This window comes from Mesorhizobium hawassense, from assembly GCF_003289945.1.
In the GTDB taxonomy this organism is placed as follows: domain Bacteria; phylum Pseudomonadota; class Alphaproteobacteria; order Rhizobiales; family Rhizobiaceae; genus Mesorhizobium; species Mesorhizobium hawassense.
The window spans coordinates 1-54,421 of sequence record NZ_QMBP01000012.1 but is presented as its reverse complement, the minus strand read 5'-3'; the positions used below and the strand labels follow the sequence as shown (position 1 = coordinate 54,421).

58 protein-coding genes and 3 tRNA genes (1 of these 61 cut by a window edge) are annotated in these 54,421 nt (G+C 62.9%); 38 read left to right on the top strand and 23 right to left on the bottom strand.

The annotated features are described in order from the left end of the window. Positions 1-41, bottom strand: the 5' end (the start) of a protein-coding gene (locus DPM33_RS22915) for an ankyrin repeat domain-containing protein (RefSeq protein ID WP_112099842.1). 511 nt of this gene lie to the left of the window's left edge; the window shows 41 of its 552 coding nt (coding positions 1-41); it begins with the start codon at positions 39-41; the stop codon falls past the left edge of the window. A 210-nt stretch (positions 42-251) separates the two neighbouring features. Here DPM33_RS22915 and DPM33_RS22910 point away from each other — a divergent pair, with 210 nt between their 5' ends. The 8 genes from DPM33_RS22910 (at position 252) to DPM33_RS22875 (ending at position 8,361) form a co-directional block, all read left to right on the top strand. Next, positions 252-1,133, top strand: a complete 882-nt coding sequence (locus DPM33_RS22910) for an amino acid ABC transporter permease (protein WP_112099682.1) — start codon at positions 252-254, stop codon at positions 1,131-1,133. Continuing rightward, a complete protein-coding gene (locus DPM33_RS22905; protein ID WP_112099681.1) occupies positions 1,133-1,894 on the top strand; it encodes an amino acid ABC transporter ATP-binding protein in 762 nt (253 codons plus the stop codon). Before DPM33_RS22910 ends, DPM33_RS22905 begins: the two co-directional genes overlap by 1 nt. 25 nt (positions 1,895-1,919) lie before the next feature. After that, positions 1,920-2,747 (top strand): ABC transporter substrate-binding protein, encoded by an 828-nt coding sequence (locus DPM33_RS22900; RefSeq protein ID WP_112099680.1) that lies wholly within the window; start codon positions 1,920-1,922, stop codon positions 2,745-2,747. Between the two features lie 121 nt (positions 2,748-2,868). Further along, complete coding sequence (locus DPM33_RS22895) at positions 2,869-3,759, top strand: polysaccharide deacetylase family protein (RefSeq protein ID WP_245442327.1); 891 nt, start codon at positions 2,869-2,871, stop codon at positions 3,757-3,759. After that, positions 3,756-4,643, top strand: coding sequence for a polysaccharide deacetylase family protein (locus tag DPM33_RS22890; protein WP_112099679.1), 888 nt, complete (start codon positions 3,756-3,758; stop codon positions 4,641-4,643). The genes DPM33_RS22895 and DPM33_RS22890 overlap by 4 nt, the downstream gene beginning before the upstream one ends. Continuing rightward, positions 4,636-5,997, top strand: a complete 1,362-nt coding sequence (locus DPM33_RS22885; RefSeq protein ID WP_112099840.1) for an MmgE/PrpD family protein — start codon at positions 4,636-4,638, stop codon at positions 5,995-5,997. Before DPM33_RS22890 ends, DPM33_RS22885 begins: the two co-directional genes overlap by 8 nt. Before the next feature lie 9 nt (positions 5,998-6,006). Further along, positions 6,007-7,395 (top strand): argininosuccinate lyase, encoded by a 1,389-nt coding sequence (argH, locus tag DPM33_RS22880; RefSeq protein ID WP_112099678.1) that lies wholly within the window; start codon positions 6,007-6,009, stop codon positions 7,393-7,395. Positions 7,396-7,461: 66 nt separating this feature from the next. Continuing rightward, a complete protein-coding gene (locus tag DPM33_RS22875) occupies positions 7,462-8,361 on the top strand; it encodes a LysR substrate-binding domain-containing protein (protein WP_245442325.1) in 900 nt (299 codons plus the stop codon). A gap of 178 nt (positions 8,362-8,539) precedes the next feature. Here the strand turns inward: DPM33_RS22875 and DPM33_RS22870 are convergent, their stop codons facing one another. The 3 genes from DPM33_RS22870 to DPM33_RS22860 all read right to left on the bottom strand — a co-directional run bounded on the left by DPM33_RS22870 (position 8,540) and on the right by DPM33_RS22860 (position 10,831). Next, entirely contained in the window at positions 8,540-9,145 is a 606-nt protein-coding gene (locus DPM33_RS22870; RefSeq protein WP_112099676.1) for a transglutaminase-like cysteine peptidase, read from the bottom strand. 257 nt (positions 9,146-9,402) lie between these two features. Further along, positions 9,403-10,020: a PilZ domain-containing protein gene (locus tag DPM33_RS22865; protein ID WP_112099675.1), complete on the bottom strand. Its 618-nt coding sequence runs from the start codon at positions 10,018-10,020 to the stop codon at positions 9,403-9,405. Between the two features lie 172 nt (positions 10,021-10,192). Then, positions 10,193-10,831, bottom strand: coding sequence for a PAS domain-containing protein (locus DPM33_RS22860; RefSeq protein WP_112099839.1), 639 nt, complete (start codon positions 10,829-10,831; stop codon positions 10,193-10,195). Between the two features lie 423 nt (positions 10,832-11,254). Here DPM33_RS22860 and DPM33_RS22855 point away from each other — a divergent pair, with 423 nt between their 5' ends. Together DPM33_RS22855 and DPM33_RS22850 are read left to right on the top strand one after the other, a co-directional pair. Next, positions 11,255-11,992 carry a rhomboid family intramembrane serine protease gene (locus DPM33_RS22855; RefSeq protein ID WP_112099674.1) on the top strand — a complete coding sequence of 246 codons (738 nt, stop codon included), beginning with the start codon at positions 11,255-11,257 and terminating at the stop codon, positions 11,990-11,992. A 132-nt stretch (positions 11,993-12,124) separates the two neighbouring features. Then, entirely contained in the window at positions 12,125-12,556 is a 432-nt protein-coding gene (locus DPM33_RS22850; RefSeq protein WP_112099673.1) for a CBS domain-containing protein, read from the top strand. A 44-nt stretch (positions 12,557-12,600) separates the two neighbouring features. On the opposite strand, the gene DPM33_RS22845 is transcribed toward DPM33_RS22850, so the two are convergent. Continuing rightward, positions 12,601-12,903, bottom strand: coding sequence for a YjhX family toxin (locus DPM33_RS22845; protein WP_167449184.1), 303 nt, complete (start codon positions 12,901-12,903; stop codon positions 12,601-12,603). Positions 12,904-13,257: 354 nt separating this feature from the next. Here DPM33_RS22845 and gatB point away from each other — a divergent pair, with 354 nt between their 5' ends. From gatB to DPM33_RS22825, 3 genes are all read left to right on the top strand, one after another. Further along, positions 13,258-14,757: an Asp-tRNA(Asn)/Glu-tRNA(Gln) amidotransferase subunit GatB gene (gatB, locus tag DPM33_RS22835; protein ID WP_112099672.1), complete on the top strand. Its 1,500-nt coding sequence runs from the start codon at positions 13,258-13,260 to the stop codon at positions 14,755-14,757. 3 nt (positions 14,758-14,760) lie between these two features. Then, positions 14,761-15,249: a GNAT family N-acetyltransferase gene (locus tag DPM33_RS22830; protein ID WP_112099671.1), complete on the top strand. Its 489-nt coding sequence runs from the start codon at positions 14,761-14,763 to the stop codon at positions 15,247-15,249. Positions 15,250-15,399: 150 nt separating this feature from the next. Then, on the top strand, positions 15,400-16,098 hold the full coding sequence (locus DPM33_RS22825) for an AIM24 family protein (RefSeq protein WP_112099670.1): 699 nt from the start codon (positions 15,400-15,402) through the stop codon (positions 16,096-16,098). A gap of 72 nt (positions 16,099-16,170) precedes the next feature. Here the strand turns inward: DPM33_RS22825 and panC are convergent, their stop codons facing one another. After that, positions 16,171-17,022, bottom strand: coding sequence for a pantoate--beta-alanine ligase (panC, locus tag DPM33_RS22820; RefSeq protein ID WP_112099669.1), 852 nt, complete (start codon positions 17,020-17,022; stop codon positions 16,171-16,173). Continuing rightward, the gene (gene panB, locus DPM33_RS22815) at positions 17,019-17,858 is read right to left on the bottom strand and encodes a 3-methyl-2-oxobutanoate hydroxymethyltransferase (protein ID WP_112099668.1); all 840 of its coding nucleotides are present in this window, start codon (positions 17,856-17,858) and stop codon (positions 17,019-17,021) included. Before panB ends, panC begins: the two co-directional genes overlap by 4 nt. A 271-nt stretch (positions 17,859-18,129) precedes the next feature. On the opposite strand from panB, the gene DPM33_RS22810 reads away from it, so the two are divergent. The 3 genes from DPM33_RS22810 (at position 18,130) to DPM33_RS22800 (ending at position 19,652) form a co-directional block, all read left to right on the top strand. After that, positions 18,130-18,528 carry an NADH:ubiquinone oxidoreductase subunit NDUFA12 gene (locus DPM33_RS22810; protein ID WP_112099667.1) on the top strand — a complete coding sequence of 133 codons (399 nt, stop codon included), beginning with the start codon at positions 18,130-18,132 and terminating at the stop codon, positions 18,526-18,528. Positions 18,529-18,660: 132 nt separating this feature from the next. Then, positions 18,661-19,218, top strand: coding sequence for a DUF2155 domain-containing protein (locus tag DPM33_RS22805; RefSeq protein WP_112099666.1), 558 nt, complete (start codon positions 18,661-18,663; stop codon positions 19,216-19,218). A gap of 59 nt (positions 19,219-19,277) precedes the next feature. Next, on the top strand, positions 19,278-19,652 hold the full coding sequence (locus DPM33_RS22800) for a hypothetical protein (protein WP_112099665.1): 375 nt from the start codon (positions 19,278-19,280) through the stop codon (positions 19,650-19,652). A gap of 3 nt (positions 19,653-19,655) precedes the next feature. Here the strand turns inward: DPM33_RS22800 and aat are convergent, their stop codons facing one another. From aat to DPM33_RS22770, 6 genes are all read right to left on the bottom strand, one after another. After that, positions 19,656-20,273, bottom strand: coding sequence for a leucyl/phenylalanyl-tRNA--protein transferase (gene aat, locus DPM33_RS22795; protein WP_112099664.1), 618 nt, complete (start codon positions 20,271-20,273; stop codon positions 19,656-19,658). 12 nt (positions 20,274-20,285) lie between these two features. After that, a complete protein-coding gene (accC, locus tag DPM33_RS22790) occupies positions 20,286-21,629 on the bottom strand; it encodes an acetyl-CoA carboxylase biotin carboxylase subunit (RefSeq protein WP_112099663.1) in 1,344 nt (447 codons plus the stop codon). A 19-nt stretch (positions 21,630-21,648) separates the two neighbouring features. Further along, entirely contained in the window at positions 21,649-22,113 is a 465-nt protein-coding gene (gene accB, locus DPM33_RS22785; RefSeq protein ID WP_112099662.1) for an acetyl-CoA carboxylase biotin carboxyl carrier protein, read from the bottom strand. Positions 22,114-22,139: 26 nt separating this feature from the next. Then, positions 22,140-22,574, bottom strand: a complete 435-nt coding sequence (gene aroQ, locus DPM33_RS22780) for a type II 3-dehydroquinate dehydratase (protein ID WP_112099661.1) — start codon at positions 22,572-22,574, stop codon at positions 22,140-22,142. Positions 22,575-22,705: 131 nt separating this feature from the next. Beyond that, the gene (locus DPM33_RS22775; protein WP_112099838.1) at positions 22,706-23,533 is read right to left on the bottom strand and encodes a DsbA family protein; all 828 of its coding nucleotides are present in this window, start codon (positions 23,531-23,533) and stop codon (positions 22,706-22,708) included. A 59-nt stretch (positions 23,534-23,592) separates the two neighbouring features. Next, on the bottom strand, positions 23,593-25,005 hold the full coding sequence (locus DPM33_RS22770) for a M48 family metalloprotease (RefSeq protein ID WP_112099660.1): 1,413 nt from the start codon (positions 25,003-25,005) through the stop codon (positions 23,593-23,595). A gap of 186 nt (positions 25,006-25,191) precedes the next feature. Between DPM33_RS22770 and DPM33_RS22765 the strand changes: the two genes are divergently transcribed. Together DPM33_RS22765 and DPM33_RS22760 are read left to right on the top strand one after the other, a co-directional pair. After that, a complete protein-coding gene (locus DPM33_RS22765; RefSeq protein WP_112099659.1) occupies positions 25,192-26,340 on the top strand; it encodes a pyridoxal phosphate-dependent aminotransferase in 1,149 nt (382 codons plus the stop codon). Between the two features lie 5 nt (positions 26,341-26,345). Further along, the gene (locus DPM33_RS22760) at positions 26,346-27,275 is read left to right on the top strand and encodes a glutaminase (protein WP_167449183.1); all 930 of its coding nucleotides are present in this window, start codon (positions 26,346-26,348) and stop codon (positions 27,273-27,275) included. A gap of 218 nt (positions 27,276-27,493) precedes the next feature. On the opposite strand, the gene DPM33_RS22755 is transcribed toward DPM33_RS22760, so the two are convergent. Further along, positions 27,494-30,454, bottom strand: a complete 2,961-nt coding sequence (locus tag DPM33_RS22755) for an Rne/Rng family ribonuclease (protein WP_112099657.1) — start codon at positions 30,452-30,454, stop codon at positions 27,494-27,496. Positions 30,455-31,157: 703 nt separating this feature from the next. Here DPM33_RS22755 and DPM33_RS22745 point away from each other — a divergent pair. Together DPM33_RS22745 and DPM33_RS22740 are read left to right on the top strand one after the other, a co-directional pair. Further along, on the top strand, positions 31,158-32,357 hold the full coding sequence (locus tag DPM33_RS22745; protein ID WP_245442323.1) for an N-acetylmuramoyl-L-alanine amidase: 1,200 nt from the start codon (positions 31,158-31,160) through the stop codon (positions 32,355-32,357). 229 nt (positions 32,358-32,586) lie between these two features. Next, positions 32,587-35,043 (top strand): penicillin-binding protein 1A, encoded by a 2,457-nt coding sequence (locus tag DPM33_RS22740; protein ID WP_112099654.1) that lies wholly within the window; start codon positions 32,587-32,589, stop codon positions 35,041-35,043. A 36-nt stretch (positions 35,044-35,079) separates the two neighbouring features. On the opposite strand, the gene DPM33_RS36360 is transcribed toward DPM33_RS22740, so the two are convergent. Next, positions 35,080-35,313: a hypothetical protein gene (locus DPM33_RS36360; RefSeq protein ID WP_167449181.1), complete on the bottom strand. Its 234-nt coding sequence runs from the start codon at positions 35,311-35,313 to the stop codon at positions 35,080-35,082. Between DPM33_RS36360 and prfB the strand changes: the two genes are divergently transcribed. The 7 genes from prfB to DPM33_RS22710 all read left to right on the top strand — a co-directional run bounded on the left by prfB (position 35,248) and on the right by DPM33_RS22710 (position 39,888). Beyond that, a protein-coding gene (prfB, locus tag DPM33_RS22735) for a peptide chain release factor 2 (protein ID WP_112099837.1) occupies positions 35,248-36,379 on the top strand; the annotation gives its coding sequence in 2 pieces (ribosomal slippage) (positions 35,248-35,313 and positions 35,315-36,379; 1,131 coding nt in all). The genes DPM33_RS36360 and prfB overlap by 66 nt on opposite strands. 165 nt (positions 36,380-36,544) lie before the next feature. Further along, positions 36,545-36,949, top strand: a complete 405-nt coding sequence (locus DPM33_RS22730; protein ID WP_112099653.1) for a GFA family protein — start codon at positions 36,545-36,547, stop codon at positions 36,947-36,949. Positions 36,950-37,054: 105 nt separating this feature from the next. Continuing rightward, positions 37,055-37,423, top strand: coding sequence for a hypothetical protein (locus DPM33_RS37075; protein WP_245442344.1), 369 nt, complete (start codon positions 37,055-37,057; stop codon positions 37,421-37,423). Then, positions 37,305-37,619: a hypothetical protein gene (locus DPM33_RS22725; protein ID WP_245442340.1), complete on the top strand. Its 315-nt coding sequence runs from the start codon at positions 37,305-37,307 to the stop codon at positions 37,617-37,619. Before DPM33_RS37075 ends, DPM33_RS22725 begins: the two co-directional genes overlap by 119 nt. Before the next feature lie 255 nt (positions 37,620-37,874). After that, on the top strand, positions 37,875-38,243 hold the full coding sequence (locus DPM33_RS22720) for a GFA family protein (RefSeq protein WP_112099835.1): 369 nt from the start codon (positions 37,875-37,877) through the stop codon (positions 38,241-38,243). A 138-nt stretch (positions 38,244-38,381) separates the two neighbouring features. Then, on the top strand, positions 38,382-39,032 hold the full coding sequence (locus DPM33_RS22715) for a YiaD family glycine zipper/OmpA-like lipoprotein (RefSeq protein ID WP_112099652.1): 651 nt from the start codon (positions 38,382-38,384) through the stop codon (positions 39,030-39,032). Between the two features lie 247 nt (positions 39,033-39,279). After that, positions 39,280-39,888, top strand: coding sequence for a hypothetical protein (locus DPM33_RS22710; RefSeq protein WP_112099651.1), 609 nt, complete (start codon positions 39,280-39,282; stop codon positions 39,886-39,888). Between the two features lie 77 nt (positions 39,889-39,965). Here DPM33_RS22710 and DPM33_RS22705 read toward each other — a convergent pair whose 3' ends face one another. The 3 genes from DPM33_RS22705 to DPM33_RS22690 all read right to left on the bottom strand — a co-directional run bounded on the left by DPM33_RS22705 (position 39,966) and on the right by DPM33_RS22690 (position 43,203). Further along, the gene (locus DPM33_RS22705) at positions 39,966-41,504 is read right to left on the bottom strand and encodes a DEAD/DEAH box helicase (RefSeq protein WP_167449182.1); all 1,539 of its coding nucleotides are present in this window, start codon (positions 41,502-41,504) and stop codon (positions 39,966-39,968) included. Positions 41,505-41,798: 294 nt separating this feature from the next. After that, a complete protein-coding gene (locus tag DPM33_RS22700; RefSeq protein ID WP_112099649.1) occupies positions 41,799-42,572 on the bottom strand; it encodes an NAD kinase in 774 nt (257 codons plus the stop codon). Positions 42,573-43,127: 555 nt separating this feature from the next. Beyond that, positions 43,128-43,203, bottom strand: a tRNA-Thr gene (locus tag DPM33_RS22690). A gap of 150 nt (positions 43,204-43,353) precedes the next feature. Here DPM33_RS22690 and DPM33_RS22685 point away from each other — a divergent pair. From DPM33_RS22685 to DPM33_RS22675, 3 genes are all read left to right on the top strand, one after another. Beyond that, the gene (locus tag DPM33_RS22685) at positions 43,354-43,521 is read left to right on the top strand and encodes a hypothetical protein (RefSeq protein ID WP_095767587.1); all 168 of its coding nucleotides are present in this window, start codon (positions 43,354-43,356) and stop codon (positions 43,519-43,521) included. 171 nt (positions 43,522-43,692) lie between these two features. Continuing rightward, positions 43,693-43,893 carry a hypothetical protein gene (locus DPM33_RS22680; RefSeq protein ID WP_112099647.1) on the top strand — a complete coding sequence of 67 codons (201 nt, stop codon included), beginning with the start codon at positions 43,693-43,695 and terminating at the stop codon, positions 43,891-43,893. A 150-nt stretch (positions 43,894-44,043) separates the two neighbouring features. After that, the gene (locus tag DPM33_RS22675; protein WP_245442321.1) at positions 44,044-44,409 is read left to right on the top strand and encodes a BA14K family protein; all 366 of its coding nucleotides are present in this window, start codon (positions 44,044-44,046) and stop codon (positions 44,407-44,409) included. A 110-nt stretch (positions 44,410-44,519) separates the two neighbouring features. On the opposite strand, the gene DPM33_RS22670 is transcribed toward DPM33_RS22675, so the two are convergent. After that, positions 44,520-44,939: a hypothetical protein gene (locus DPM33_RS22670; protein ID WP_112099646.1), complete on the bottom strand. Its 420-nt coding sequence runs from the start codon at positions 44,937-44,939 to the stop codon at positions 44,520-44,522. A gap of 122 nt (positions 44,940-45,061) precedes the next feature. Between DPM33_RS22670 and DPM33_RS22665 the strand changes: the two genes are divergently transcribed. Further along, positions 45,062-45,418 (top strand): hypothetical protein, encoded by a 357-nt coding sequence (locus tag DPM33_RS22665; RefSeq protein WP_112099645.1) that lies wholly within the window; start codon positions 45,062-45,064, stop codon positions 45,416-45,418. 31 nt (positions 45,419-45,449) lie between these two features. Here the strand turns inward: DPM33_RS22665 and bhcR are convergent, their stop codons facing one another. Beyond that, positions 45,450-46,271 carry an HTH-type transcriptional regulator BhcR gene (bhcR, locus tag DPM33_RS22660; RefSeq protein WP_112099644.1) on the bottom strand — a complete coding sequence of 274 codons (822 nt, stop codon included), beginning with the start codon at positions 46,269-46,271 and terminating at the stop codon, positions 45,450-45,452. A 203-nt stretch (positions 46,272-46,474) separates the two neighbouring features. On the opposite strand from bhcR, the gene gcl reads away from it, so the two are divergent. The 3 genes from gcl to DPM33_RS22645 all read left to right on the top strand — a co-directional run bounded on the left by gcl (position 46,475) and on the right by DPM33_RS22645 (position 50,106). Then, positions 46,475-48,256, top strand: a complete 1,782-nt coding sequence (gene gcl, locus DPM33_RS22655) for a glyoxylate carboligase (protein ID WP_112099643.1) — start codon at positions 46,475-46,477, stop codon at positions 48,254-48,256. A gap of 27 nt (positions 48,257-48,283) precedes the next feature. After that, on the top strand, positions 48,284-49,081 hold the full coding sequence (gene hyi / locus DPM33_RS22650; RefSeq protein ID WP_112099642.1) for a hydroxypyruvate isomerase: 798 nt from the start codon (positions 48,284-48,286) through the stop codon (positions 49,079-49,081). A 107-nt stretch (positions 49,082-49,188) separates the two neighbouring features. Then, positions 49,189-50,106, top strand: coding sequence for a 2-hydroxy-3-oxopropionate reductase (locus DPM33_RS22645; protein ID WP_112099641.1), 918 nt, complete (start codon positions 49,189-49,191; stop codon positions 50,104-50,106). Positions 50,107-50,531: 425 nt separating this feature from the next. On the opposite strand, the gene DPM33_RS22635 is transcribed toward DPM33_RS22645, so the two are convergent. After that, positions 50,532-51,404, bottom strand: a complete 873-nt coding sequence (locus DPM33_RS22635) for a TrmH family RNA methyltransferase (protein WP_112099639.1) — start codon at positions 51,402-51,404, stop codon at positions 50,532-50,534. Between the two features lie 198 nt (positions 51,405-51,602). Between DPM33_RS22635 and DPM33_RS22630 the strand changes: the two genes are divergently transcribed. Together DPM33_RS22630 and DPM33_RS22625 are read left to right on the top strand one after the other, a co-directional pair. Beyond that, positions 51,603-51,687 (top strand) — tRNA-Tyr (locus DPM33_RS22630). A gap of 87 nt (positions 51,688-51,774) precedes the next feature. Beyond that, positions 51,775-51,848 (top strand) — tRNA-Gly (locus DPM33_RS22625). 73 nt (positions 51,849-51,921) lie between these two features. On the opposite strand, the gene DPM33_RS22620 is transcribed toward DPM33_RS22625, so the two are convergent. Next, positions 51,922-52,377 (bottom strand): YidB family protein, encoded by a 456-nt coding sequence (locus tag DPM33_RS22620; RefSeq protein WP_112099638.1) that lies wholly within the window; start codon positions 52,375-52,377, stop codon positions 51,922-51,924. 129 nt (positions 52,378-52,506) lie between these two features. Between DPM33_RS22620 and DPM33_RS22615 the strand changes: the two genes are divergently transcribed. Continuing rightward, entirely contained in the window at positions 52,507-52,764 is a 258-nt protein-coding gene (locus tag DPM33_RS22615) for a GlsB/YeaQ/YmgE family stress response membrane protein (protein ID WP_112099637.1), read from the top strand. 76 nt (positions 52,765-52,840) lie between these two features. On the opposite strand, the gene DPM33_RS22610 is transcribed toward DPM33_RS22615, so the two are convergent. Further along, positions 52,841-53,719 carry a DMT family transporter gene (locus DPM33_RS22610; RefSeq protein WP_112099636.1) on the bottom strand — a complete coding sequence of 293 codons (879 nt, stop codon included), beginning with the start codon at positions 53,717-53,719 and terminating at the stop codon, positions 52,841-52,843. 228 nt (positions 53,720-53,947) lie between these two features. Here DPM33_RS22610 and DPM33_RS22605 point away from each other — a divergent pair. Further along, a partial coding sequence (locus DPM33_RS22605; protein WP_146770308.1) for a GTP-binding protein occupies positions 53,948-54,421 on the top strand: 474 nt, incomplete at its 3' end.

The following is a 54,421-nucleotide window of genomic DNA, read 5'->3' as shown; positions in this document are numbered from 1 at the left end:
AACCGATGGCGTTCGCAGCGATCTTCAGGAACTTCCAGCACCGCCATCCATCCGAAAGCGATTTGATGCCGATAAGATACTCCAGCCGGCCTTCGGCTTGAACGCCCTATTGCAAGCCTGACGGGTAGGGGTGGATTTATGCAAATCCGTCATAAATTGCATGTCCATATCTCGTTTGCCGGCACTGCGTTTGCCTGGCTACCCTTCATCAACCAACAGAGAGGCCATCGAGCCTTCGGGGAACGAACATCATGCGCGATATCGAAAGCGCCGGATCGACACCTTTTGTCATCGTGCCGCCAAGGAAGATCTGGACGAAGGTCCTGGGTGCCATCGTCATTATCCTGCTTGCGCTGCTCGTCAGGGCCTTCTGGGTCGGCGACATCGCCTGGAGCTATGTTGGCGACAATCTCTTTGCGCCAAGCGTTCTCAAGGGCGTCGTCGGCTCGATTGTCATGACCTTTTGCACCATGGCGCTGGGCATCCTGCTCGGCGTGATCGCCGCCATCATGCGCATGTCGGACAATCCGGTGCTGAGGAATGTCTCGATCGGCTATGTCTGGCTCTTCCGCGGTATCCCAGCGCTTCTGCAGCTGCTGCTCTGGTTCAACCTGGCGCTGATTTTTCCAACGATTGGGGTTCCCGGCCTCTTCTCGTTCAAGACCGTGGACATCATGACGCCGTTCGTCGCGGCCTTCCTTGGACTGGGGATTCAACAGGGCGCCTATACGGCAGAGGTGGTGCGCGCCGGCATCCTCTCCATCGACAAGGGCCAGACCGAGGCGGGTCTTTCGATCGGCATGACGCCGCTGCGGGCGATGCTGCGGATCGTCCTGCCACAGGCGATGCGCGTGATCGTTCCGCCGATCGGCAATGAAACCATCGGCATGGTCAAGCTCACCTCGCTCGCGAGCGTCATTCAATATTCCGAGCTTCTGCGAAGCGTCGAAGACGTCTACTACGTCAACTCGCGCGTCATCGAACTGCTGATCGTCGCCGCCATCTGGTACATGGTCGTCGTCACCGTCCTTTCCATTGGCCAGATCTTCGTCGAGCGGCATTTCTCGAAAGGCTGGGGCGGTCATCGCCCAACGCAGCCCGCTCAGCAGACACTTGCCGAGGAGGCTGCGTGATGGATGCGCTGATCACAGCCGTCGGCCTGCAGAAATTTTTTGGCAGCTTTCACGTTCTGCAGGACGTCGACTTCGCGATCGCCAAGGGTGAGGTGGTTTGCATCATCGGCCCGTCCGGCTCGGGCAAGAGCACCTTCCTGCGCTGCATAAACCAGCTTGAGCGGATCGATTCCGGCTATGTCACCGTCGACGGCGAGATGGTCGGCTATCGCCGCGACGGGCACAGGCTCTATCCGTTGAGCGACGGCGAAATCGCTCGTCAGCGCCAGGCCGTTGGCATGGTGTTTCAGCGCTTCCACCTCTTCCCGCACAAGACGGTTCTGCAAAACATCATCGAAGGTCCCGTAGGGGTGCTGAAGCGTCGAAGGACCGACTGCGTCCAGGAGGCGAAGGTGCTGCTCAAGCGCGTGGGACTTGCTCACAGGGCAGACGCCTATCCGGGGGAATTGTCGGGCGGTCAGCAGCAACGCGTGGCGATAGCCCGTGCGCTGGCGATGAAACCGAAGGCGATGCTGTTCGACGAGCCCACCTCGGCGCTCGACCCGGAACTGGTGGGCGAGGTGCTGAACGTCATGAAAGAGCTCGCGGCTTCCGGCACCACGATGATCGTCGTGACGCATGAGCTCGGCTTTTGCCGCGAGGTGGCCGACCGTGTCGTGTTCATGGACGCCGGCCGCATCGTCGACAGCGGAACACCCGGCGAGATCCTTGAAAATCCACGAAATCCCAGAGTGAAGAACTTCATCTCTGCGGTGCTTTGAAAAACAACCTGAAGAGGAGAACATCATGAAATTCCTGCGCATTGCCGTTTCGGCAATTGCCCTGGTCGCTGCCGGCGCAGCGTCCGCCGAGACCAAGCTCAACCTCGTCAACGACGGCGAATTGCGGGTGCTGACCAACCCGATCTATCCGCCAATGGAATTCGTCAATCCCGATCAGGGCACGCTCGATGGCTTCGACGTCGATCTGATCAACGCCATCGGCAAGAAGCTCAACCTCAATGTGCTTTTCGTCACCTCCGCGTTCCAGGAGCTGCAGAGCGGACTTCAGACCGGGCGCGGCGACATGATCATCTCCGGCATGAGCGACAACGTAAAACGCCAGGCCAGCATGGATTTCGTCGACTATGTGACGAGCGGCCCAATCCTCTTCACGATGAAGGCCAATGCAGCTCAGTACAAGCAGACCACGGATTTCTGCGGCAAGACCGTTGCCGGTAGCCGCTCGACCTCCTTTGGCGAGAACGTCACCAGTTGGAGCGACGCCAACTGCGTGGCCAAGAGCAAGCCGGCGATCAAGTTCGAGGGCACCGCCGATTCCAACGCGGCCCGCCTCGGCATGAAGCAGGGCCGCTACGACGCCGTCGTGCAGGGCATCGAGACGATCGCCTACCAGATCCGCCTCGAGCCGGACACATACCAGCTCGTCGGCGAGCCGCTGCTCAGCAACGACACATTCGGCATTGGCTTCAAGAAGGACAATACCGGCCTTCGAGACGCCGTGGCCGGCGCATTCGATCAGTTGATCAAGGACGGCTCCTACGACGCCCTGCTCAAGAAGTGGGGTCTGGTGCACAACGCCGTGCCGAAGGCCGTCATCAACGGCGTGAAATAGCCAACCCCGTCACGCTCTTCCGAAAGCTCACGGTTTTCGACCGGCCGCTTCGGCCGGACGGAGGAGCTTTGTCTTTGAAAGTCCGCGCCCGGTTCCTCCGGGCGCGGGAAACCTGAAACAGATGACCATAGCCATGCCGCAGCCTGCACATTCCACCGGGTCACTTTGGCCAACCGGACGGCAATCCGCCGCCGCTCTGGCTTTCGATGTCGACGGGCCGACGGGAGACGCGATGCTCGACGGCTCGCTGCTCGACAATCCGCGTTACTTCACACAGGGCGCTTATGGGCCGTGGCGTGCGCTGCCGAGATTGCTCGATCTGCTCGCGGCTTACGATCTCAAGGCAACCTTCTTCATTCCGACCTGGGTGGTGCTGCACTGGACCAAGCGCTGCGAACGCATCGTCGCCGAAGGTCACGAGGTCGGCTATCACGGTCATCGCCACGAGGTTTTCATAGAATTCACCGCCGAGCAGCAGCTGGACGTCATGGAGCGGTCGCGCCGGATTTTCCGCGAGCGGCTCGGCATCACGCCTACCGGCTTCAGAACGCCGTCCGGCGACTGGAGTCCAGAAACTGCTGCGTTGCTCAAGCATTTTGGCGTCGTCTATTCGAGCTCGATGCGCGGCGACGACCGCCCCTATTTCCATCCCGCCGACCAAGGCCCCGGATTGGTCGAAATCCCCGCGCGCTGGGATATCGATGACTATACCGCGCTTGCCTACAGCGAGGCGCCGGATTTTCCGGCCGGACTGGACCGCATTTCGGACTACCGGGTCGTGGAGCGCAACTGGCGGGCAGAATTCGAGGGCTATCACCGCGAGGGGCTTTGCTGGACGACGATCCTGCACCCGAAGGTCTGCGCCAAGCCGGGACGCCTTTCCATCCTCGAAGGCCTGTTCAAGGCAATCGTGGCCAAGGGTGACGCCGTTTGGGCGGCGCGCCTCGGCGACATCGCCCAATGGTGGCTCGAACGCCATCTTCAAATCGACAATCGAAAGCCCGCGGCATGAACGCGCGGACACTCTGGCCCAAGGGCAAAAAATGCGCCGTGATGGTGGCGATGCCGTTCGACGACGGCGCCGATGCGCTTGCCGCGGCTCCGGATCTCGCCAACCGGTCGAAGAGCTTGTCCGTCTGGCAATTTGGCGCCAGGCGCGGTGTCGAGCGTCTTTGTCGGGCCTTCTCGGCACTCAACGTCAGGACGACCTGGTTCCTCAGCGCCGAGACGGCTAACCGCCACACCGATCTGGCGCGCGCAATCGCCGGCGCCGGTCATGAGATCGCGAGCTGTGGCCTTTCCTTCGATCGCTATGACGCGCTCACGCCGGCCCAGGCCCTTGAAAACCTTCATCGCTCGCGGGAGGCGTTGAGCAATCTGACCGGTGGGCAGATCAGCGGCTTCCGCCTGCCGCAGGGCAACTGGCCAATGGGCTTCGACAAGCTTCTGTTGGAGTCCGGCTACGCCTGGTCGGCCAGCCTCAACGGTGACGACATGCCCTACAGCCACCCCTCGGGCCTTGTCGAAATTCCGATCCACCCCGAATTGGAGGACCGCCCGTATTTCCAGTTCAATTTCACGCCGGCCTTTCCGAAGGGCCAGAGCCGGATACCCGACTACGAGGGTGTCCTGCACAACTGGATCGCCGAGTTCGATGCCTACCGCCGTTTCGGCCTGTGCTACGTGATCCAGCTTCGGCCGGAATGGAGCGGAACCCCGGGCCGCATCTCGCTCGTCGAGGATCTGCTTCGGCACATCCTGAGTTTCGATGACGTGTGGCTGGCAACCGGCACCGAGATCGCCGAACGCCAGCGCTCTTTTGGACCGGCCATTGAGAATGACCATCCGATCCGTGTCTTCGAAGCCTACCGGAATGGTGAGCGCCGCGATGGCTGAACCCATTCTCACCGAACTCGCCACCAAGGTTGTCGCGGCTGACTTCGCAGATTTTCCCGAAGCCACAGTCCGCAAGGCCAAGCTTCACATCCTCGATACGTTGGGCGTTTCGCTGGCCGGCGCAACCTCGAGCGAGACCAAACTCGTGATCGAAGCTCTCGGGCTGAGGGGAAAGAAGGGGGAGGCGAGCGCCTGGGGCCTGCCGCTAAAGACGGACGCCCGCACTGCCGCCTTCATCAATGGCGTGTCGGCCCATGCCTTCGAATTGGACGATTCCGGTGGCTGCGATCACTCCGGGGCCGTTGTGCTGCCCGCCGTCATTGCGGCGCTCGAAACGATGGAACGACCGATCGACGGACGGCTGTTCCTCAAATCGGTGCTGCTTGGCTATGAAGTCGGCCGCAGGGTGCTGGAAGCCTCAGGCGGCTACGAAGTCCACAACGGCAATGGCTGGCATTCCACCGGCACCTGCGGAAGCTTCGGCGCCGCCGCGGCCGTGGCCACGCTGATCGGCCTCGACAAGGATCGCCTGGCTTCGGCGCTTGGCTGCGCGCTCTCCTACTCGGGCGGTACCTGGGCGTTCATTCATGAAGGCGGGCCGGCGAAGAAACTCCATGCGGGTCGCGCGGCGGAGGGCGGATACACCGCGGCGCGGCTTGCCGCCGTCGGCTTCGAGGGGCCGCTTTCGGCTTTTGACGCTGTATGGGGCGGTTACTTCCAGACCTTCGGCGACGAACGCGCGGCGCCGCGGGAGCTCTGTCGCGATTTCGGCCAGTACTGGCGCCTCAACCGCTGTTCCATCAAGCCGCATGCGACTTGCCGCGGCACGCATTCGGCCATCGATGCCGTCGATCTCATGCTGAACGAGCATGGGTTGAAGAGTGAAGATGTTGCCTCTGTCACCATCGACATGAGCGGCTTTCAGTTCAGGATGTGTGGACACAAGACGGTGACCTCGCGGGCGCAGGCGCAGATGAGCCTGCCCTATGCCGTCGCGGCACGCCTTCACTATGGCAAAGTCTCGCTGGCCGAGCTTGCGGAAGACGCCTGGCGCAGCCCCGCGATCGGCGGACGGCTGGACAGGCTGACGGTTCGGATCAACGAGGCGATGCGCGACGAGGACGAGCCGTCCGTCGAAATGCGCACCCATGACGGCTCGACATTCGCCGCAACCATCGAACATCCGCTCGGCGGGCCCCTCAATCCGTTGAGCGACGAACGCATCATCGCCAAATACGCTGACCTTGCCTCCTCGGTTCTGCCGGAGACCCGTGTGGGGGCGCTCCGCGACCTGGTCCTCGACATCGACGCCGCCACCGATGTCCGCCCGCTTATCGATCTGCTCAAACCATGAGGGATGACAATGTCCACAGCCTCGAACGCAACATGGTCGCCGCTCTTCAAGGAAGCCGTCTCCACCGATTTTCGCGATTTTCACGAATGTCTCGACCAGGACAAGCGGATCGCGATCCATGACGTTGCCGGTTCCAAGGTCCACGCCCGCATGCTGGCCCGCGCCGGAGTGCTGGACGCGCAAGACAACGAAGCGATCCAAGCCGGTCTCGATACGATCGCCGGCGAAATCCGATCCAGCACGTTCGAGTGGAAGAAGGAGCTCGAGGACGTCCATATGAATGTCGAGAACCGCTTGACGGCGCTGATCGGCGACGCCGGGAAAAAGCTGCACACCGCCCGTTCGCGCAATGATCAGGTCGCGACCGACATCCGCCTATACGCCCGTGCCGAGCTCGATGCGCTCGGCCTCGAGTTGAAGGCGTTGATCCTCGCCTTCATCGATCTCGCGGAGAGAAATGCGGACACGATCATGCCGGGCTTCACCCACCTTCAGGTCGCGCAGCCCGTCACGTTCGGCCATCACATGATGGCCTATGCGGAGATGTTCGTTCGCGACCTGGAGCGTGTCGGCCAGGCGCGCGAGCGCCTCAACGTCTCGCCGCTTGGCGCGGCGGCGCTTGCCGGAACGAGCTACCCGATAGATCCCGACTTCAGCGCCCGCGAGCTGGGCTTCTCCAGGGCCTTCCGCAACTCGCTCGACGCTGTCTCCGACCGCGACTTCGTCGTCGACATCTGCGCCGCCGGCTCGATCATCATGGGCCACCTGTCACGTCTGGCGGAGGAAATCATCCTCTGGTGCACGCCCATGGTCGATTTCGTCGAGGTCGGCGACCAATTCTGCACTGGCTCCTCGATCATGCCGCAGAAGCGCAATCCGGATTTGGCCGAACTCGTTCGTGGCAAGGCCGCGCGGGTGATCGGCAATCTGACGACGTCGGCTGCGCTGATGAAGGCGCAACCGCTGGCTTTCAACAAGGACCAGCAGGAGTCCAAGCCGCCGCTGACCGATACGCTGGAGAACGTACGAGGCGCGGTGACTGTAACCGCCCAGATGCTGCCGACGATCAAGGTCAAGGCGCATAACATGCGCGCCGCCGCCGAACAGGGCTATTCGACCGCGACGGACCTTGCCGACTACCTCGTGCGCGCCGGCCTGCCTTTTCGGGACGCGCACCACGCGGTGGCAGCGATTGTCGGCGCGGCGCGAGACCAGGGCTACGCCAGGCTTTCCGAGATCCCGCTCGCCGCCATGCAGGCCTTCGCCCCCGTCATCGCTGGCGACGTGGTGGATGTGTTGACCGTTGAAGGCTCCGTCGCCAGCCGCAATCACCGTGGTGGCACGGCGCCGGAGCAGGTTCGCCGCGCGGCGGCTGAACTGCGCGCCCTGCTCGGTTGACGCCGAAACGTTGTTTACCTCCACGGCGGCACCTGCTTAATGACGGGAGCCTACGCGGAGAACATCTTGAAGACGGCCCTCCAGCAGAACCGGCTGCCGCCATTGCAGACGCTGCAAACCTTCTCGGTCGTCGCGGAGACCGGAAGTTTCACCCAGGCTGCCCTGGAGCTCAACCTCAGCCAGAGCGCCATCAGCCGTCAGATCCAGCAGCTGGAACACTATTTCGGCTGCAGCCTCTTCCAGCGCCATACCCGCAAGGTGGTTTTGACCGAGCAGGGCGACGCGATCGTTCCGATCGTCAACGGACTGCTGATCTCGCTTCGCAACTCTTTCGAAGCGACAAGGACGAAGGGGCGATCACTGACGGTTCGCATGCCGCCCACCTTTGCCCGCCGCTGGCTTCTTCCACGGCTGACGGATCTCCACAGCCGGCATCCGGACCTGAACATCACGATCGACACCGCCTGGTTCGCGCGGCCCAGCTTCGGCCCCGGGGACATCGATCTGCTGATCCTCTACGGTAATGGCCATTGGCCCGGCATGCATGTCGAATTGCTGCTGCCGGAGAAACTTACTCCGATGTGCTCGCCTTCATTCGCGGGCCAGCTTGGCGACCCCGCTGAGGTCGAAAGTCTGGCGAACTGCGTTCTGCTTCATTCCAATGCCCGGCAAAGCGACTGGACGCTCTGGCTGCAGGCCGAAGGCGCCTATGACCTGACGGCGATGCGCAATCAGATATTCGACACCCAGGATTTTGCCATGACGGCGGCAGCCAGCGGCTATGGCGTGACCATGGGCGACATGCATCTTGCGCGGCACGATCTGGAAAGCGGCGCGCTTGTCACTCCTTTCCCGCGTGTCATTGAGAGCGGCTATGGTTACTACGCCATCTGCCCGGCGCGCGGCGACGCAAAGGCGCTCGTCGCCGATTTGCTGGAGTGGCTGGTGCAGGAGCGCCCGGCATAGGCAATTGACCGCGTGCCGAGCCGCCGTTCTCAGTATGTCAGAAAATAGCGGAGCCGGCCCCGGGGACAGGGGCCGGCTCCTAAAACCCGGTCGTTGGGGACGGGGAGGGTGGGGACTCGACCGGGCTTTTCCCTAAGCAAGTCGCGCGGGCGCGACGTAGCTGATAGCTTTCGCGCCCTTAGCGGACGCTGGCGACGGCGGCGTCGCGGCCGTCGTTGATGGTGACCCAAACACCCGAGTTCTCGGTCGATTGACGCTTGAGGTAGGTGTAGACCGTCTCGTTCCAGGCGAGCACTTTCGGCTCGAGATTGTCGAGAATGAATTCGCCGAGGCTGGTGCGCACCGTCAGCACGGCATGGCCGTCGCCGTTCGGCTGGCGAACGACGGTCATCAGCAGGTCGCCGGCGGGGACACCAACGGCCATCAGCTGGCGGCGCTTCTCCAGTCCATAATCCTCGCAATCGCCAAAACCGTTGTCCGGATAGGCCCAGTATTCCTCGACGCCATAATTCTCCATGTCGGTGCGCGGCTTGACGCGGGTGTTGACCGAATTGTTGACGTTGACGATCGTCGCCCACAGCTTGCGCGTCAGCTCGACCGGCGACCCCTTCGGCGTCCGCTGGTTGCATTCGACCGGAATGCGCTGGCAGAAATCATAGTGACCGACCGGCTGGGTGGTGCGTCCGCCCGTATGCATGAAAGCCGGTCCCGCGCTTGCCGTTCCCCAAGCGGACAGCTGCATCGCCATTGCCAAGAGCAACAGCTTGCCCCTCGTCATTTTCATTATGGTAGTCTCCCCGTTTGAGAAGACTGTGCCACGTTGGGATTTATTTCACGCAAAAACCCGAAGTAGACATTGAGTAAAACGCCGGTCGAATAAACATAAAATTTGAACTATCGCGATCCTGGATTATTCAGATTTGTCCGGGCCTCCGAGGGATTTTGAGCGCATGGATGGCCTGCGTTCGGCCGGTCAAAACCGGGCAACAAAAAACCGGCCGCCGGGGGCCGGTTCCCTTTGCGCTTGAAGTACGACCCGCGTCAGGACCGTGGCGCGTTGAATTCCTGATCAAGGGTTTCTGGCCGCTGGATGACGGCGAATTCGATGGCCACGCCGTCCTCGAAATGACGCACCACCTGGCCGCGCATCGTGCCGAGCGTGACCTGGACGCCGATCGCCGGCTTGACGTCGATTTCGATCGCCGCGCCGGACAGCGACAGGTCGATGATGCGGCACTGATACTGGCGTCCGTCGGTAAGCTGCAGGACGCTCATCGGATTGCGCGGCGCCACGCGTTCGTGACGACGATCCTCGGGCAGGTCGAGCTCATGCTTGTTGGCAAGCCAGGTAAGCTGCGCGGCAAGCTTGTCCTTCTTGCGATCCGAGGCAATGACGGTCATGGCGAAACCGTCCTGCGACGTGCGTGTCACGACGCCTTCGACGCGGCCGATATGGTCGATATAGGCGATGACCTTTTCGCCCGGCATGCCGATGCGCTCTGTGCGCAACGCGACGTTGCCGGGTGACATGTCGATCACCTGGCATGGATGCTCGGTGCGGTCCTCCAGCATGAAGCGCCCGTAAATCTTGACACGGACACGCTGAAAGTTGCGCCGTTCAGCTCGTGACGGTGCGTAATCTACCGCCGCTGACCTCATGACTGCCTACACCCCTTTGGCATTCCGCGCGATGATGCGAGGAATTTCGCCCAAAAAACTACAGCAAAGCAGGTTAACAAACGGGAAAAATTGGCCGCGAATGCCGACGCCTGGGGACGATTCCAGCGGAAAAATCAACCGCGTGCAGTGCAAAAAATGCGCGCGGCCGAGCTCATTCGTGACGCCCGCCGTCGAAGACGACGAGATGGCGGATGCGGCGCACGCGGCCGAGCGCCGAAATGGTTTCCGGAGGGTCGAACTCGGCCGGGACGAGCGAGGGAACGTCGATCGCCGGCCGGTTCTTCAGGAACATCGGCTCCTTCTCCGGATCGATTACCCGGATCGTGTCGATCAGCGCGTCGGCGAGCGGGTCGGCGCCCAGCCAGAACGGCTTGTCGGCGGTGCTGATGATGCCGAGGCAGCGCTGGTTCTCGGCGCCGCCGTCCAGCGGCAGCGCCAGGAGCTCGAATTTGTTGGAACGGCCGTTGCGGCTGAACCCCTCGAAAGTCATGAGCAGAACCGATTTCTGCTCGAAAACGCCCTGCATGAGCCGCGACACCAGCCGCTGGTCCTTCTCGCGCCAGAGCGAGGGAAAGGAGAAGCCCTTGAGCTCGCGGCCGTAATAGGCGCAGAGCCTCGTGCCGGCCAGCCGGAACACCGCTTCGCCGCGCGTGTCGCGCTCGAGGATATAGGTGTCCGCCAAAAGCGACTTGATGTCCGCCGGCTCCACTTCCGATCGCTTAGGGGCCAGGCGACCATCACGCAGTTGGTTCCAATATTGGAACAGCGCGATCGATCCTTTTTCCTTCATGTCCATTCCGCTCCGCACAATCTGTCTTTTGATGTCCCATCGGCGAACAGACAGGGCGCCCTCCGATGACCTTCATGCGGTGCGGAGCAGGATGCGTGCCAGTATCGTTAACGTTTGTTCACGCCTCGGGGTCGTTAAGGTTAACAAGTGGTTTACATTGCGCGCCGCCGAGGCACGTGGCACACCAAAATCACTCCAAAACGGTCGTTTCAGCAGCGATCGGCAGCATTTCAGTCAGAGTTCATGGGGAGCAGGGGACTCGACCGGCCGTTCAGGGGGACACCTGGACGGCCTTCTTTTTGATTCGCCCGGCTCCGATTCGCTCTTCTCCCAACTGTGACTGTGGCGATTCGCTGTTTGTGATTCGAAAGGGCGTGATCTACATGCTCGCCCGAAACTCGAGTCCCGGACCAAAAAAGGCGCATGAGCGAACCGGCAAGCCCTAATGAAACCGAACCGCTGACGGACGAGACGCCTGAGCCGCGGCGTCGCGAACCTGTGTTCAACCTGCCGCCGGTGGTGCTGGCGGTGATCGGCATTTGCGCGGCCGTTTTTCTGCTGCAGCAATATGTGCTCAACGAAACGCAGCAAATGACGCTGCTCTACGACGGCGCCTTCATTCCGGTGCTGTACACCGGCCAATACGGCTTCGACTGGTTTTTGTTCACGCGTCCGTTCACCTATGCGTTCATGCACGGGGGCGTTGCCCATATCGCCATCAACATGATCTGGCTTGCGGCCTTCGGTTCGCCGCTTGCCAATCGTCTCGGCGCGGTAAGATTTGCGGTGTTCTATGCTGTGACCGGTCTGACTTCGGTCGCTTTGTTCTGGGTAATGCACCCGCATGGCGAGGTGCCGCTGGTCGGTGCATCGGGTGCGATCTCCGGCATGATGGGCGCGGCGGCGCGCTACGGATTCCGCGTCGACCGGTCGTCCGGCAGGGCGGCCTTCGCCGGTGAACCCTTGCCGTTCGCGGCCGTGGTGCGCTCACGTGGCGTCATGACTTTTTTAGGTGTCTGGATGGTCATAAATCTCGCCACCGGCCTGCTCGGCTTCGCGCCGGGCATCGACGGCCAGATCGCCTGGGAGGCCCATATCGGCGGCTTCGTCGCCGGCTTTTTCGGACTGCGTTTTTTCGACCGTCCTTCGCCTGCGGTCTGAGACCTGCTTCCACTTGAAATGCAGCCAATCACGGCGCACCATGTTGCCCAAGCACCCGGTGTCTTCCTAGGGGCGCCGGGGCGAAAAGCCGGTCGGGGCGGGGAGCCGGCGTCAAAGGCAGTGGAGGACGCCATGACGGTTAAGGCAATTCTTGAGAAAAAGGGCCATGACGTGTTCACGCTCGGGCCCAATGAAAAACTGAGCGAGGCCATTCGTATGCTGGCCGAGCACAGGATCGGCGCGCTCGTGATCACCAATGGCGATCGCAAGATCGTCGGCATTCTCTCGGAGCGCGACATCGTACGGGTGGTCGCCAAGGAGGGCGCCGCGGCGCTCGACATCGCCGTGCGCTCGGCGATGACGCCGAAGGTGAAGATCTGCAATGAAAACCACACCGTCAACGAGGTCATGGAGATCATGACGCGGGGCCGCTTCCGCCATTTGCCGGTGGAAAAGGGCGGCCAGCTTGACGGCATCGTCTCCATCGGTGACGTGGTCAAGCGCCGCATCGAGGATGTCGAGCGCGAAGCCGAGGAGATCAGGGCCTATATCGCCACCGCCTAGCAAGCGAAGATGCCGCCGGAGTTTCCTGCCGGCGGCATTGGGCGTTAGCGGTTATCGAGCTCGGCGCGGACGAGCTGGAGTCCGCGCCGGGTGATGCGGTAAGGGCCGCCATCCGTCGAGGAAACCGCTTTCTTCCGCCTCAGTTTTCGAAACAGCTCCAGGTCGAAACCCGGACAGCGCCAGCCGTCGCGGGTCAGGCACTGGACCGCGGCGACCTTCCTGCTCTCGTTCTTTTCGATTTCGATACGCCCGCCCTGCGCGAGCAGGTGCAGGATGCGCTGTTCCCCACAGCGCCGCGCGTCCTCTTGGACGCGCAAAAGGACGCTGTGGCACTCTAGGTGGCGCATGATCCTTTCCGAAAATCGGTTCCGATTTTCGGGGTCATGCGCTGCGCGAAATGTCCATTGGAAAGTCCCTGGAAAAACAACGAAAGCCGCCGCCGCAAGACGCCGCGGCACGGGGTTTCAGGCTTTTCTGCCCTGCCTCGCTACGAGGTCAGGGCTTCACCGGGACTGAGCGTAAGTGGGCATCCACTCTCCATTGGGGTGGGCGTCCTATAGGCGAAAGCGGCGCAGAAGGCCAGTGCGCGGCTTTGCGCTTGTCTCACAAGGCTTGTCTCGCAGGGCGGTTTGCACTAGCGAAGTTGCGCACCGAAGTATGCATTCAATGCATATCCGAGATTCCAGGTACGTAGGCCATCCATGAGCATCATCGACACCCGCACCCCCGACGCAAAACGCCTGATTCCCGGCGCCACAGGCGACTGGGAAATCATCATCGGGCTCGAAGTGCATGCGCAAGTGATCTCGAAAGCCAAGCTGTTCTCCGGCGCCGCGACGTCGTTCGGCGCGGCGCCCAACGCCAATGTCAGCCTGGTCGACGCGGCGATGCCTGGCATGCTGCCGGTCATCAACGAAGAATGCGTCAGGCAGGCGATCCGTACCGGGTTGGGCTTGAAGGCCGCGATCAACCGCAAGTCGGTGTTCGACCGGAAGAACTATTTCTATCCGGACCTGCCGCAGGGCTACCAGATCTCGCAGTTCAAGCAGCCGATCGTCGGCGAGGGCAAGGTGATCGTTTCCGTCGGCCCCGACCGCCAGGGCGAGTTCGAGGATATCGAGGTCGGCATCGAGCGCCTGCACCTGGAACAGGATGCCGGCAAGTCGATGCATGACCAGCACCCGACCATGTCCTATGTCGACCTCAACCGCTCCGGCGTGGCGCTGATGGAGATCGTCTCCAAGCCGGACATACGCTCCGCCGACGAGGCCAAGGCCTACGTCACCAAACTGCGCTCGATCATGCGCTATCTCGGCACCTGCGACGGCAACATGGACGAAGGCTCGCTGCGCGCCGACGTCAACGTTTCCGTCCGTCGTCCGGGCGGCGAGTTCGGCACGCGCTGCGAGATCAAGAACATGAACTCGATCCGCTTCATCGGTCAGGCGATCGAATACGAGGCGCGCCGGCAGATCGCGATCCTGGAAGACGGCGGCAAGATCGATCAGGAGACGCGCCTGTTCGACGCCGTCAAAGGCGAGACGCGTTCGATGCGCTCCAAGGAAGAGGCGCATGACTATCGCTACTTCCCGGATCCCGACCTTTTGCCGCTGGAGTTCGACCAGACCTATGTCGACGCGCTCGCAAAGGAATTGCCCGAGCTGCCCGACGACAAGAAGGCGCGGCTGGTCGATGCGCTCGGCCTGTCGGCTTACGACGCTTCCGTCCTGGTGTCGGAGAAGCCGATCGCCGACTATTTTGAGAAAGTAGCTTCCGGTCGCGACGGCAAGCTCGCCGCCAACTGGGTCATTAACGATCTGCTGGGACAGCTGAACAAGGCCGGAAAAGATATTGAAAATGCTCCGGTTTCGCCTGAACAGCTAGGCGCCGTGCTCGACCTGATCAAGGAAGGCACCATCTCCGGCAAGATCGCCAAGGACCTGTTCGAGATCGTCTGGAACGAAGGCGGCGATCCGCGTCAGCTGGTCGAGAGCCGTGGTATGAAGCAGGTCACCGACACCGGCGCCATCGAGAAGGCTGTCGACGAGGTCATCGCCGCCAACCCGGACAAGGTCGAGCAGGCGCGCGCCAAGCCGACCATGGCCGGCTGGTTCGTCGGCCAGGTCATGAAGGCAACCGGCGGCAAGGCCAACCCGCAGGCGGTCAACGACCTCGTCAAGGCCAAGCTAGGCATCGAGTAGGCGATGTTCGTCCGCACCGCCGGAGATCGCGACCTCGCCGCCATCCGGGCGCTGCTGGTCGAGACCTGGCATGCGACATACGATGCCATCTACGGCGTTGAGCAAGTCACCGAAATCACCGACAGCTGGCATTCGATTGCTTCGCTGAAGACGAGGCTGACGCGGCCGAACAGCGAGTTTCTCGTTGCCGATGACGGCAAGCGCCTCGGCGGCGTGGCTTTCGCGGAAGCCGTCGATGACGGCAAGGAAATCGTGCTGGGGCAACTCTACGTGCTGCCGAGCCTTCAGGGCCGTGGCATCGGCGGCATGCTGCTCGACGAGGTGATCGAAAGTTTCCCCGAGGCGCGCGCCATTCGCCTGGAGGTCGAGGCGAAAAACATCAAGGCCATCGCTTTCTACGAGGCGAATGGTTTCGTGCGTACAGCCGATACCGGCGAACAGGCCGGCCCTTCCGAACCGACTTTGGTCCTTCGGCGGTCTCTCGCCGGCTGATACCGGCCGCTCTTTCCGGATCACCTTCGCGCGAGCGGGGCAGTGGCGATCCGGTTTTCGTTTGACGCCCCGCCCACCCCTCGCCAATGCTGCAGGCATTGATATGCGCGGGTGGCTGGACAGCGCACCCAGCCGGATTTGGGGGGATCCATGCCGAGCCTGCCGGAATTGATGCCGACCGAAGTGTCGGATGAGACTTTTGGCGGCGTGACCTATCACGTCGCCGGCGAACTAGTGCCGGTTCTGTCGGTCGATGTCACCAACATGCCGGTCTATTTCGAACACCACATCCTGCTCTGGAAGAACACCTCGATCACCATCGGCCTGAAATCGCTGAAGGGCGCGCTGAAGCGCATGATCGCCGGGATGCAGATCTTCGTCACGGAGGCGTCCGGGCCTGGCATCATCGCTTTCAGCCGCGACGGGCCGGGCCATATCGTGCCGATCCATCTCCGGCGCGGCGAGGAAATCCAGGTGCGCGAGCACCAGTTTCTCGCTGCAACCGCCAGTGTCGACTACACCTTCGAGCGCGTGCGCGGCCTTGGGACGATGCTGTTCGGCCAAAGCGGCTTCTTCATCGACCGCTTCCGTGGCGAGACGGGCGACGGCATCGTCTGGCTGCACGGTTACGGAAACGTCTTCGAGAAGGTGCTGGCGCCCGGCGAAACCATCGACATCGAGCCAGGCGGCTGGTTGTTCAAGGATGCTTCGGTGAAAATGGATACCAGGATCGACCGCCTTTCCAGCGGCTTCTTCGGCGCCGCCATGAACTTCGTCGTCAACCGCTTCACCGGGCCTGGCCGCGTCGGCATCCAGTCGATGTATCTGCATATGCCGTCGGAAGAGTAGGCGTTACGCGGTCAGACGGAGCGCAGCGGCGGCGACAAATCGCGGATCAGCAGCTGATCCGCCAGGGCGAGCTCAGGTGGAGCGGATTTCCACATTGTCGATCAGCCTCGTCGTCCCGAGCCAGGCTGCCGCGAGCAGCCGGCCATCGCGGTCGCATCGCCAGGGGGCGAGTGTCACGGCCTCTCGTGCGGCGACATAGTCGACTTTCTGAAAGCCCGCCTGCGCAAGCGCTTCCGTGGCAATGCTCGTGGCGCGGATCTCGTTCGCGCCGGACGCGAGTTCGGCCGCCGTGCGGCGCAGGATCACGTTGAGCTGGCGCGCGACGTCGAGCTCGGCCTCGCCGAGATAGGCATTGCGCGACGACATGGCGAGACCGCGCGCGTCGCGCACGGTCGGCGCGCCGATGATCTCTACGGGCAGGTCGAGATCGCGGCAGAGCTGCCTGACGACGCAAAGCTGCTGGTAGTCCTTTTCGCCGAACACGGCCCAATCGGGCGCCGTCTGCAGGAAGAGCTTCGCCACCACGGTCGCGACACCGTCGAAGAAATTCGGCCTGAAGTCCGTTTCGAGGCCGGAGGAAGGGCCGCCTACCGAGATCCTGGTGGCGAAGCCGGTCGGGTACATTTCCGCCACGCCTGGCGTGAAGGCGAGATGCGCGCCCGCATCCCGCAACCGGTCGAGATCGCGCGCCAGCTGGCGGGGGTATTTATCGAGATCTTCGGTCGGCGCGAACTGGGTCGGATTGACGAAGATCGAAACGACGCAGCGATCGGCCCGTTCGAGCGCGATCCTGATCAGCGAGATGTGGCCGTCATGCAGCGCGCCCATGGTCGGCACCATGGCGACCCCGAGGCCGGCCTGCCGCCAGTCCCGGACCTGCGCGCGAAGGGCGGCGACGCTGTCGACGACGATGGGAGCGTTCATGTCTCGTCCTTGCCGGGTTCGGTCGTGAAGACGTGGTCGGGGCTGGGAAAGGCGCGGCTGCGCACCTCGGCCGCGTAACGCGCCGCCGCATCCGCCACCGCGCTGCGCAAGTCTGCATATTCCTTGACGAATTTCGGCACCCGGTCGACGGTCAGCCCGACCATGTCGTCGATCACCAGGATCTGGCCGTCGCAGTCGACGCTGGCGCCTATGCCGATCGTCGGTATGGAGATGTAATGGGTCAGCTTCGCGGCCACCGCCTCCATCGTGCCCTCGATGACGACCGAGAAGGCGCCGGCTTTTTCCACCGCTTCGGCGTCGCGGAACAGAAGCGCGATATTTTCCTGCGTCCGGCCCTTGATCTTGTAGCCGCCGTCCTTTTCCACCGACTGCGGCTGCAGGCCGATATGGCCCATGACCGGTATTCCTGCCGCGACGATCGCCGCGATCTGCGCGGCGATGTCGACGCCGCCTTCGAGCTTCACCGCCTGGCAGCCTGTTTCCTCGACGATGCGCCTCGCCGCCGTCACGGCTTGGGCGGGCGAGGCCTCATAGCTGCCGGCCGGCATGTCCACCACGACGCAGGCTTTGGCCGAGCCACGCATCACGGCCTGGCCGTGGGCGATCATCATTTCCAGCGAGGCGCCAAGCGTCGTGGCGTGACCATGCAGGACCATGGCGACGCTGTCGCCGACCAGGAGCAGGTCGACATGCGGATCGAGCAGGCGGGCGACAGGATAGGTGTAGGCGGTGAGGCAGACGATCGGCACGCCGCCCTTGCGGCGGCGAATGTCTTCGGCGTTGATCCGGATGTCGGCGGACGGATCACGGGTCAATCGTCACCTCCCTCAAGGCGCGCCCGGAACGGACGGGCCGAGCTTTAGAAAGACGGGGAGCGCTTGGCAAGCCGCGTGGCGGCCGGCTGGGCGGATGCATCGATTTAATGCATGTCGCCCAAAAGTGCGCAGCGGTTTTGGGATAACGATATGCATCAAATAGGAACGCACGAAGCATTTACGTTCAGGACATGGCAAAACCCTTGCCTTCGCGGTGGCGTGACGCCATAAGCAGGAAACGGGCGCAGCCGCTGCCGCCGCGAGGATCTGGATGAAGACTTTCCTGCTGCAGTTTTTCACCTGGTGGAACAGCCAGACGCTCGGCACCCGCTTGCACACCTGGCGCTTCGGCAAGAAGGTCGGCGAGGACGAAGCCGGCAACGTCTACTATGAGGGTGGCATCGATTCGGAAGGCCGCACCCGCCGCTGGGTCATCTATCGCGACTATTCTGAAGCCTCGAAGATCCCGCCGGGCTGGCATGGCTGGATCCATCACCGCGTCGACGCGCCTCCCTCGAGCGAGAGCTACAAGGCTCGCGAGTGGCAGAAGCCGCATCGGGCGAACCTCACGGGAACACCCGGTGCTTACCGCCCGCAGGGTTCGATCCTGACCAACCAGCATCGTCCGCAGGTGACCGGCGACTACGACGCCTGGACGCCGGGATCATAATCCTCGATCGTAGTCTAAGGCGCCGCTTCGGTCCTTTATTGCCACAATTGGCATTTAGCTGCTTGCTGACTGCGCAGCCATGACTAGCCTTGGGTGTTGAAGAATCACCCGGGCACAACCACCGGTATTTGCATGAGCTCTTTCGGCCATATCTCAAAGGCGCTGATCGCGGCGACGTCCATTCTCATTGCCTCGACGGCGGCCTTCGCCGCGGCGCAGGCGCCGGCCGCGGCACCCGCGGCCACCGATCGCATCACCAATCCGGTCGCCGAGTTCGCAGGCATCGACAAGATCACCGGCCGCATCATCACCTTCGACGTCTATGTCGACGAGACCGTGCAGTTCGGCGCTTTGCAGGTGACGCCGCGGGTCTGCTATTCGCGGCCGGACACCGAGCAGCCCAAGACCGATTCCTTCGTCGAGGTCGACGAGATCACGCTCGACCGCAAGATCCGCCGCATCTTCACCGGCTGGATGTTTGCCGAAAGCCCTGGTCTCAACGCCGTCGAGCACGCCGTCTATGACGTATGGCTGAAGGGCTGCAAGCAGAAGTCGGACGTGCCGCCGCCGACCGCGGCCAAGGCCGACACGGCCAAGCCGAAGACCGAAGCCGCCAAGCCCAAGGCTGCCGCTCAACCGGCCGACACCGCGCCCGAGCCGGCCGACGACGAGCCTTCCAGCACCAACTGATACCGGAACCTGCCCGCCCTTCAGCCGTTCCGAATCGGCAAGGCGAGGAGGATTCCGCGATGACCACCACGAAACCGATCACCGCCAACAAGCAGGAGCTTCTCGATCTCGAGAGAGGCTTTTGGTCTGGCGATTCCGCCTATTATGAAGCCAATGCCGATGTGGAGTGCCTTGTGGCGTTCCCCCGGATGGCCAAGGCGATGACCAATGCCGAACTGGCAGCGACAGCCAGCAAGCCCAATCGATGGCGCGACCTCGACATCGAGCTGAAGGGTATGGTCGAGCCGGGCAGCGACATAGTCATGCTGACTTACGAGGCGCGCGCGACGCGAGAGAACGGCGAATCCTATGCCGCGCTGGTCAGCACCGGCTATGTCCACCGTGCCGACGGCTGGAAGATGATGTTCCATGCGCAGGCGCCGATGGAGGTTTGAACCTCAAGGATAGAAGACAGCCTCGCCCTTCAGCGCCTCGGCGAGCAGCTTCTCGTACTGGCCGCGCGGCACGTCGACGGCGCCGAAGCGCTTGAGGTGCTCGGTGGTGAACTGCGTGTCGAGCAGCGCGAAGCCGCGCGCCTTCAGGCGCTCGACGAGATAGTGGAGGCAGGTCTTCGACGCATCGGTTTCCCTGGCGAACATGCTTTCGCCGAAGAACACGCGACCGAGCGAGACGCCATAGAGACCGCCGACCAGCCGTTCCTCTCGCCACGCCTCGACCGAATGGCAGTGGCCCAGACGATAGAGATCGACATAGGCTTCGCGGATCGGCGCATTGATCCAGGTCGAGCGCCGCTCCTCGCGCTTTTCGGCGCAGCCGTCGATCGTCGCCTCGAAATCGAAGTCGTAGCGGATGTCGAATGGATGCCTGCGGATCGTCTTCCTGAGGCTGCGCGGCGTGTGGAAGCCGTCCAGCGGAATGATGCCGCGCGTTTCCGGCCGTACCCAGAACACTTCCGGGTCGTTGGCGCTCTCGGCCATCGGGAAGACACCCGAGGCGTAGGCCCTCAACAAAAGGTCGGTCGGGATGCGATAGCCTGGCGCGTAGGGGCGGGTCATCGCATCCCCGTGCTACTCATCCTTGGCCAGGTATTTTTCCAGCCAGTGGATGTCGTAGTCGCCATTGGCGATGTCGGGGTTGCCGACGAGGTCGCGAAACAGCGGCAGCGTCGTCTTGATGCCGTCGACGACGAATTCGTCGAGCGCGCGGCGCAGCCGCATCATGCATTCGACGCGGTTGCGGCCATGCACGATCAGCTTGCCGATCAGGCTGTCGTAATAGGGCGGGATCTTGTAGCCGGAATAGACGCCGGAATCGACGCGGATGCCGAGGCCGCCTGGCGTGTGGAAATGCGTGATCGTACCCGGCGAGGGCGTGAAGGTGCGCGGGTCCTCGGCGTTGATGCGGCACTCGATGGCATGGCCGTTGAACTTGATGTCTTCCTGCCGGACCGACAGCCCGCCGCCGGAAGCAACGCGGATCTGCTCATGAACTAGGTCGATGCCGGTGATCGCTTCGGTCACCGGATGCTCGACCTGCAGGCGGGTGTTCATTTCGATGAAATAGAACTCGCCATTTTCGTAGAGGAATTCGATCGTGCCGGCGCCCGAATAGCCGAGATCGGCAATGGCTGTGGCGCAGATGCCGCCGATGCGCGAACGCTCCTCCGCATTGAGCGCCGGCGAATTGGCTTCTTCCCAGACCTTCTGGTGACGACGCTGCAACGAGCAGTCGCGTTCGCCGAAATGCACGCCGCGGCCGGCGCCGTCACCGAACACCTGCACCTCGATATGGCGCGGCTTCTGCAGATACTTCTCGATATAGACGGCATCGTCGCCGAAGGCCGCGCCCGCTTCCGACTTTGCCGTCGCCAGCGCGACTTCGAGGTCCGCCTCGGTGTGCGCCACCTTCATGCCGCGGCCACCGCCACCGGCCGAGGCCTTGATGATCACCGGATAGCCGATTTCGGCGGCGACGCGCTTGGCTTCCTTGTCGTCGCTGATCGCGCCGTCGGAACCGGGCACGACCGGGATGCCCAGGCGCTTCGCCGTGCGCTTGGCCTCGATCTTGTCGCCCATGATGCGGATGTGGTCGCCCGACGGGCCGATGAAGGTGATGTTGTGGGCGGCGAGAATGTCGGCGAACTTGGCGTTTTCGGACAGGAAGCCGTAGCCCGGATGCACGGCGTCGGCGCCGGTGATCTCGCAGGCGGCGACGATCTGGTGGATGTTGAGATAGCTCTCGCGCGAGGGCGGCGGGCCGATGCAGACGCTCTCGTCGGCAAGCCGCACATGCATGGCATCGGAATCGGCAGTCGAATGGACCACGACTGTCTGGATGCCGAGCTCCTTGCAGGCGCGCAGCACCCTCAGAGCGATTTCGCCACGATTGGCGATGAGGATCTTCTGGAACATCTCTTGGTTGTTCCCGGCTCTACTCGAGGACCACCAGCGGCATGCCGTATTCGACCGGCTGGGCGTCCTCGATGAGGATCGCCGTCACCGTGCCGGCGCGCGGCGAGGGGATCTGGTTCATCGTCTTCATCGCTTCGATGATGAGCAGCGTCTGGCCTTCCTTCACCCTCTGACCGACTTCGATGAACGCCTTGGCATCGGGCGAGGGCGCCAGATAGGCCGTGCCGACCATCGGCGAGGGCACGGCGTTCTTGGCCGGATCGGCGGACGCGGCGGTTGCGACCGCGGCCGCCTGGGCGGCTGCTGGAACCGCGGCGATCGCCGGCAGCGGTGCGGCAACCGCATGGACGGCCTGCGACTGGCGCGACACGCGCACCTTGAGGTCGCCGAGCTCAACCTCGATCTCGGTCAGATTGGTGTCGTTCAGAATGCCCGCCAGGTCGCGGATCAACTGCTGGTCAACACCGGTCTTTTTTATCGACATTTTCGAGCCTTCTGTTTGGGGGCCGGTCACAGGCGTGCCGCCAATGCCTGTAGCGCGAGCGTGTAGCCGAGCGGCCCGAACCCGCAGATCATGCCGACAGCGACCGGCGCGACCATGGAGACGTGGCGGAAGGGCTCCCGCGCGTGGATGTTGGAAAGATGGACTTCTACGACGGGCAGGGGTGCCGCGGCGCGAATTGCGTCATGAATGGCGATCGAGGTGTGGCTGTAGGCACCGGGGTTGATGACGATGCCTGCCGCCTTTTCGCCGGCTTCCTGGATCCAGTCGACCAAGTCGCCCTCATGGTTGGATTGGCGAAAATCGATCTCGAGCCCGAGCGCGGCGCCTGCCGCCTTGCAGTCCTCGGCGATGGCCGCAAGCGTCTTGCCGCCATAAATTCCCGGCTCGCGCTTGCCGAGCGCATTGAGATTGGGACCGTTGAGGACGAAAATCGTTTTCAATATGCCGACCTTGTTCCACGCCGACCCCAAGCCGGCGCACTGGGCCTCTATAATGGGCATAGCCGCCCGCGAAAAGAGCGCAAGTGCGTTCTTTCGCTGTCCACAGCGGCAGGCTTTTGCACCCGCCGGTGCTAGAGCGCACTCTTTGCCTCTTCGATCTTTTCCGCCAGGACCTGCTGGCCGAGAGCTCCGAAGATCACCTCGTTGCCGACCACATAGGACGGTGTGCCAGTGATCGACAGTTTCGTCGCGAGGTCATAGGTGCGCGAGAGCGTTTCGGCGATGCTGGGATCCTTCATCTTCTCGCGCAGGGCCGCCTCGTCGGCACCGAGCGAAAGCGCCACCTTGATGGCGGTCGCTTCGGTGGCGCGGCCCTGGCCGCCGAGCAGCGCGGTGTGGAACTCGCCGTATTTCTCCGGGTGCATCAGATGAAACGCCATGGAGACGACACTGGCCTTCTGCGAATCCGGGCTGAGGATCGGGAACTCCTTGAGCACGAAGCGCAGGTCCGGGTCGGACTTGGTCAAAGCCTTCATGTCCTCGATGGCGCGTTTGCAGAAACCGCAATTGTAGTCGTAGAACTCGACGATCGTGACCTTGCCCTTCGGGTTGCCGACGACGCCATCGAAGGTGGAGTTGAAGATCTCGTCCTTTGAGTTCTTGATCACGCCAAGCGCGGCGAGGCGCTGCTCTTCTTTCTGCTTGGCCTCTAGCGCGTCCTGCACCTCGAGCAGGACTTCCGGATTCTTCAAGAGATAGTCGCGGATGATGCCCTCGACCTCCTTGCGATCGATCTTGGTGTCGGCGGAGGCCTTGGTGTCGGTGGAAGACGTGACCTGGGCCACCTGCACGGTGTCGGCCTTCGCGGCCTGCGGGTTTCCCGCCACGAAGCCGAAGGCCAGCATGCCGAGCGCCACCGCCAGACCGCCAGCACTGCCAAGCAGGATTGCCTTGTTCATGATCGTCGTTCCTTTTGCCTTTCCCAGTCCGCCTTGGTCGCCGCCGGCGTTCGGGAGGTTCATTTCGGTTTATTAGATGGCGTATAGTTTATAATATCCTGAGCGCGCACCCAGCGGGGTTCGCCGCGCTTCAATTTCTGTTGAGCGCGCATGGCGAAGATCTTCGCGTTTTTGTAGTCGCCCGCGTAGTAGTGGCCTTCGGCGGTGGCGAGGTCGGCGGCCGGGATATCGCCCTCTTCGCCATAGGCCTGCGCCAGAAAGCGATAGGCTTCGGCATTCTCCTTGTCGCGCCCAACGCCGTTGTTGAGCTGGACCACGGCCTTCTTCAGCGAATCGGGCGTGCCCACGGCCATCAGCGCCTGGCCGAGAGAGACCAGCAGCAGTCCGGAGCGCGCGGGATCGAGGCTGGCCGCCTTGGCATAGGCGTCCGCCGCGTCCTGCGGCTTGTTGATCTTCATCAGGATGTCGCCGCGCAGCTCCTGGAAATAGGGGTTCTTCGGCTGCTCCTTGATCAGCGCCGCCGTCTTGGTCAAGGCAGCTGTCGGATTGCCGTAGAGATAGGTCTGCTGCGCGTCGCCATAGCGCGAGGCGAGGCTGGTCGGATTCTTGCGCATCAACCGCGCAACGGCCGCCTGGCCCTGCATATAGGCGGCGATCTTGACACGCATCATGTCGTGCCGCTGCTGCAGCGCAGGCGGATCGATAGCGTTGACGAAGGGACTTTGCTTGACGAGCACTTCGAGGTTGGCGATGCGCTCCTGCGGCATCGGATGGCTGATCCGGTAAGGGTCGACCTGGGTGCCGGAGAGCGACAGCGCGCTCTGGAAGCGGGCGAACGTCTTCAGCATGCCCATGCCGGACTGGCCTGTGGCGTTCAGATAGGTGATCGCCGAGCGGTCGGCGGTGATCTCCTCGGTTCGCTGATAGGCAAGGATTGAGCGCTGCGCCATCTCGCCGCCGCCGGCGGCGACGCCCATGCCGGCGCCCGCCAGGCCCTTGCTGTTGGTGGTGGCGCCGGCGACGATCGCGCCGGCGCCGAGCAGCGTGGCGATGATGGCCATGGTCTTGGCGCGGTCGAGCTGGTCGCGCAATTTCTGCTGGTGCCCGCCGGCGATGTGGCCGGCCTCGTGCGCGATGACCCCGATGATCTCGTTCGGCGTTTCGGCGGTCACCAGCGCGCCGGTGTTGATGAACAGGCGCCGTCCAGTGACGAAGGCGTTGAAACTCTGGTCGTTGACCAGAACGATGTCGATGCCGTCATTGGCGAGGCCTGCCGCCTTGAAGATCGGCCGCGCATAGTCGCGCACCAGTGCCTCGATCTCGGCATCGCGCACCACGGGCACGTTCTGGGCGAAGGCACTGACCGAACCCGAAAGGGCGACGGCAGCGGCAAGCAGAAGTGTTGCGAAGCCGCGCGCGGTCCGGCCGAGAGAGGTCGATTCGCCAAATATTGATCGGGGTCGGCTCAACATAAGGTCCACTGGTAGACGAGCGGGCGAAAGATGAAAAGTCGGCGCCGGTAACTTCCTGCGCGCTTGTGGTCTCCACATCAATCGGGCATTTGTGCGGCGCCGCCCTTTAACCGGGGCGGTTCAAGGGGCAAATCTGCGATGGTTTCCGTCCGGAACTTTGCCGGATAAGCAGTTGGAAGAGGTCAAATGGTCGTTTCGCTTTCGCGCCGGGGGGAAGTCGAGCCGTTCCACGCCATGGATATCCTGGCCGAAGCCAACCGGCTGAAGGCTACCGGCGTTCCCGTGGTGTCGATGGCCGTCGGCCAGCCGTCCGACCCGGCGCCGGTCGGCGTGCGCGAGGCGGCAGCCGCGGCTCTCAGGCATGGCCGCATCGGCTACACCGACGCTCTGGGCCTCGCCGATCTGCGCAAGGCGATCGCGGCGCATTATGGCGAGCATTACGGCATCGACATCGCGCCGTCGCGCATTGCGGTCACGACCGGCTCTTCAGCCGCCTTCAACCTCGCTTTCCTGGCCATGTTCGATCCGGGCGACCGCGTCGCCATCGCCGCGCCAGGCTATCCCGCCTACCGCAACATCATGGCCGCGCTCGGCATCGAGATCGTGGAAATCGAGCTCGGCGCTGATGCCTATCTGCATGCCGAGCACCTGAAGTCCGCGCATCGCGACAAGCCGCTGAACGGTGTGCTGTTCGCCAGCCCCGCCAACCCGACCGGCGCGGTCATTCCAGCAGAAGAACTTGCGGCGCTGGTGAACACGGCCGAGGAACTCGGCATCGCCGTGATTTCGGACGAAATCTACCATCGGCTGGCCTATGCGGCGCCCGACGTCACCGCGCTGGTGCATGGCGCCGGCCTCACCGTGATCAACTCCTTCTCGAAATACTATTGCATGACCGGCTGGCGCATCGGCTGGATGGTGCTGCCGGAAGAACTGGTGCGGCCGGTCGAGCGTGTCGCCCAGAGCCTCTACATCTCGCCGCCGGAACTGTCGCAGGTCGCGGCGATCGAAGCCTTCAAGGCCACCGAAGAGCTGGAAAAGGTGAAGGCGCGCTATGCCTGGAACCGCGACCTTCTGATGAAGCGCCTGCCGGAGCTCGGCTTTTCGCTCGCCGCGCCGATGGACGGCGCCTTCTACGCCTTCTGCGATGTCACTCGCCACACCAATGACAGCATGGCCTTTGCGCGCAAGATGCTGGCCGAGGCGCATGTCGCAGCAACGCCCGGCCGCGATTTCGACCCGCTGCAGGGCCATCGCACCATGCGCTTTTCCTATGCCGGCAGCCATGACGACATGGTCGAGGCGCTGGCGCGCATCGAACGCTGGCTGAAATAGAAACAATGCCGGAACTCGAGCAGGCATTGGCCGAAGTGGCCGCCGAAATGGCTGAGCGCACCGATCGCGGCGAGGTCGCGACCTACATCCCGCAGCTCGGCAAGGTCGATCCGAAGAAATTCGGCATCGCCGCCGTGACCAATGACGGTCGCGTCATCCTTGCCGGCGACGCCGATCAGCCGTTTTCGATCCAGAGCGTTTCGAAAGTCTTCACCCTCACGCTGGCGCTGGGCAAGGTCGGCGATGCGCTCTGGCAGCGCGTCGGCCGCGAGCCGTCCGGCAATCCGTTCAATTCGATCGTGCAGCTCGAACACGAGAACGGCATTCCGCGCAATCCGTTCATCAATGCCGGAGCCATCGTCGTCTCCGACGTCCTGCTCGCCGGCCATCAGCCGCGCGAGGCGATCGGCGAGATCCTGCGCTTCATCCAGTTCCTCGCCGATGACGAGACGATCGTCATCGACCGCGACGTGGCGGCGTCCGAGCGGGCCACCGGCTACCGCAACTTCGCTCTGGCCAACTACATGAAATCCTTTGGCAATCTCCATCATGCTCCGGAGTTGGCGCTAGGTGTCTACTTTCACCATTGCGCGATTGCGATGAGTTGCCGCCAGCTAGCCATGGCCGGCCGCTTCCTCGCCAATGGCGGCAGGAACCCGGCGACCGGGCATTCGGTCGTTTCGGCGGAACGCGCACGCCGCATCGGTGCGCTGATGCTGACCTGCGGTCACTATGACGGGTCCGGCGATTTCGCCTTCCGCGTCGGCATCCCCGGCAAAAGCGGTGTCGGCGGCGGCATTTTAGGCATCGTGCCCGGGGTAGCTTCGCTGGCGGTGTGGTCGCCCGGCCTCAACGAGAACGGCAACTCCAAGCTCGGCTCCATCGCCTTGGAGAAGCTTGCCCGGATGATGAACTGGTCGATCTTCGCGCCATAGGCAAATCGATATTCAGGTGAGGCCGGCCTGCAAATGGCGGTTTCCTGCGCTTCCGGTGCTCACGTACCTAAAGTACGCTCCGCTCCGGTTCTCGGAACCCTCCATTTTCGACTCGGCCTGACCTGAATCTCGATTTGCCTTGCGCTGCGGCAAACAAAAAATCCCGCGCCAGGCGGCGCGGGATTTCGCAAAGAAATCAGTCCAACAATTTGAAAAGCTTAGAAAAAGCCCTTGCGCTGCCACCAACCGGCACGCTTCGGCTTGTCGTCGGTCTTGGCCTCATCGGACACGTTCGAGGACACTACCGGAACAACCGGCGCGTCGATCGACTGCGGCTTGCGGCGCGTCGGATGAGCGTTGGCGGCGAGTTCGGCCTCGGCCTCAGGCGCGGCGGCCACGGGCTCGGGCTCGACCGCCACGGGCGCGACCTGGGCTTCCGCCACAGGCTCGGACACCGTCTCCGCCACCGTTTCCTCGGCGGCCTTCTTTGCCCTCGAACGCCGGGGCTTCTTCGGCTTCTCGGCGACCTCGGCGTCGTCATTGGCCGGCGCCGGAGCGGCAGCCTGCTCGGGCGCGGCTGTCGCCGCCGGTTCGCCGGCTGCGTCTTCGCCTTCAGCGGCCTCGTGCACGACGTCGCCGACGGCTGCGCCTGCTGCTTCCTCCGAAGCCTCATCGTCACGGCGGTTGCGCTTGCCGCCGCGCTTGCCGCGCCGGCGCTTCTTTCCAGCGGCGTCCTCGGTTGCGGCAGCCTCGGCTTCGCCACCGGCGGTCACTTCCTCGGTCGCCTCTTCCGGTGCGTCGTCGGCGACTTCATCAATCTCAGTCGGCGTTGCCGCGGCAGCATCGCCATTGTGCTCGCGGTCGCGATCCCTGCCGCCGCGCCGACGCCGGCGCTTGCGGCGCTTGCGATCGCGGCCTTCGCCTTCCTCGGAGCGCTGCTGGTGCTGGCCCTGCTGCTGCGGGTGGCGCGGCTGTTCGGTCTGCACCGCAACCTCTTCCTCTTCCTCGACGACGATCTCGTCCTCGGGTTCTTCCGGCTCGACATAGGCCGGCAGGCTGCGCACCTCGACAAAGCCTTCCGGCTTCTCGGCAATGGCGCCGCGGAAGATCGCGTAGTGCTGGGTACCGAGCGTTTCATCGGCCTCGATCGTGATCGTCAGGCCAAAGCGGGCTTCGAGCTCCACCAGATTGGCGCGCTTGTGGTTGAGCACATAGAGCGCGGTCGCGGCCGGCGTGCGTACGATGATGTGGCTGCGCGAATCCTTGAGCAGGAATTCCTCAATCGCCCGCACCACCATCAGCGCGACGGAGGAATCGGAACGCACATGGCCGGTGCCGCCGCAATGCGGGCAGGGCTTCATGGTCGATTCCAGCACACTGGCGCGGATGCGCTGGCGCGACATTTCCATCAGGCCGAAATGCGAGATACGGCCGACCTGGATACGGGCGCGGTCGTTCTTGAGGTGATCCTTTAGCCGCTTCTCGACGGAGCGGTTGTTGCGGTTCTCCTCCATGTCGATGAAGTCGATGACGATGAGGCCGGCGAGGTCGCGCAGACGCAACTGGCGCGCCACTTCCTCGGCGGCTTCCAAATTGGTGTGGAGCGCGGTCTCCTCGATCGAATGCTCCTTGGTGGAGCGGCCGGAGTTGACGTCGATCGAAACAAGCGCCTCGGTCTGGTTGATGATGATGTAGCCGCCGCTCTTCAGCGTCACCTGCGGCTGCAGCATGCGGTCGAGCTGCGCCTCGATGCCGTTGCGCACGAAGATCGGGGTCGTGTCGCGGAACGGCTGAACCACCTTGGCGTGGCTCGGCATCAGCATGCGCATGAAATCCTTGGCTTCGCGGTAGCCGTCTTCGCCGGAGACCAGGATTTCGTCGATATCCTTGTTGTAGAGGTCGCGCACCGAGCGCTTGATCAGGCTGCCTTCCTCATAGACCAGGGCAGGGGCTGACGACTGCAGCGTCAGGTTGCGGACGTTTTCCCAAAGCCGCATCAGATATTCGTAGTCGCGCTTGATCTCGGCCTTGGTGCGGCTTTCGCCGGCGGTGCGCAGGATGACGCCCATGCCTTGCGGCACTTCGAGGTCGGCCACGACCTCCTTCAGACGCTTGCGGTCCTGCGCGTTGGTGATCTTGCGCGAGATGCCGCCGCCGCGCGCCGTGTTGGGCATCAGGACCGAATAGCGGCCGGCAAGCGACAGATACGTGGTGAGCGCAGCGCCCTTGTTGCCGCGCTCTTCCTTGACCACCTGCACCAAAAGAATCTGGCGGCGCTTGATGACTTCCTGGATCTTGTACTGGCGACGCACGGGCTTGCGGCGGTTGCGGATTTCCTCGAGCGCGTCTTCGGCGCCGACCGATTCCACCTCATGCTCATCCGAATGCGAGGACGAGACTTCTTCCAGCATGCCGCGATCATTGTCGCTGGCGGCGGCTTCGCCAGCCTGCTCGAGGCCAGTCTGCTCGGGTTGATCCGCCTGCGGGACCGCCTCTGAAATCACGTCGGCCTCGACGCTCGCGGCAATCGAGGTCGGGCCACCTTCGGAGGACTTGCCATCCTCGACGTCCGTCGCGTTTTCGCCGGCCTCGGCGGCGGATTGTTCGGCCGTTTCCGACACGGTCTCGACTTCGACGGTCTCAGCGGAGGTTTCGGGATTCTCGGCTGAAGCGTCGGCGGTCTCGCCAGCGTCCTCACTCCCGGCAACCTCGGTGGTGGTTTCGTCGGCCGCTACGGCCTCGGCCGGGCTTTCCTCGTTTTCCGAGGCAGCGTGCTTGTGCTCGCCACGGTCGCGGTTCTTGCCGCCGCGCCGCCGGTTGCGCCGGCCGCCGCGATCGCGCGCCTGCTGCTCCTCACCGTTCTCGGCCTCCTCGTCGTCTTCGTCCTCGGCCTCCTGCGCTTCGGCGCGCAACAGAGCCTGACGGTCGGCGACCGGGATCTGGTAGTAGTCGGGGTGAATTTCACTGAAGGCGAGAAAACCGTGACGGTTGCCGCCATACTCGACAAAGGCTGCCTGGAGGGAAGGTTCGACGCGGGTTACGCGGGCGAGGTAGATGTTTCCTTTGAGCTGCTTCTTGTCCTGGGATTCAAAGTCGAATTCTTCGATGCGGTTACCGCGAACGACGACAACGCGTGTTTCCTCCGGGTGGGAGGCGTCTATCAGCATCTTGTTGGGCATTATCTTGTTTCCTGCCGGCAGCCGACAGCCGCAGCCGGCGTGGCAGAGCCCGCCGCTGTGCGCCTGTACGTGTGTGCATGCCGGATAATTGAATGTCCGCCGGCCGCCGCTTGAGCGCAATGGCGGTGCCGCCCGCAGCCACAATGGCGCGGTTTGATGCGGACCTTTCCATGATTGCGCTTGAAGCCATCGGCACCCAGCAGAACCTTTTGAACCAAAGCCCGGGCAGAGCCGGACCAGCTTGTTTGCTCGTAAAGAGCCGGCGCGGGGCAAACCCGGCCGTTTTCCTCACGCAAGCGATTCCCCCGCCACGAGGGCACGCCTGCGAAAATCGTCGCGACCACCTGAGCCTGGAAGGGTAAAGGAGCCGCCTTTGCATCCGACCTATGGCAGGAAACTGCTGAGGCGAGCGGTTCCAGGATTGCAGTGATCCAACGTCGCTTTTATGATTTGGCGGGATGGAAGGCAACCCCGATTTCGGATGCCGGCAAAAAGGGCTTCCGCTAGGGAAGGTGCCTTCATCGTACTCCGTTAAAGGCTTGGTTAACCTTCTCTGAATACCAATCGTTAATCGAATTGGCGGCCCGACGGGCACTCTGCCAGAAGACCGGGCGCAAACGCGTCAAACCGGAGCGACTGAAAAGAGATGGGACGGGTAGGGGCCGCAGACAAGAGGGGTGGGGCCGCGGCGCATCTCCCGCGCATGGCCTGGGCCGCCTTGCTGCTGGCGATCGTCCTCTGTTTCACCGCCGCAGCATGGGCCGACGCCCTGCTTGGCGCGACCGGTTACAAGATGGCCGGCGACGCCACCAAGATGCGCATCGTGGTGAATTTCGACCGCGAACCGGACGTTAAATGGTTTCTGCTGCGCGGCCCCAATCGCCTGGTCGTCGATCTGCCCCGCACGCGATTCGCTCTCGAGGCCAAGGATGTGAAGCCGCGCGGCCTTGTGCGGGCTGTCCGCTACGGCGATCAAGGGCATGGTTCGCGCCTGATCCTCACTGGCAAGGGACCCTTTTCCGTCGACAAGCTCGACGTGCTCAAGAATGACGATGGCAGCGGCTACCGCATCGCCATCGATATGTCGGCCGCCTCCGAGCGGGAGTTCGACGCGGCTCTGTCCAACCAGTCGCTGACGACCGGTTCGACGGTTTCCACCGAAAAGGGCGAACGGGTCGGCACCGGACCGGTCTCGGCGCCGGGCCATCGCTTCACGGTGGTTCTCGATCCGGGCCATGGCGGCGTCGATGGCGGCGCCGAAAGCTCCGCCGGCACGGTCGAAAAGGACGTCACGCTCGCTTTTGCCAAGGAACTGCGCGACAAGCTGGCCGGGGTCGGCAAATACGATGTCTACATGACGCGCGACAACGACGTGTATCTGCCGCTCGACGAGCGCGTGCGCATCGCCCGCCAGCACGAGGCCGACCTGCTGATCTCGATCCATGCCGATACGATCGCCGTCAAGGGGCTTCGCGGCGCCACGGTCTACACGCTGTCGGACAAGGCCTCCGATCCGGAGGCCCAGGCGCTCGCCGATCGCGAAAACCTCTCCGACCAGTTCGCCGGAATGAAGATCGAGGATGACAACAAGGAAGTCACCGACATCCTCATCGACCTGATCCGTCGCGAAACCCACGGTTTCTCGATGAGCTTCGCCCACACGCTGGTCGGCCAGCTGTCGACCAGCGTCGGCCTCATCAACAATCCGCAGCGCTCCGCCGGCTTCAGGGTGCTCAAGGCTCCGGACGTGCCGTCCGTCCTGGTCGAGCTCGGCTACCTGTCCAACACCAAGGACGAGGCGCAACTGCTCAGCGCCGACTGGCGCGGCAAGGCCGCGCAAAGCATAACCAATGCGGTTGCGCTGTTCGCCGCGGCCAAGGCCGGAACCGCGACGGGCGGCTGAGCGGCCGCAGCCGCTCACAACCGCCGGACGTCTGCAACCACAAGCAGCGTTGCATGACGACAACACCCGGCGTTATTATTGGCAAACCAAGTCCTGAAATCTCGCGCTGCCGTATTTTGTCCACATGGTGGCGACATGGGTCTTTGATTGCGGATTGGGACCGCCCCTGGAAGCTTGCGCGACTGTCGGCTTCGTTTAGGAAAATCCCGAACTTCGGACTGGAGCGGGCATGATTCGTCTCATCGGCTATTTCTTTGGCGTCGGCACGACGCTGGCGTTGCTGGTGGCCGCCGGTATCGCCATCTATATCAGCCACGTGGCGAAGGACCTGCCCGACTATGAGGTGCTGGCCAAATACGAGCCGCCTGTAACCACGCGCATTCACGCCTCGGACGGCTCGCTGATGGCCGAATATGCGCGCGAGCGGCGTCTCTATCTGCCGATCCAGGCCATCCCTGACCGCGTCAAGGCCGCTTTCATGTCGGCCGAGGACAAGAACTTCTACAACCACCCCGGCATCGACATCACCGGCCTCGGCCGCGCCATCATCGTCAACCTGCAGAACCTTGGCTCGGGCCGGCGCCAGGTCGGCGCCTCGACGATCACCCAGCAGGTGGCGAAGAACTTCCTGCTCACCTCCGACCAGACCTATGAGCGCAAGATCAAGGAGATGATCCTGGCCTTCCGCATCGAGCAGGCTTATTCGAAGGACCGCATCCTCGAGCTCTATCTCAACGAAATCTTCTTCGGCTTCGGCGCCTATGGCGTGGCGGGCGCCGCGCTCACTTATTTCGACAAGTCGGTCAACGAGCTGACCGTCGCGGAAGCCGCCTATCTCGCCTCGCTGCCGAAGGGCCCGAACAATTATCATCCCTTCAAGCATGCCGACCGCGCGATCGAGCGCCGCAACTGGGTCATCGACCAGATGGTCGAGAACGGCTACGTCACCCGCGAGGAAGGCGCCAAGGCCAAGGCCGAACCGCTCGGCGTGACGCCGCGCCGCAACGGCTCCTATTTGTTCGCCGGCGAGTATTTCACCGAGGAAGTCCGCCGTCAGATCATCGCCCGCTACGGCGAGAACGCGCTTTACGAGGGCGGCCTGTCGGTGCGCACGACGCTCGATCCGAACGTCCAGCTCATCGCGCGCAAGTCGCTGCAGAACGGCCTGCTCAAATACGACATGCTTCGCGGCTATCGCGGTCCGGTCACGCATATCGACGTTTCCGGCGACTGGGGCGTGCCGCTCGGCAATGTGAAGGGCCTCGAGGACGTTCCGGAATGGACGCTTGCCGTCGTGCTCGACAGTTCGGCCACCGGTCTGACCATCGGCATCCAGCCGACTCGGCAGATTTCCGGCGAACTCGTCAAGGATCGCGTCCAGGGCACCGTCAGCAAGGACGATATGGGCTTCGCCATGCGCCACTTCGTCAACGGCAAGTCCGTCAGGGCGAAATCTCCCGCCGAGGTGCTGGAGCCTGGCGACGTGGTCTTCGTGCAGAAGAATGAAGGCTCCGACGACACCTACATGCTGCGCCAGGTGCCGGAGGTCGAGGGCGGCCTTGTCGCCATGGATCCGCATACCGGCCGCGTGCTCGCCATGGTCGGCGGCTTCTCCTACGCGCAGTCTGAGTTCAACCGCGCCACCCAGGCGATGCGTCAGCCCGGCTCCTCGTTCAAGCCGATCGTCTATTCGGCGGCGCTCGACAATGGCTACACGCCTGCCTCCGTCATCATGGACGGTCCGATCACCATCCAGAGCGGCAACACCACCTGGACGCCGAAGAACTATGACGGCACGGTCGCGGGCCCAGCCACCTTGCGCTCCGGCATCGAAAAGTCGCGCAACCTGATGACGGTGCGGCTCGCCAACGACATGGGCATGAAGCTGGTCGTGGAATATGCCGAACGCTTCGGCGTCTACGACCATCTGGCGCCTTATCTGCCGATGGCGCTAGGCTCCGGCGAGACGACCGTGATGCGCATGGTGTCGGCCTATTCGATCATGGCCAATGGCGGCAAATCGATCAAACCCTCGCTGATCGACCGCATCCAGGATCGCTACGGCAAGACGGTGTTCAAGCAGGACGAGCGCGGTTGCGAAGGCTGCAACGCCACGGAATGGAAGAACCAGCCCGAGCCGGAGCTGGTCGACAATTCCGAGCAGGTGCTCGACCCGATGACGGCCTACCAGATCACCTCGATGATGGAGGGCGTCGTCCAGCGCGGCACCGGCGCCACCATCGGCGAGCTCGGCCGTCACATCGCCGGCAAGACCGGCACGACCAATGACGAGAAGGACGCCTGGTTCATCGGCTTCACCCCGAACCTCGTCGTCGGCCTCTATATGGGCTTCGACACGCCGAAAGGCCTTGGCAAGGGCGCGACCGGCGGCGGCCTGGCGGCGCCAATCTTCAAGGATTTCATGCGCGTGGCGCTCGACGGCAAGCCGAACACCGACTTCCAGGTTCCGGACGGGATGAAGCTGATCGCCATCAACCGCAAGACCGGCATGCGCGCCGCCGAGGGCGATCCGAACACCATTATCGAGGCCTTCAAGCCCGGCACCGGCCCGGCCGACAGCTATTGGGTGATCGGCATGGGCGCCGACGGCTCCAACGGCGCCGGCGGGCCGTTATCGCCACAGGCCAACCAGGCCATCCAGAGCGGCGGCGGCGGCCTCTACTGATGTCCTGCATTCCCGAAATGGGCCGGCGACTTATTCCTAGACCGTGACCTTTTCCGAACCGTAGGTCAGCGTAGCAAAAACCGGTTTCCACATTTTCGGGGTCACGGTTGAGCCGGCCCATTTCGCTTTACAGGCGGCGATGCCGTGCCTATGTATCGCGCCTATCCCGCAAAGACCGAAAAGAACAGGACCGAACGAAAAGCCATGCGCGCGGAAACGCTCAACATTGTCGACGAGATCAGGCAGGCGATAACCCTGCTGAGGAGGCATCTTTGACTGGGATCAGGCTGTAAAGCGGCTTGAGTACCTGAATTCGCGCGCCGAGGATTCCAGCCTCTGGAACGATCCGATCGAAGCGCAGAAACTGATGCGCGAGCGCCAGGAGCTCGAGGACGGCATCGCCGCCGTCAAGGGAATGACCCAGGCGCTGGAAGACAATATCGGCCTGATCGAGCTCGGCGAGGAAGAGGGTGACGACAGCATTGTCGCGGAAGCCGAGGCGGCGCTGCGTTCGATGCAGGGCGAGGCCAAGGCCCGCCAGGTCGAGACGCTGCTTTCCGGCGAAGCTGATTCCAACGATACCTACCTCGAAATCCATGCCGGCGCCGGCGGCACCGAGAGCCAGGACTGGGCCTCGATGCTTCTGCGCATGTACACGCGCTGGGCCGAGCGCCGCCGCTTCAAGGTCGAGGTGCTGGAAGTCCATGACGGCGAAGAGGCGGGCATCAAGTCTGCTACCGTGCTGATCAAGGGCCACAACGCTTATGGCTGGTTGAAGACCGAATCCGGCGTTCACCGCCTGGTGCGCATCTCACCCTACGATAGTAACGCGCGGCGCCACACCTCTTTCGCCAGCGTCTGGGTCTATCCGGTCGTCGACGACTCAATCGAGATCAATGTCTCCGAATCCGACGTGCGCATCGACACCTATCGTTCCTCCGGTTCGGGCGGGCAGCACGTCAACACCACCGATTCGGCTGTACGCATCACCCATATCGCAACAGGCATCGCAGTCGCCTGCCAGGCCGAGCGCTCGCAGCACAAGAACAAGGCCAAGGCCTGGGAGATGCTGCGCTCGCGGCTCTACGAGGAAGAGCTGAAGAAGCGCGAGGCGGTTGCCAATGCGACCGAGGCATCAAAGAGCGACATAGGCTGGGGCCACCAGATACGTTCCTACGTGCTGCAGCCCTATCAGCTTGTGAAGGACTTGCGCACCGGCGTCGAAAGCACCTCGCCGTCGAGCGTGCTCGATGGCGACCTCGACGAGTTCATGGAAGCCTCGCTCTCGCACCGCATCGAGGGCGGCGCAGGCGAAGCGGTGGCGGACCTCGACTAGGATATGCCCATATTCAGGTAAGGCCGGCCTGCGAATGACAGTTTCCTGCGCTTCCGGTGCTCACGTACGAAAAGTACGCTCCGCTCCGGTTCTCGGAAACCGCCATTCTCGGCTCAGCCTGACCTGAATCTGAGCACATCCTGCCGTTGCACAAGGGAAGAGCTGGTGACGCGCAAACTTACCGGACAATGCTTTTGTCGTGCCGTGAGTTACGAGGTGGCCGACGAGTTCGTCTATGCCGCGAACTGCCACTGCTCCAATTGCCGGCGCACCACGGGCTCGGCCTTCAAGCCCTTCGCCGGCATTGAGAGCGATAAGTTTCGCCTGACCGACGGCGGCGACCGGCTGCTGATCTACGGTGATGAAACCGGCCACGACGCGCATTGCGGGCAATGCGGTTCGCTTCTTTATTCGCTGGTTCGGGAGGGAGCTTACGTTCATGTCCCGATGGGAACGCTCGTCGACGAACCGGGCATTCGTCCAAGCGCCCACATCTTTGTCGGCTCCAAGGCGAAGTGGTTCACAATCTCCGACGACCTGCCGCAGTATGATGAGCATGTTCCCGGCTGAACGTCTGGAACCAGCTTGAGCCGAATCTCGTTGTCCGGCACCAGCCCGCGCGGCTAACCGCTCGTTAACCAAGCCGGCGCACGATTCTGGATGGCAGAGACTGGCGTGAAGCGCGGTATTGCCGTTGCAATCGGTTGCTTGCGCCAGCCGAGGAATCAGCCCAGCTTCATGCTGGGGTTAAAAGCATTTATGGCCGGATGCGGCATATCTGCGACCGACGATCCGGCCACTGGGAAGATACGTTCCGGGAACGGGCAAGCGAAAACGCTTGATGCTCGAAAGGAACGCTTCGATGTCTGCTGCCAAATCAAGATCGGCCCAAGCCGCTCGACCGGCTGGCCGACTTTTGTTTTCCCTGTTCGCGACGGGGGCGATTGCGGCGCTGACCGCGCCTGCCTTCGCTCACGACGCCAAACCAACGGCGGTGTTGCCGCAGGGTTGGAGCTATCCATTTGCCTGCTGCGCCAATTATGACTGCAAGGAGGTGCCGCAATCTTCGATCAGCGAGCGGCCCGAAGGCTACGTCATAAAAGGTACGGGCGAGGTGGTCGCCTATGCCGACAAGCGGGTCAAGAACTCGCCCGATGGGGAGTACCACTGGTGCGCCCATCAGGCAGGGCTCGACGCGGGCAAGACCATCTGCCTGTTCGTGCCGCCGCCTTCCTACTAGAGCAATTCCAGGAAAAGCGTGTAACGGTTTTCCGTCCGGAATTGGGTAAAAACAAAGAGATAGAGCGGTTCGGCGTTTCCATGAAACGCTGAAATGCTCTAAACTTCGCGACCCAAACACGAAGCGCGAGGGTCTTCGAGCACGGCAGGACAGCTGCCGAAGCTGCTGACAGACAGTTGTCAGGATCGCTTCTTTATGTTGCCCTGCCGCCAGGGGAATTCCGGCATGGCGGCGGAGAACGGAGAGGTGATTTTGATGACGATCAAGGGAAGCTGCCACTGCAAGGCCACAACCTTCGAGGTTGCCGAGGCACCCCAGACGGTGACGCAATGCACATGCTCCTTCTGCTCGAAGCGCGGGTCGCTATGGGCCTACTATGTGCCATCGCAATTCAAGCTCACCAGCCCGCCGCAAAATGTCTCCTTCTATCGCTGGGGCTCGAAGACCGTAAAGCACGGTTTCTGCGCCACCTGTGGCTGCGGCACCTTCACCGAAACGCCCGATTGGTCGACTGGGAAGCCGGATTTCGACAACCCGAAGATCAGCGTCAATTCGCGCCTGTTCGACGATTTCGATCTGGACACGGTCGAGGTGGTCGTCATCGACGGCAAGAATTTGTGGTAGCGGCAAAACGGGGCTGATCCGCGAAACTTCGCCGGCGGCACTCCCGTTCCGTTTTTCGCCGCATTTCATGCTACAAGGCTGCGGAAGGGCTGATTTGGCGCGGCCGCCAAGGCCGCGAGTTCGAGAGGGACCAAACTCATGAAGAAGACTGTGCTCGTCGCCGTGGCGACGGCTTTGCTGGTGAGCGCCTGCACCACCACCGATCCGTATACCGGCGACCAGAAGATCTCCAACACGGCGGCCGGAGCCGGCCTCGGCGCGCTGGCCGGCGCGAGTCTCGGCCTGCTCGCCGGCGGCAATGACCGTCGCAACGCCCTGATCGGCGCCGGCATCGGCGCGCTCGCCGGTGGCGCGATCGGCGCGACGATGGACCAGAACGAAGCCGAGCTTCGCCGCCAGTTGCAGGGCACCGGCGTCAGCGTCACCCGCAGCGGCGACCAGATCATCCTCAACATGCCGTCCGACATCACTTTCAACGTGGACCAGGACGCGGTGAAGCCGGGCTTCTATCCGGTGCTGAACTCGGTCGCGCTGGTGCTCAAGAAGTTCCGCCAGACCACGGTGGACGTCTTCGGCCACACCGATTCGACCGGCGGCGACCAGCACAATTTCGATCTGTCGCAGCGCCGCGCGCTCGCTGTCGCCAACTACCTCTCCGGCCAGGGCGTCGATCAGCGCCGCTTCGCCGTCACCGGCTTCGGCAAGACGCGCCCGATCGCATCCAACGCGACGGCCGCTGGTCGCGAGCAGAACCGGCGCGTCGAAATCCAGTTGTCGCCGCTCACCTGAGACGCCGCCCGAAGAGGGCAACTCCATCAAACAAACGGCCCTGTACGGGGCCGTTTTTTGTTTGACGCTCCAAAGATGGGTCGAAGGTCTTAGGCCATTAGCTTGTTCTAATTGATACTTCTCCGGAACCAGGGAAAGGACTACCATCCTGCTGTTCCAGAGGGGACGGGGTGGTCAAACGGCCGCGCAATCTGCATCTGCTGCCCCGGTCTTGCACGGCTAGATTAAGGGAATCTGGGAGGAATGCATGACAAGAACAGCTCGTCTCGGGCGCTGCGGCGTCCTCGTTTTGGCAGGCCTTGTGGGCACATGGCTCGGCTCCGCCGTTGCTCAGGCCGAGGATGCCAACAAGGCCGACATCGAAGCCTTGAAGAAATCGCTCGCCAAATATGAAGATTACACGGCCGCCGTCCGCGACCTCTATTTGTCGACCGTCGGCTGCGTCCACTACAGCGGAGAAAAGATAGACGGCGCGATGTACTACCCGAAGGGCGCCATGGGCATCCATTTCGTCAACGTCCCGAGTATCGGCAAGCCGCTCGACCCGATGAAGCCCAACGTCTTGATCTACGAGCCCACCAAGAAAGGCCTGAAACTGGTCGGCGTGGAATGGCTGGTGCCGCTGACGCCGGACGTGAAGGAAGCTCCGAAGCTGTTCGGCCAGAAATTCATGGGGCCGATGGAAGGACACTACCCGCTCATCCCGAGGGAGTTCGTCCACTACGACCTGCATGCCTGGCTGTTCAGGGACAATCCGAACGGCATGTTCACCCCGACGAACCCCAAGGTGACATGCAGCAAGGCCGACTTCCCGATGCTGGAGAAGCCGACCAAGATGATGCCTGGGCCGATGTAGGGCAGGACGAGCAAATGTTGCAAAGAGAAACGGCCCCGTTCGGGGCCGTTTCGATTCTACTCATTCTGGTGTGAAGTTCAGACCTTCGCGACGATCCGCATGAACGCCGGCACGTCGTCGCCGAAGCCGACGGTCGCGTCGTCGTCTTCGCGATGGCGACCAGGGCGGTCGCGCTGCGGACGGGCGTCGCCGCGCTGTTCATGGCGGTTGCCCGAGCTCTTGCGCTCGTTCTCGGAGCGGATCGCGTCCTTGCGGGCGCGGCGCTCGGCGATATCGGCCACTTCGGCGACAGGCTGCTCTTCACGCGGGACCTCGGGCGTCTCGTCGCGCTTGGCGTGACGGTCCTTCTTGCGCTCGCCGCGGTCCTTGCGGTCTTCGTCCTTGCGGCCGGCGCGACGCGGCGCACCGCGACCACGGCGGGGCGACTCCTCGCCTTCGCTTTCGGTCACGGTCGACAGGTCGCCGTCATGCCACTCGATCTTGGTGCCGATCAGCCTCTCGATGGCGTCGACATATTTGGTGTCGGAACGCGTGGCGATGGTGAAGGACTTCCCGGCGCGTCCGGCGCGGCCGGTGCGGCCGATGCGGTGGACATAGTCCTCGGCATGGATCGGCACGTCGTAGTTGAAGACGTGGCTGACATCGGGAATGTCGAGGCCGCGCGCCGCGACGTCCGAGGCAACGAGATAGCGCAGTTTGCCGTCGCGGAAATTCGCTAGCATCTGCATACGCGCGCGCTGGTCCATGTCGCCATGCAGGGCGCCCGCGTCGAAATCATGCTTGAGCAGCGAGCGGAACAGCTCCGACACCTCGACCTTGCGGTTGCAGAAGATGATGGCGTTCTTCAGGTCGGCGTCTTCGGCCTTGATCAGGTTGCGCAGCGTCTCGCGCTTGTCCCAGGGCTTGTTGCCGGACTTGACCAGGCGCTGCGTGATGCTGGTCGCGGTGGAGGCAGCCTTGGAGACCTCGACGCGCACCGGCGCGTGCAGGAATTTCTCGGTGAGCTTGGTGATCTCCGGCGGCATCGTCGCCGAGAAGAACAGCGTCTGGCGCGTGAACGGGATCATCTCGCAGATGCGCTCGATATCGGGGATGAAGCCCATGTCGAGCATGCGGTCGGCCTCGTCGATGACGAGGATCTCGACACCGTTGAGCAGCAGCTTGCCGCGCTCGCGGTGGTCGAGCAGACGACCGGGCGTCGCGATCAGCACGTCGGCGCCGCGTTCGAGCTTCTTGTCCTGCTCGTCGAAGGAGACGCCGCCGATCAGGAGCGCGATGTTGAGCTTGTGGTTCTTGCCGTATTTGATGAAGTTTTCCTCAACCTGCGCGGCAAGCTCGCGGGTCGGCTCGAGGATCAGCGTGCGCGGCATGCGAGCGCGGGCGCGGCCCTTTTCCAGGCGCGTCAGCATCGGCAACACGAAGGAAGCGGTCTTGCCGGTGCCGGTCTGGGCGATGCCCAGTACATCCTTGCCGAGCAGCGCGTGCGGGATGGCGCCGGCCTGGATCGGAGTCGGCTTGGTGTAGCCGGCATCGCTGACTGCGGAGAGGACCTTCGGCGAAAGGCCAAGGTCCGAGAATGTCAACGCTTCTTGAGCGGTCTGAGTGTCTGAGGACAAGTGGTGGCTGTCTTTTGGCTGGTTCGGAAAAAATCGCAACACGAGTTGCGGCAGGCGCCGCGCGCCTGCAAGATCGCGGTTGCAGTTAGGCGCAAGTCCGCGATTTGTCAACAGAAACGGGCGCAAATACGGCGATTGTGAAGACGTACCCTTAATCGCGATGCTTAAAGCGCGTCGCGCCGAAACGGAATCAGGCTACGCGCTTCGGTCTTTGCTTGATGCATGTCGCTTTCCCAAAGCCGCCGCGCCCTTTTGGGCGACATGCATTGATCGAAACAGTATCGCTGCGCCGGCTCAATAGCGGAATTGCTCGGCAAGGATACGTTCGTTCCATGAATGGTTCGGATCGAACAGCAAAGTGGCCGTCGCAGTCGGCGATTCCCGCACGGTGACGGAGGCCACCGCCTTGACCTCGGTGTGGTCGGCGGCGGCGTTCACAGGGCGCTTTTCGCCCTCCAGGATATCGAAGCGCACGGTTGCCTTGTTGGAGAGCAGCGCCCCGCGCCAGCGGCGTGGCCGGAAGGGGCTAACCGGCGTCAGCGCCAGCAGGGGCGCATCGAGCGGCAGGATCGGCCCGTGCGCCGACAGGTTATAGGCGGTGGAACCGGCGGGCGTCGCGATCATCACGCCGTCGCAATTCAGCTCCTCCAGCCGCACCTGCCCGTCTACGGTGATACGGATCTTCGCCGTCTGGTAGGACTGGCGCCACAGCGCGACCTCGTTGATGGCCGGCGCCGAAATCGTTTCGCCGTCATGGGTCACCGCGACCATTTCCAGCGGGCGGATCGTCTCGGCGACCGCGGCGGCGATGCGCTCCTCGAGGCCACCGGCGCGATATTCGTTCATCAGGAAGCCGATGGTGCCACGGTTCATGCCGTAGACCTTCTTACCCGTGCTCATCGTGTCGCGCAGCGTCTGCAGCAGAAAACCGTCGCCGCCGAGCGCAATGATGATCTCGGCCTCCGCGACAGGCACCTGGCCATAGCGCGCCGACAGGCTTTCCAGCGCGGCGCGGGCGTCGTCGGTATCGGAAGAGACGAAGGCGAAACGGCTGGCGGCTTTGCTCATGGCTCCCGGAGGGCGACCATTTGCCGGGCCGCGCCGGCGACGGCGTAGCATGCGGCGCCCGTCTCTGTGAAGGGCGCTATGCTGCGCTGGCCGGTGGGGTCGGCGACACGCAATCGCGCTTCGTGACAGAGGCGCAACGAATGTGATGGCTGTAATGGTTAAGACGAAGCTTAAACACTCGTAAAGCCGGATCGATCATGTTAGCCGACAGTGGATGGGTTGGCGGGGGCTGACCAGTCGAGAGACCTGTCTATTGCCAGTAACGCGTCTGATCATAGTCTTCCTGATGATGGGAAGTTTCGCGCTGATGTTCGCTGAATTGGTGCGTCATTCCGAAGAGATGAGCCAGCGCCCGCAGCCTACCGCTTCCCGCTGTGGTGACGCCACCGGAACGCCCTGTCCGCAAAGAGCGCTGTAGGCTTCGCCTTTTCCGATCGCTCAGCCGCCCTGCAGGTGACATCCCTGCTTGCGCTTGCCCTTGACATATTAGTCGATGAGTTGCCGGTAGCGCACTTTGCCGAAGCTCGAAAAGTCCGAAGCTCGAAGAGCGAAGGATGGTGCCCCCGGCAGGGATCGAACCCGCGACCTTCGGTTTACAAAACCGCTGCTCTACCAGCTGAGCTACAAGGGCATGGCGCTCCGGTAGCATATTCCGTGCGCCAGTAAAGACAAAACTCCGTTTCGGCTTGCTAACGGACCTGACGCCAGGTTGGCATGCTGAAATCCGACGCGTGGCTTCCTACATCTTTGTTAGGTGCAATCGCATCGAACGGGGTGCCGCATGATCAGGTTCGTCATCATCCTGCCGCTCATCGTCGTGACCTGGCTTCTGCTGGTTAAGGTCGTCAGCGACCTGAAGAAGGCCAACATCGACTGGACCGGCGTCGCCACCTTCGTCGGCTTCATCGTGCTCGCCTTCTGGCTGAGGCATGTGACGGGGATGGGGTGAAGTGAGTGAGCAGTCAGTAGGCAGTAGTGAGTAGGGGGACTCCGCCAACGCCGGCTACCGACTACTCACTAACCACTACTCACTCAAAACCTTCGAACCTTTTGCCGCTTCGCCACGACTGATCTCCCGAGAGGCGAATGGTCGCCTCGATCAAGGATCCAGGAGATCATCATGTTGAAGCGCACTCTTACCTCGGGCCTCGTCGCCGTTTTCGTTGCCACCGGCGCGCTCGCCGCCACGGTCGAGACGTCGTCGGCGCATGGCAACCATCATCACCACCATCACCATCGCCACGACATGCCTTGGTGGTGGTGGCACTACAATCACCATCATCACCATCACCACCACGGCAAGGTGATCATCTTCCTTTGAACGAGAAGACCATTGTCTTCGAAGGGCGGCCTCGGGCCGCCCTTTTTGCATTCTGGCGCGCGAGTTGGCCGACGACCGGCAGTCTGGCGAAAGCAGGCGGCGGAAAAATCTCAAAAAATCTTCGAACCTTTTTCCACGCCGCGACGACCCATGATCAAGAGGCGGATGGTTCGCCTCTCCAACGAAACCAAGGAGATCGTCATGTTCAAGCGCACCATCGTTTCCGGCCTCATCGCCACCACCGTCGCCGCCGGCTCGCTCGTCGGCACCGTCCAGCCCTCGGCTGCTCACAACCATCACAACCGCGAACTCGGCATCGGCATTGCTGCCGGCGTTGGCGGCTTCGTCCTCGGCAGCCTTCTCTCCCAGCAGCAGCCGCGCCCGGTCTATGTCGAGGAAGACGGCTACGAAGGTTCCTGGCACGTTCGCCGCTGCATGGCCCGCTACGGCAGCTATGACCCGGGTTCCAACACCTACATCGGCTACGACGGCTACCCGCACTATTGCCATCTGTAAGAGAAAGGCGGACCAGGAAAGAGGGGCTGCGCGCAGCCCCTCTTCTTGCGTTTGAACGTTAGATATCCGCCGATAGGCTTGAAACCTGCGATCTTCTGCTTTCGCCTGGTCTAAGGCTTCGAAGTGGGCTCGGGCACTGCCAATCCTGCCATGCGGCAGGCGCTGCCGATGGAGATGTCGTCTATCGCCACCAGCTCGAAACTGTTTCCGTCATCCGGATAGATCTTGCCGATGAAAGCTTCGTTGCCGCCCGGAGAGCCCTTGTCGTCGACATAGCCGCACACCACGATCTCGTGGCGGCCGCTCATTGTGCGCTCTCCGGCGAGCATCGTTCCGAACTTCGCGGCGATCGGGTTCTTCAAATGCTGGCGGACGCCGGCGGTGATGATTTCCTCCATGGCCAGCGAGATCGGCATCGGATCGACGCGTTGGTTGGAGCTGGCGTTGCCGCCGGGCCCGAGCGGCGGTGGCGCCGCCGCCACGCATCCGCACAACGAAGCGACCGATAGAAGCTGAATTGTTTTCCGCATGCGCGCCCTTTCGCACGCATTCGAAGGCGCCGGCAAGGCGACCCAAGTCCCTGCACGCGAAGGTGTACAGCGAATTTGCCAGCGTCTAGTCTGGACCCGCCGAGATGGGGGAGGGTGGTGGTTTGGACGAGCAGGACCCAAAGGAAGATGTGGTCGAGACGACCTTTCGCAATGGCACCGTCACCACGGTCGGCATTCTCCTGGCCTTTTCGCTGGGGTTCATCACCCATTGGGCCGCCAATCCGATCCCCTGGCAGACCTATCATCTGATCGCGGTGCTGCCGATCCTGGTCGGCATCGCGCTGCAGATGCGGGCGCTTGCCATGCTGCTCGACATCAAGTCGTTGCAGCGGCGCGTCTTCGAGCGCGCCAACCGCATCTTCATCACCGGGCTCGTCTTCACCGCTTGCGGTGTCGGCGGCGCCATCCTGCTCGATTTCTTCGCGATAGCTACCAGGAGCGCCCTGCCGGGCGGATGATCATGAGAAATCGCGGAACGCTTTCCCTCGATCAGCCCGCTCTGGCGCCGCCGATCATCTTCGTCACCGCGGCCGCGGCGTCGCGCACCAGCGGACCGATCTCGGCCAGCCGCCCGGGCGTGACCCGCACCGTCGGACCGGACACCGAAACGCCGCCGATCGGCTCGCCATACTCGTCGAAGATGGCGGCGGCCACGCAGCGCATGCCGGGATGGCGCTCCTCGTCGTCGACCGACCAGCCGCGATGCTTGATCGTGGCGAGGTCATGGGCGAGCGCCGAGATGTCGGAGAGCGTCTTGTCGGTGTAGCGCTGCAGGCCCGCCTTGCGCAGGATGGCGGCGACCCGCTCCGGCTCGAGATGTGCCAGCACAGCCTTGCCGATGCCGGAAGCATGAAATGGGCTGCGCGTGCCGGGGCGAAAGAAGGCGCGGATCGCTTGATGCGTCTCGACCTGGTTGACGAAAACGACGCAGTCGTCCTCCGCGACGCCGAGATTGGCAGTCTCGCCGGTCTTTTCCATCAATTCCTGCATGACGATGCGGGCGCGGTCGACGAGCTTGCGCCGGCGCAGGAAGGCCGAGCCCATGCGGTAGGTCTCGACGCCAACCGACCACAACTGGTCGGTCGTGTCGAACTCGACCATGCCGTGGTTTTCCAGCGTCGTCAGCATTCTGTAGGCGGTGGAGGCGGCAATGCCGCTTTGCGCCGCGATTTCGCTCAGCGACAGGCCGCTGGCCTCGGCGACGATCGCCAGGATGCGCAGCGCCCGGTCGAGCGACTGCACCGATGCCGCCTCGGAGGGGCCGTTGAAGGCGCGCGGCCGGCCGCGCTGGCGTTTTTCCGTCGTTTCCATAAGCCGCATTCTCGCTGATTTGGCGTTGGATGCAATGAAAAAGTTTTTCAGAGATTGTCGCGATAGATTCTCTGGAAAACGAAAAGTGGAGTGAAATCAGTTAATAACGACCGTCTTCTAGAAATGAAAAAATATTCTGAAAAAATTGAAAAATCAAAAGCGCGCTGTCACTATCAAGCCAACCAATGAAGTGGAGGCTTGTTATGGCCAAGATGCGCGCTGTCGACGCAGCGGTTCTCGTTCTCGAAAAGGAAGGCATCACCAATGCCTTCGGCGTGCCGGGCGCGGCGATCAATCCGCTTTATTCGGCGTTGAAGGCACGCGGCACCATCCGCCACGTGCTTGCCCGCCATGTCGAGGGCGCCTCGCACATGGCCGAAGGCTATACCAGGGCCAAGGCCGGCAATATCGGGCTGTGCATCGGCACCTCCGGTCCGGCCGGCACCGACATGATCACCGGCCTTTATTCGGCGTCGGCGGATTCCATCCCGATCTTGTGCATAACTGGCCAAGCCCCCCGCGCGCGCCTCAACAAGGAGGACTTCCAGGCCGTCGACATCGCTTCGATCGCGGCACCCGTCGCCAAATGGGCGGTCACCGTCATGGAGCCCTATTTGGTGCCGATGGCGCTGCAGAAGGCCTTCCACCTGATGCGCTCCTCGCGGCCGGGCCCGGTGTTGATCGACCTGCCGGTCGACGTGCAGCTTGCCGAGATCGAGTTCGACATCGACGCCTATGAGCCGCTCAGCCCCTTCAAGCCGGCGATGACCCGCGCCCAGGCCGAAAAGGCGCTGGCGATGCTCAACGAGGCCGAAAAGCCGCTGATCGTCGCCGGCGGCGGCATCATCAACGCCGATGCCTCGGACCTTTTGATCGAGTTTGCCGAGATCACCGGCGTGCCGGTCATCCCGACATTGATGGGCTGGGGCGCTATCCCCGACGATCACCGGCTGATGGCCGGCATGTGCGGCCTGCAGACCTCGCACCGCTACGGCAATGCGACGATGCTGGCGTCCGATTTCGTTTTCGGCATCGGCAACCGCTGGGCCAATCGCCACACCGGCTCGGTCGACGTTTACACAAAGGGCAAGAAGTTCATCCATGTGGACATCGAGCCGACGCAGATCGGCCGCGTCTTCGCGCCGGATCTCGGCGTGGTCTCGGATGCGGGCGCAGCGCTGAAGATCCTGCTCGACGTCGCCACCGAATGGCGCACGGCCGGCAAGCTGCGCGACTGGTCGGGCTGGGCGAAGGAGTGCCAGCAGCGCAAGAAGACGATGAAGCGCAAGACGCATTTCGAGCAGGTGCCGCTGAAGCCCCAGCGCGTCTATGAGGAGATGAACAAGGCCTTTGGCCGCGACACCACCTATATCACCACCATCGGCCTGTCGCAGATCGCCGGCGCGCAGTTCCTGCATGTCTACAAGCCGCGCAACTGGATCAATTGCGGCCAGGCAGGCCCGCTCGGCTGGACGCTGCCGGCAGCACTCGGCGTGCGCGCCGCCGATCCGGACCGCGATATCGTGGCGCTGTCCGGCGACTACGATTTCCAGTTCATGATCGAGGAGCTGGCGGTCGGCGCGCAGCACAAGCTGCCCTACATCCACGTCGTCGTGAACAACGCCTATCTCGGCCTGATCCGCCAGGCGCAGCGCGGCTTTTCGATGGATTACGAGGTGAGCCTCGCCTTCGAGAACGTCAACCGTGCGGGTGATCCCGAAGCGGGCTACGGCGTCGATCATGTCGCGGTCGCCGAGGCGATGGGTTGCAAGGCGGTCCGCGTGCGCAAGCCGGCAGAGTTCGCAGGCGCCTTCAAGGAGGCCCAGCTGCTGATGAAGGAACACCAGGTCCCGGTCGTTCTGGAATTCATCCTCGAGCGCGTCACCAACATTTCCATGGGCACGGAAATCGACAAGGTCACCGAATTCGAGGAACTCGCCGAGAGCCATGAAGATGCGCCGACGGCCATCGTCATGCTCGATTAAGGTCCGACGGAGAGAAGGAGAAAAGGAATGCCGCGTTTTTCAGCCAATCTTTCGATGCTCTTCGGCGAGTACGAGTTCCTCGACCGCTTCGATGCCGCCGCCCGCGCCGGTTTCAAGGGTGTCGAATATATCGCTCCCTATGACCATGCGCCGGACGTCGTCTCGGCGCGTCTGAAGAAGAACGGGCTGACACAGGTCCTCTTCAACCTGCCGGCCGGCGACTGGGCGAAAGGCGAGCGCGGCATCGCCGTGCTGCCCGACCGCGTGCCGGAATTCCGGCAGGGCGTCGCCAAGGCGATAACCTACGCCCACGCGCTCGGCTGCGAGCAGATCAACTGTCTTGCCGGCATCGCGCCGCAGGGCGCAGACCGCACTGTTTTGGAGAACGTCTTTGCCGAGAACCTGGCCTTCGCTGCCGAGAAGCTGGAGCAGGCTGGCATCAGGCTGCTGATCGAGCCGATCAACACTCGCGACATTCCGGGCTTCTTCCTGAACTATTCCGACCAGGCCCTGGCGCTGATCGACCGCATCGGCTCGAAGAACATCTTCCTGCAATACGACATCTACCACATGCAGATCATGGAGGGGGATCTTGCCCGTACGATCGAGGCGAACCTCGGCCGCATCGCGCATATCCAGCTTGCGGACAATCCCGGCCGTCACGAGCCGGGGACGGGCGAGATCAACTATCCTTTCCTCTACGACCACATCGACCGGCTGGGCTATTCGGGTTGGATCGGCGCCGAATACAAGCCGAAAGCCGGCACTGAGGCGGGACTGAGCTGGTTTAGCGCGTTCGCCGGGCAGGGGAGTGCGGCCGCTTAAGAGCCTCCCTTCTCCCCGTCACTATACGGGGAGAAGGTGCCGGCAGGCGGATGAGGGGCAGCGCCTGCCTTCGATACATTTGAACAAAGACGTTCAGGGAGCAAACAATGGAAACCATCGGTTTCATCGGCCTCGGCATCATGGGAGCGCCCATGGCAGGGCATCTACTCGACGCCGGTTACAAAGTCGTCGCCAGCGACCACCGCTCGAAGCCACCGGCCGACCTCGCCGCCAAGGGCCTGAAGACCGTGACCGGCAACCACGCCGTAGCCAAGGCCGCCGACATCATCATCACCATGGTGCCGGATACCCCGCAGGTGGCCGACGTGCTGTTCGGCGAGAACGGCGTCGCCGGCGGCCTGTCCAAGGGCAAGCTCGTCATCGACATGAGCTCGATCTCGCCGATCGCGACCAAGGAATTCGCCAAGAAGATCAACGATCTCGGCTGCGATTATCTCGACGCGCCGGTGTCGGGCGGTGAGGTCGGCGCCAAGGCGGCGTCGCTGACCATCATGGTCGGCGGCGAGGACAAGGCCTTCGAGCGTGCCAGGCCGGTGTTCGAGAAGATGGGCAAGAACATCACGCTGGTCGGCCCGAACGGCGTCGGCCAGACCACCAAGGTCGCCAACCAGATCGTCGTTGCATTGACCATCGAGGCCGTCGGCGAAGCGCTGGTGTTTGCCTCGAAGGCGGGCGCCGATCCTGCAAAAGTCAGGCAGGCGCTGATGGGCGGGCTCGCCGCCTCGCGCATTCTCGAAGTGCATGGTGAGCGCATGATCAAGCGCACCTTCGCGCCGGGCTTCCGCATCGAGCTGCACCAGAAGGATCTTAACCTCGCGCTGGAAGGCGCCAAGGCGCTCGGCGTCTCGCTGCCCAACACCTCGACGACTCAGCAACTGTTCAACTCCTGCGCCGCCAATGGCGGCGCCAAGGAAGATCATTCGGCGCTGGTCAGGGCGCTGGAGCGGATGGCGGCGCATGAGGTTGGCGCAGAAGCAACCCAAACCAAGGGCAAGGCGGCTTAGGTTAGGAGAGGGCGGCTCAACGTTCCCACGCCGCCTGCTCTTTTCCTGTCAGTGAACGGGTTCCTGCGTTTCGCCGCGGGAACCCGTTTGGCACGCCCAACCCCGCATATAGTGCTAGTCGGCAAGCGCCTCGATAGATTTGCCTCGTTGCATCGCATAGCTGATAAGATCGGAAAGGCGAACCAGGAAATCTCTGGACCCCTCTGAAACTCCCTCGATCTGCTGAAGCGCCGCCACTTGGGCCGCCAAAGACGGCAGGGACCCGAACGGAACCGTCGCGTCTCCATAGAAATCTCTGAACGGCAAAAAAATTCGAACTCGTTCTCGCTCGCGATTGATATGATTTCATGGTGCGCCTCGGGGCCGATCGATACGCATCGGTCGACATAGCCCTTTGCGTCAAGAACGGTAAAATCCAGCGGCATTCATCGGCCCGATATGCGGTGTGCGAACCAACGCTGCGCCGCGTAAAGGCTAACCGCTGCCGCGTTCGACACGTTGAGCGAGTGGATGGCGCCGGGCATGTCGAGGCGGGCCAGCGCCGTCACCGTCTCGCGGGTTTTCTGCCGCAGGCCTTTGCCCTCGGCGCCCAGTACCAGCGCGATTTTCTCGCCGCCGAAAGTCTTTTCGAGCTCGGCCGGCCCTTCGGAATCGAGTCCGATGGTCTGGAAGCCGGCCTCGTGCAACTGTCCCAGCGCATCGGCGAGGTTCTTCACTTCGATCTGGTCGATATGCTCGAGCGCGCCCGACGCCGACTTCGCCAGCACGCCGGATTCTTGCGGGCTGTGCCGCGCCGTGGTGATCAGCGCGCCGGCGCCGAAGGCCACCGCCGAGCGCAGGATCGCCCCGACATTGTGCGGATCAGTCACCTGGTCGAGCACCAGCACCAGCCTTGTGTCGCCGAGCGCGTCGAGCCGCTTCGGCTTTAGCGGTTCTGCTTCGATCAGCACGCCCTGGTGCACCGCGTCCGAGCCGGTGATCCTGTCGATGTCCTTCGGTTCGACCAGCTCGGCCTTGAAAGGCAGGGCGGCGAGATCGCCGATCGAAAGCCGCTCGGCGGCGTTGCGCGTCACCAGCATCTTTTTGATCCTGCGGCGCGGATTGTCGAGCGCTGCCCGCACCGTGTGCAGGCCGTAAAGCCGCACCAGTCCGTCGCCGGGTGCCTCGCCCGGCGGCACTGGCTGGCGCGGCCGGAACGCCGGTGCGCCGCCCGCCTTCTGGTCGCGATGTGCGCGCCGCAGCTTGGCGTAGTGGGTGTCCTTTGGGGTGCCCGGCTTGTTGCTTTTTTCGTCGTTCATGCGGCCTCTATAGCGGGCCTGTCAGGCTAAGGATATGGCCCGCGGCAATGAATGCCGAACATCTTCGAAAAACCCTGGCCGCGCCGGTTGACACCCACCGGCCTTGCCGCCATAAGGCGCTTCGCTGATTTCGGAGAAGATACTACTCGGGCTCCGGATTGGCGAAAATGCCTCGTTGCATGGCTCCGGCGGCAGACTGGAGAGGTGCCCGAGTGGTTAAAGGGGACGGACTGTAAATCCGTTGGCTTAGCCTACGTTGGTTCGAATCCAACCCTCTCCACCACTGCCGGCCCGGAAGCCCTGAAACGAAAAGTCTCGGACCGAAAGTGCATGGCGCTTTTCGGGTGAATCCGGTACTTCAGTGTAAGGCGCGGGTATAGCTCAGTGGTAGAGCAGCAGCCTTCCAAGCTGAATATGCGGGTTCGATTCCCGCTACCCGCTCCAGATTTCCTCCTCGGATGCCTCAAACAAAACGCCGCGCACCGTGGCGCGCGGCGTGTTCGAATTGCCTTGCGCCTTAGCTGTTGAAGGCCGAAGCGACTTGATGATTCTGCGGGATCTGGCCGTTCGGCGTCAGCTTGTCGACGACGCCGGGCAGCGCGGTGGAGAGTTGCTGCAGCAACTCCTGCTCGTTCATGCCGGTGCGCTGGGCAATCTCGCGGATCACCGCCGGCCCAAGCGCCGAGCCGAGATCGCCTGGGTTGATCTGCTGGTTCTGGCCGGTGCCGACCCAGGAGTCGGCGACGCTGCCGTGGCCGGCATCCTTCAGCTTGTCGAGCAGGCCGCCGAGACCGCCGAGCAGGCCGCCATCGGCTGACGCGCCGGTGTCCGCCGGCGTAGGCGCCGGGGCTTGCGGCGCGGCCGCCTCTTCGCTTTTGCCGGTCAGCATCTTGCCGACCAAAAGCGCGCCGAGCGCGATCATCAGGGGTTTGGTGATGTTGCCGCCCGGAACGGCGTTGTCGAAAAGGCCCATAGTGGATCTCCTTATCCAGCCAAGTCCGCCCGGCCTCAGAATGGCGCAAACGGGCGGAATTTCAAGCTGTCTTGAGCTTTTGACAATCATATGAAAATGATTGGGGCGCGGGGAAATTTGGAGGGAATTATGGGCATCATCAGCTGGATCATTCTCGGCATCGTCGCCGGGTTCATCGGCAGCAAGATCGTCAACAAGACCGGCCAGGGTATGATCATGGATATCGTGCTCGGCATTGTCGGCGCCATCGTCGGCGGCGTGATCTTCAGCGCCTTCGGCGCGTCGGGCGTCACCGGCCTCAATATCTGGAGTCTGATCGTGGCCGTGGTCGGCTCTGTCGTCGTGCTCTGGGCCTATCACCAGTTTTCCGGCAAGCGCACGCTTTAGGGGGCAAGGAAAGCCTCACTCGGCCGGGCCGCCGAAGGCCGACCCGCTCGGGTCGGCGGGCGTCGGATTCGTGTTTTCAGGCGACCATGGCCAGGCGGCGCTTTCTTTCGTCGAGCGAGACGATCGCCAGGCCGCTGGCCATCACCAGCAGGATGCCGCAGACGGCGAGAGCGTTGGGGAACTGCCCGAACACCACCAGCCCCGAAATGACCGCCCAGACGGTGAAGCAGTAATAGAAGGGCGCGACCGCGCTTGTCGGTCCGACCCGGTAGGCCATGAAGATGAAGAAATGGCCGAAGATCAGGAACAGGCCGGCCCCCGCGATCAGCAGCAGATGATGTCCTTCGGGCATCACCCAGTGCTCGGAGGCGAGATGCGCCACGCCTGAGCCGGCCAGCACCACCACGACTGCGGAGATGGCGACGATCATGCCGGGCACCTCGGCGCCCACCTTGCGGCCGGCAAGATCGCGCACCGCCGCAAAGGCCGAATTGCCGAGCGCCAGCAGGGCGTAGACCGAAATACCCTGCATGGTCGGCTGCGCCACCATGAGCGCCCCGACAAAGCCAAGGCCGATCAGCGCCATGCGCGTGGCGCCGATCCTTTCGCCGAACAGCATCGAGGAGCCGACCAGAACGATGAGCGGCGTGATCTGCCCAAGCGCGGTGGAATCCGCGATCTGCATGTTGGCCAAAGCCACGACGTAGCACAGGATCGCCAGCAGCTCGAACAGGTTGCGGCGCAGCACCTTGCGCTCGAAAAGCAACGGGATCTGCCTGGCGTAGCCAAGCATCAAAAGCAGCGGTATGCCCCACAGCGTCGCGGCGGCACCGCGCAGCAGGAGCACTTCATAGGGTGGCAGTCCGGCGGTCGCGAGCTTCATCATCGTGTCGTTGACGAGATAGGACCCCGTCGAGACGATCATGAACAGCGGGCCGCGGATATTGAACTGCATGCGGCGGACAAGATCAGAGCACCGTCGCGTCGGCAATGGGCCAGCCCGCAGCCTTTGATTTCATGTCCGGCGTTCCTATATCCGCGTCATATCCCACCGAAATCGACCATTGGTTCGGGTCGAGCGAGAATCCGCTCAGCCACAAGGCACTTGTGTTTTTCAGCCGTTGTCGCTAATCGCCCCGCATTCGACTGAACTGAAGGTCAAGGCCGTCCAAGGAAAGAGACTATGGCAAAAGGTAAATTCGAGCGCACCAAGCCGCATGTGAACATTGGCACGATCGGCCACGTCGATCATGGCAAGACGTCGCTGACGGCGGCGATCACGAAGTATTTTGGCGAATACAAGCGCTATGACCAGATCGACGCGGCGCCGGAAGAGAAGGCGCGCGGCATCACCATCTCGACGGCGCATGTCGAGTATGAGACGGCCAACCGTCACTATGCCCACGTCGACTGCCCCGGCCACGCCGACTATGTCAAGAACATGATCACCGGCGCTGCCCAGATGGACGGCGCGATCCTGGTCGTGTCGGCCGCCGACGGCCCGATGCCGCAGACCCGCGAGCACATCCTGCTTGCCCGTCAGGTCGGCGTTCCCTCGATCGTGGTGTTCCTGAACAAGGTCGACCAGGTCGACGACGCCGAGCTGCTCGAACTGGTCGAGCTCGAGGTTCGCGAGCTTCTGTCGAAGAACGAGTTC

Bases quoted from the DNA above. Each gene is read 5' to 3' on its own strand.
- DPM33_RS22910 (WP_112099682.1), top strand. From the start codon at position 252: ATGCGCGATATCGAAAGCGCCGGATCGACACCTTTTGTCATCGTGCCG.
- DPM33_RS22905 (WP_112099681.1), top strand. From the start codon at position 1,133: ATGGATGCGCTGATCACAGCCGTCGGCCTGCAGAAATTTTTTGGCAGC.
- DPM33_RS22900 (WP_112099680.1), top strand. From the start codon at position 1,920: ATGAAATTCCTGCGCATTGCCGTTTCGGCAATTGCCCTGGTCGCTGCC.
- DPM33_RS22895 (WP_245442327.1), top strand. From the start codon at position 2,869: ATGACCATAGCCATGCCGCAGCCTGCACATTCCACCGGGTCACTTTGG.
- DPM33_RS22890 (WP_112099679.1), top strand. From the start codon at position 3,756: ATGAACGCGCGGACACTCTGGCCCAAGGGCAAAAAATGCGCCGTGATG.
- DPM33_RS22885 (WP_112099840.1), top strand. From the start codon at position 4,636: ATGGCTGAACCCATTCTCACCGAACTCGCCACCAAGGTTGTCGCGGCT.
- argH (WP_112099678.1), top strand. From the start codon at position 6,007: ATGTCCACAGCCTCGAACGCAACATGGTCGCCGCTCTTCAAGGAAGCC.
- DPM33_RS22870 (WP_112099676.1), bottom strand. From the start codon at position 9,145: ATGAAAATGACGAGGGGCAAGCTGTTGCTCTTGGCAATGGCGATGCAG.
- DPM33_RS22865 (WP_112099675.1), bottom strand. From the start codon at position 10,020: ATGAGGTCAGCGGCGGTAGATTACGCACCGTCACGAGCTGAACGGCGC.
- DPM33_RS22860 (WP_112099839.1), bottom strand. From the start codon at position 10,831: ATGAAGGAAAAAGGATCGATCGCGCTGTTCCAATATTGGAACCAACTG.
- DPM33_RS22855 (WP_112099674.1), top strand. From the start codon at position 11,255: ATGAGCGAACCGGCAAGCCCTAATGAAACCGAACCGCTGACGGACGAG.
- DPM33_RS22850 (WP_112099673.1), top strand. From the start codon at position 12,125: ATGACGGTTAAGGCAATTCTTGAGAAAAAGGGCCATGACGTGTTCACG.
- DPM33_RS22845 (WP_167449184.1), bottom strand. From the start codon at position 12,903: ATGCGCCACCTAGAGTGCCACAGCGTCCTTTTGCGCGTCCAAGAGGAC.
- gatB (WP_112099672.1), top strand. From the start codon at position 13,258: ATGAGCATCATCGACACCCGCACCCCCGACGCAAAACGCCTGATTCCC.
- DPM33_RS22830 (WP_112099671.1), top strand. From the start codon at position 14,761: ATGTTCGTCCGCACCGCCGGAGATCGCGACCTCGCCGCCATCCGGGCG.
- DPM33_RS22825 (WP_112099670.1), top strand. From the start codon at position 15,400: ATGCCGAGCCTGCCGGAATTGATGCCGACCGAAGTGTCGGATGAGACT.
- panC (WP_112099669.1), bottom strand. From the start codon at position 17,022: ATGAACGCTCCCATCGTCGTCGACAGCGTCGCCGCCCTTCGCGCGCAG.
- DPM33_RS22810 (WP_112099667.1), top strand. From the start codon at position 18,130: ATGAAGACTTTCCTGCTGCAGTTTTTCACCTGGTGGAACAGCCAGACG.
- DPM33_RS22805 (WP_112099666.1), top strand. From the start codon at position 18,661: ATGAGCTCTTTCGGCCATATCTCAAAGGCGCTGATCGCGGCGACGTCC.
- DPM33_RS22800 (WP_112099665.1), top strand. From the start codon at position 19,278: ATGACCACCACGAAACCGATCACCGCCAACAAGCAGGAGCTTCTCGAT.
- aat (WP_112099664.1), bottom strand. From the start codon at position 20,273: ATGACCCGCCCCTACGCGCCAGGCTATCGCATCCCGACCGACCTTTTG.
- accC (WP_112099663.1), bottom strand. From the start codon at position 21,629: ATGTTCCAGAAGATCCTCATCGCCAATCGTGGCGAAATCGCTCTGAGG.
- accB (WP_112099662.1), bottom strand. From the start codon at position 22,113: ATGTCGATAAAAAAGACCGGTGTTGACCAGCAGTTGATCCGCGACCTG.
- DPM33_RS22775 (WP_112099838.1), bottom strand. From the start codon at position 23,533: ATGAACAAGGCAATCCTGCTTGGCAGTGCTGGCGGTCTGGCGGTGGCG.
- DPM33_RS22770 (WP_112099660.1), bottom strand. From the start codon at position 25,005: ATGTTGAGCCGACCCCGATCAATATTTGGCGAATCGACCTCTCTCGGC.
- DPM33_RS22765 (WP_112099659.1), top strand. From the start codon at position 25,192: ATGGTCGTTTCGCTTTCGCGCCGGGGGGAAGTCGAGCCGTTCCACGCC.
- DPM33_RS22760 (WP_167449183.1), top strand. From the start codon at position 26,346: ATGCCGGAACTCGAGCAGGCATTGGCCGAAGTGGCCGCCGAAATGGCT.
- DPM33_RS22755 (WP_112099657.1), bottom strand. From the start codon at position 30,454: ATGCCCAACAAGATGCTGATAGACGCCTCCCACCCGGAGGAAACACGC.
- DPM33_RS22745 (WP_245442323.1), top strand. From the start codon at position 31,158: ATGGCCTGGGCCGCCTTGCTGCTGGCGATCGTCCTCTGTTTCACCGCC.
- DPM33_RS22740 (WP_112099654.1), top strand. From the start codon at position 32,587: ATGATTCGTCTCATCGGCTATTTCTTTGGCGTCGGCACGACGCTGGCG.
- DPM33_RS36360 (WP_167449181.1), bottom strand. From the start codon at position 35,313: ATGCCTCCTCAGCAGGGTTATCGCCTGCCTGATCTCGTCGACAATGTT.
- DPM33_RS22720 (WP_112099835.1), top strand. From the start codon at position 37,875: ATGACGATCAAGGGAAGCTGCCACTGCAAGGCCACAACCTTCGAGGTT.
- DPM33_RS22715 (WP_112099652.1), top strand. From the start codon at position 38,382: ATGAAGAAGACTGTGCTCGTCGCCGTGGCGACGGCTTTGCTGGTGAGC.
- DPM33_RS22710 (WP_112099651.1), top strand. From the start codon at position 39,280: ATGACAAGAACAGCTCGTCTCGGGCGCTGCGGCGTCCTCGTTTTGGCA.
- DPM33_RS22700 (WP_112099649.1), bottom strand. From the start codon at position 42,572: ATGAGCAAAGCCGCCAGCCGTTTCGCCTTCGTCTCTTCCGATACCGAC.
- DPM33_RS22685 (WP_095767587.1), top strand. From the start codon at position 43,354: ATGATCAGGTTCGTCATCATCCTGCCGCTCATCGTCGTGACCTGGCTT.
- DPM33_RS22680 (WP_112099647.1), top strand. From the start codon at position 43,693: ATGTTGAAGCGCACTCTTACCTCGGGCCTCGTCGCCGTTTTCGTTGCC.
- DPM33_RS22675 (WP_245442321.1), top strand. From the start codon at position 44,044: ATGATCAAGAGGCGGATGGTTCGCCTCTCCAACGAAACCAAGGAGATC.
- DPM33_RS22670 (WP_112099646.1), bottom strand. From the start codon at position 44,939: ATGCGGAAAACAATTCAGCTTCTATCGGTCGCTTCGTTGTGCGGATGC.
- bhcR (WP_112099644.1), bottom strand. From the start codon at position 46,271: ATGGAAACGACGGAAAAACGCCAGCGCGGCCGGCCGCGCGCCTTCAAC.
- gcl (WP_112099643.1), top strand. From the start codon at position 46,475: ATGGCCAAGATGCGCGCTGTCGACGCAGCGGTTCTCGTTCTCGAAAAG.
- hyi (WP_112099642.1), top strand. From the start codon at position 48,284: ATGCCGCGTTTTTCAGCCAATCTTTCGATGCTCTTCGGCGAGTACGAG.
- DPM33_RS22645 (WP_112099641.1), top strand. From the start codon at position 49,189: ATGGAAACCATCGGTTTCATCGGCCTCGGCATCATGGGAGCGCCCATG.
- DPM33_RS22635 (WP_112099639.1), bottom strand. From the start codon at position 51,404: ATGAACGACGAAAAAAGCAACAAGCCGGGCACCCCAAAGGACACCCAC.
- DPM33_RS22620 (WP_112099638.1), bottom strand. From the start codon at position 52,377: ATGGGCCTTTTCGACAACGCCGTTCCGGGCGGCAACATCACCAAACCC.
- DPM33_RS22615 (WP_112099637.1), top strand. From the start codon at position 52,507: ATGGGCATCATCAGCTGGATCATTCTCGGCATCGTCGCCGGGTTCATC.
- DPM33_RS22610 (WP_112099636.1), bottom strand. From the start codon at position 53,719: ATGCAGTTCAATATCCGCGGCCCGCTGTTCATGATCGTCTCGACGGGG.